Here is a 56,893-nt window from a genome sequence, read left to right as displayed (position 1 = left end):
TCATCGCGGATCCGGCCACTGGGTTCGACGCGCGCGGCGAGGCGCAGCTGAAACTGCAGAAGCTGCCACGGGACGCGAGCCCGATCCGGGTTCGCAACCGGGACGCGGCAGACGGCCGGCCCCGCGGATACCTCCGCAAGGCCGGGATCTCCCGGGTCCGGTTCCGCACGATGGCTCATCGCGGGGAGCTGCCGGGAATCACCAAATCTTCTTGGTGATCTTGCAGAACGGCCCTTGCCGGGATGAGGTGTTCCCGGCAAGGGCCGTTTTCTATCTGTCCACGGACCGCCAGAAGCTGATCCGATGCTCGGTGGCGAAGTCGGTCCTGGTGACTCCGGCCGGATTCAGTGACTGCACGCTCGGGTCGAGCGGCGTCGCGCGGGGCCAGGTTGTCGAGCCCGGGAGGTTCGGGTTGCCGGTCCGGGCGAAGGCACTCCACCTCGCGATCACCTCGTCCGCCAACCTCGTCTGCGCCGGATCCAGGGGCGCCAGGATCTCCAGGTGGAACAGGTAGGCGAGGTCGCTCAGGTGGTGGGCACCGCTGCAAGGGCATGAGCTGGCATGAAGGGCACCTTCCTGCGATGGGCTGATGACCCTCAATCCTGGAAAGGGAAGCCGGGTCGGGCACGCGTGCCAGGACCCCCACTAGGTAGGTGTACTAGGTAGGTCTAGCACTACCCGTGCAGGCGGCGGGTCAGGGCGTCGGCGGCTTGTTTGGTGCGACGGGCGAGAGTCGCGCGGGCGGGGGGAGGGACCGCGTCGGCGCGGAAGGTGACGCTGATGGCTGCGACCGGGTGACCGGTGTGATCGACGGCGGCGCTTGCGACCGAGGCGAAGCCCGGGGTGATGTGCGAGTCCTCGATGGCATAACCCTGGCGTCGCTCGTCGGCGAGGATCCGGCGTAGCTGGCTGAGCGTTTGCGGGCCCTCGTCAGTACGGCGTACGAAACTGTCCGGGGTCGGGAACAACGCGCGCACCTGCGCGGGCGGTAGTGCGGCCAGCAGGGCGCGGCCTGATGCGGTCAACGTGGCTGGAAGGCGTACACCGACGTCCGTGACCAGAGTGACCGGTCGGGGCGGCTGTTCCTTCAGCAGGTAGACGAGTTCACGGCCGTGCAGTACGCCGAGGTGCGCGGTCTGGCCGACCTCCGCCACAAGCTGGGCGAGCAGCGGACGGGCCAGCCGCTCGAGCGGATCGTGGCGCAGATAAGCCGAACCGATCTCGAACGCTGCGACGCCGAGCCCGTACCGCTTCTCCTCCGGCAGGTGCACGACGAAGCCCTCGCCGATCATTGCCTTGAGCAAGTGATAGGTGGACGAGCGCGGCAGGCCGACCGCGGAGGCGATGCGCTCCATCGGTACCGGACCGGGCTGGGTGGCCAGGAACGTCAGCACCCGCAGAGTGCGGGTCGAGGCGGGAACGTTGCCGCTCACAACAGTGAGGGTAGCGGCCCTGTCTCAGATTTCGGACGATTGACCCCTTGCAGGGGCATGTCTCCTGATCTCCTGTGCGCTGCGCGGCATGACGCGGGTCACCTCAGAGCGCCTTCACGGCAGTCCAGGCGGCTGCCGTGGGCCGGTAGCCGAGCCAGCGGTTCACCGCGAGCATCGGCTGGTTGTCGGCGTCGTTCCCCGTGAACGCCTGGGTGAACCCGGCATCCCGGCTCCTCGCCAGCGCGACGGACTTGACCACCTTTGCCAGCCCGCGCCCCCGGTACGCCGGAACGGTGCCGGTGAGGTTCGACCAGATCACCCTGCGCTCCGGATCGGCCGTGGTGGTCACGAACGACACCACCTGGTCGCCGTCCAGAACAGCGATGCTCAGGTCCCGCCGCAGGTCCGGGTGGTTCCAGTCCGTCGCGAACCAATCGTCGTACGCCGGTGCGTGCGACAGGCCGCTGGGATCTCCATCGGCGACAGCCACCGTGGCCTCCCAGAGCTTGCGCGGATCGGCCGACTCGTAGTCGATCAACTGAAGGTCGTCCGGAACGGCGGCCGGCTCAGGTACTCGCGCAAGGTCGGCGCAGGCATGGCTCATCGGCCGGTCGATGGTGAATCCCCGCTTGGCGGCGAACCTCTTGGAGGCTTCGTCATCGGAGACCACGATCAGCAGACTCCGTGCGCCCACTTCTTCGGCCTTGGCGGAGATCGCCTCCGCGAGGGCGCTGCCGATCCCGCGGTTCCGGTCTGCGGGAGGCACCTGCACGGTGATCCGGGCGCGGGGTGCCTCGGCCCCCGGCGCCGGGAGATAGACGTTGCCGTAGCCGACGACGGAATCCCCCTCGACCGCGATCAGAACCACCCGGGAGCGGCCCGCCCTGAGTTCCGCCTCGACCCCCTTGGCCGTCTTCACCAACTGCGGCATCGCGGCCGCCCAGACCGCGGCGGTTCCCACCGCATCGGCCGGCCCCGCCGCCCGGATCTCGAACCCCATACCTGAACCCTAGGTCCGCCCAGGGTCGCCGATCACCGGCGGTCACGCCCGCCCCACCGCGGTGAATCTCCTAGGCGCCCCCCGCCCTCCGCCGAGTGTGCGCACTCTGCCACCGACTGGACGGACCGTGCCGCCGGTAAGCCCTTGCCGACGGCACGATGCGCACACTCGGAAGGAACCTTCGCGCCTTGCGGAGGCGACGTGTCTCGGGTTTGAGACAGGAAGTGGGTGGCGATGGTGTCGGTGTTGGGATCGGCGGGGTGCAATGGGCGGGTGGAGACAGCACAGGTAGTCGTTGGGGTCGGGCCGTTGAGTCCGCAGGACGTCGTCGCGGTGGCGCGGTGCCGGGCGTCGGTGCGGATCGACGACCAGGCCCTCGAGGAGATCGCGAAGTCCCGGGTGGCGATCGAGGCGCTCGCGCAGGCGGATACCCCGCACTACGGGGTGTCGACCGGGTTCGGGGCGTTGGCCACGCGGCATATCGCGCCGGAGTTGCGGGCGCAGTTGCAGCGCAGCCTGGTGCGGTCGCACGCGGCCGGGTCCGGGCCGGAGGTCGAGACCGAGGTCGTTCGGGCGTTGGCGCTCCTCCGACTGTCCACGCTGGCTACCGGCCGCACGGGAGTGAAGGTCGAGACAGCCCGGGCGTACGCCGGGTTGCTGAACGCGCAGCTGACTCCGGTCGTGCATGAGTACGGGAGTCTCGGCTGTTCCGGCGACCTGGCTCCGCTGTCCCACGTCGCGCTGGCTGTGATGGGGGAGGGCAAGGTCCGTGACGCCGACGGCAACCTCCTCGACGCCGGCGAGGCGCTCGCGGCCCACGGCTTGGCGCCGGTCGTGCTGGCCGAGAAGGAGGGTCTCGCACTGATCAACGGCACCGACGGCATGCTCGGCATGCTGGTGCTCGCCCTCGCCGACCTGGATCGCCTGCTCAAGACCGCGGACATCGCCGCGGCCATGAGCGTGGAGGGGCAGCTCGGGACAGATCGCGTATTTGCCGAGGACCTGCAGGCGCTCCGCCCGCACCCGGGCCAGGGATCAGCCGCGGCCAACCTGCGCGCAGTACTGGCTGACAGCGGGATCGTCGCGAGTCACCGGGGGCCCGACTGCAACCGAGTTCAGGATGCCTATTCACTGAGGTGTTCGCCGCAGGTGCACGGTGCCGCGCGGGACACCTGCACTCATGCCGCGACCGTCGCGGGCTACGAGTTGGCTGCTGCGATCGACAACCCGGTCGTCCTTGCGGACGGACGCGTCGAGTCGAACGGCAACTTCCACGGTGCGCCCGTCGGTTATGTGCTGGACTTCCTCGCCATCGCCGTGGCGGATGTGGCCAGCATCAGCGAGCGTCGGACGGATCGGTTCCTGGATGTCGCGCGCAACCATGGGCTGAACGCCTTCCTTGCGGACGATCCCGGCGTCGACTCCGGGCACATGATCGCGCAGTACACGCAGGCCGCGATCGTGTCCGAGCTGAAGCGGCTCGCTGTACCGGCCAGCGTCGACTCCATCCCGAGCAGCGCGATGCAGGAGGACCACGTCTCGATGGGTTGGTCCGCGGCGCGCAAGCTCCGCCGCTCGATTGACGGCCTGCAAACGGTTCTGGCCGTCGAGATCCTGACTGCCGCGCGGGCGTTGGACCTGCGCGCGCCGCTCGAGCCCTCGCCCGCCACGGCCGCGGTACGGGCGGTCCTGCGGGAACACGTCGAAGGGCCGGGCACCGACCGGCACCTCGCGCCCGAGATCGAGCACTCCGTCCGGCTTGTTGCTGACGGCACCTACTTGTCCGCTGTCGAGGCCGTCACCGGCCCGCTGTTCTGAGCTCGCTGTCCAGAAAGGCTGGATCACACATGTCCGGACCACGTCCCGTTCGCGCCCCTCGGGGCACCACCCTCACCGCCCGTGGCTGGCAGCAGGAGGCCGCGCTGCGGATGCTGCAGAACAACCTCGACCCCGAGGTGGCCGAGCACCCTGACGAGCTCGTCGTGTACGGCGGGTCGGGCAAGGCGGCTCGCGACTGGAACTCGTTCGACGCGATGGTGAGGACCCTGACCACGTTGAAGGACGACGAGACGATGCTGGTGCAGTCCGGCAAGCCGGTCGGGGTGATGCAGACGCACGAGTGGGCGCCGCGGGTGCTGATCGCGAACTCGAACCTGGTCGGCGACTGGGCCACCTGGGAGGAGTTCCGCAAGCTCGAGGCGATGGGATTGACGATGTACGGCCAGATGACGGCCGGGTCGTGGATCTACATCGGCACGCAGGGGATCCTGCAGGGCACCTACGAAACGTTCGCGGCTGTCGCGGCGAAGAAGTTCAACGGCACGCTGGCCGGAACGATCACGCTGACCGCCGGACTCGGCGGCATGGGTGGGGCGCAGCCGCTGGCGGTGACCATGAACGACGGCGTGGCGATCTGCATCGACGTGGACGAGTCGCGGATCCAGCGGCGGATCGAGCACAGGTACCTCGATATGCGGGCGTCCTCGGTGGACGACGCGCTGCGCCTGGCCGAGGAGGCGAAGGCGGCCCGCAAGCCCCTGTCCATCGGTGTCCTGGGCAACGCCGCCGAGATCGTGCCGGACCTGTTGGAGCGGGGCGCGCCGATCGACATCGTCACCGACCAGACCTCCGCGCACGACCCGTTGATGTACCTGCCGGTGGGCGTGGACTTCGACGACTGGACCACCGCACGGGAGAAGGACCCCGCCGGATTCACCGAGCGGGCGCAGGAGTCGATGGCGCGGCACGTCGAGGCGATGGTGGGATTCCAGGACGCCGGAGCAGAGGTGTTCGACTACGGGAACTCCATCCGCGACGAGGCCCGCAAGGCGGGTTACACCCGGGCGTTCGAGTTCCCCGGCTTCGTCCCGGCGTACATCCGGCCGTTGTTCTGTGAGGGAAAGGGCCCGTTCCGGTGGGTCGCGCTGTCCGGCAACCCGGCGGACATTCACAAGACGGACCAGGCCGTCCTCGATCTCTTTCCGGACAACGAGCACCTGACCCGGTGGATCAAGCTGGCCGGTGAGCGGGTCGCGTTCCAGGGGCTGCCGGCAAGGATCTGCTGGCTCGGCCAGGGCGAACGCGACAAGGCCGGCGTGCGATTCAACGACATGGTCGCGTCGGGTGAACTCGACGCGCCGATCGTGATCGGACGCGACCACCTGGACACCGGCAGCGTCGCCTCGCCGTACCGGGAGACCGAGGGGATGCTGGACGGCTCGGACGCGATCGCGGACTGGCCGCTGCTGAACGCGATGGTCAACGTGTCCAGTGGTGCTTCGTGGGTGTCGATCCACCACGGCGGTGGCGTCGGGATGGGCCGGTCGATCCACGCCGGCCAGGTGTCCGTTGCCGATGGCACCGAGTTGGCCCGGCGGAAGCTGGAGCGAGTGCTGACCAACGATCCGGCGATGGGCGTGATCCGGCACGTGGACGCCGGCTACGAACGAGCAGAAGAAGTAGCGGCCGAACGAGGTGTCAGGATCCCGATGCAGGAGTCCTGACTGCGGAGTGCGACCGTGGCAATCCCTAGCGCTAAGGTGCACTTTCCCGATGAATGAGATTCGAGCTGACCATGTGGAACTCGGCTCTGGTTCACCTAGGATCGTTCGGGCGATCTCCGACGAGCGCGAAGGGGCGCCATGATCGAGTTCGAAGACGTCACCAAGCGGTATCCGGACGGCACCGTCGCCGTCGACAAGCTCTCGCTGCGGATCCCGAGCAACGAGATCACTGTGTTCGTCGGGCCCTCGGGCTGCGGCAAGACGACCTCGCTGCGGATGATCAACCGAACCATCGAGCGCACCAGCGGCCGGATCTCGATCGATGGCGAGGACATCAACGCCGGTGATCCGGTCACCCTGCGGCGCGGTATCGGTTACGTGATCCAGCATGCCGGGCTGTTCCCGCACAAGACCGTGGTCGACAATGTCGCCACCGTGCCGAAGCTGCTGGGCTGGGACAAGAAGAAGACCCGCGCGACGGCGATGGAGCTGCTCGAGCGGGTCGGTCTCGACGTCAAGCTCGCCGAGCGATACCCGGCTCAGCTGTCTGGTGGCCAGCAGCAACGAGTCGGCGTGGCTCGCGCGTTGGCAGCGGATCCCAAGATCATGCTGATGGACGAGCCGTTCAGCGCGGTCGATCCGATCGTGCGGCACCAACTGCAGGAGGAACTGCTCCGGCTGCAGCGCGACATCGGAAAGACGATCGTCTTCGTCACCCACGACATCGACGAGGCGATCAAGCTCGGTGACAATGTCGCCGTACTCCGCGTCGGTGGCACGCTCGCCCAGTTCGCACCGCCGGCCGAGCTGCTCGCCCACCCCGACGACGACTTCGTCGAAAGCTTCGTCGGTCAGGACCGCGGCTACCGCGCCCTGACGTTCCTCAAGCCGGACGACCTGTCGCTGGCCCCGCTGCCGCCCGAGTTGTCGGTCGGCGACGACGGCCGCCCGCTGGGGTGGAAGAGCAACGGCGAGCTGCTGCCGCTGGGAGCCGTCTTCCAACGGGGCGACTCGTTGCGCGCGACGATGGACTCGGTGCTGACCTCGCCGGTCGGCCAGGGGGTCTGCGTGGACGAGGCAGGCAAGGCGATCGGCGTGATCGACTACATCACGCTGGCCGAGGTGCTTCGGCCGTGACCTGGATCGGTGACAACACCGGCCTGATCTGGACCCAGCTGGGGCAGCACCTCTACCTGTCGCTGATCCCGATGGTGCTGGGGCTGCTGATCTCCGTGCCGCTCGGCTACGTCGCGACCAGGTTCGGCTGGCTGGCGAACCCGCTGGTCGCACTCGGCGGCGTGCTGTACTCGCTGCCGTCCATCGCGCTGTTCATCGTGCTGCCGGCGATCATCGGCACCCAGGTGCTGTCCCAGGCCAACATCATCATCGCGCTGACCATCTACGCGGTCTCACTGCTGATCCGGAACGTGATCGACGGTTTGCGCTCCGTGCCCGAGGAAGTGCTCCAGGCCGCTGTGTCGGTGGGCTATGGCACCCTGCGAAGGGTGGTGACCATCGACCTGCCGATCGCCATCCCGGTGATCTTCACCGGGCTGCGCGTCGTCACGGTCGCGAACATCTCGATGGTGAGCGTCGGCGCGATCATCGGGATCGGCGGCCTTGGCCAGCTGTTCACGCTGGGCTTCCAGCAGGACTTCCTGACCCCGATCGTGGTCGGGGTGGTGCTGTCCCTCGCGCTGGCGCTGCTCGCCGACATCCTGCTGGTCGGACTCCAACGGCTGCTGACCCCCTGGGCGCGGGCCCAGACCCCTGTGAAGGAGGCCCTCCGATGATCCAGGGACTTCTCGACTTCATCACCGACCCGGCCAACTGGTCGGGCGCGGAGGGAATCACCAACCGGATCGTGCAGCACCTCGGCTACACGTTCCTCTCGCTGCTCATCGCCGCCGTGATCGCGTTCCCGATCGGCCTGCTGATCGGTCACACCCGGCGTGGTGCGTTTCTGGCGATCAACACCGTGAACGCGTGGCGCGCTCTGCCGACGCTCGGTCTGCTCACCCTGATCGTGTTGCTGATCGGGATCGGCGTGGTGCCGGTGATCATCGCCCTGGTGGTGCTCGGCATCCCGCCGATCCTCGCCTCGACGTATGCCGGAGTCTCCGGCGTCGACCCGGCCACCGTCGATGCCGCCCGGGGGATGGGCATGACCGGCCGCGAGATCCTCACCAAGGTGGAGATCCCGATCGCGTTGCCGTTGATCATCTCCGGACTCCGCAGCGCCACCCTGCAGATCGTCTCCACCGCCACCGTCGCGGCGTACGTCGCACTCGGCGGGCTGGGGCGGTACGTGATCGATGGGCTCAGCCTGCGGGACTTCCCGCAGATGCTGACCGGCGCCGTGCTGGTCGCAGTGCTGGCGATCCTGCTCGATCTCATCTTCGCCGCGATCGGGCGGTATGCCGTGTCTGCCGGGCTCACCGGCCGGCTGCGAGGCAAGAGTGACACCAAGACTTCAACTGCTCCGGCACCGGCCGGAGTGTAGTAACGGACCCTGGAGGATCCCGTGTTCAGAAGAACCTTCATCGGCAGCGCCATCGCCGCGACAGCCGCTTTCGCGCTTGCAGCCTGCGGGGGTGGAGGCGACGACCCGCTCGGCGGCGGCAGCAGTGACGCCGGCGGCGGTTCCGCACCCGCCAAGGTCGACTCGCTGACCGTTGGCTCGGCGAACTTTGCCGAGAGCCAACTGCTCGCGGAGATCTACGCCCAGGCGCTCGAGGCCAAGGGCATCAAGGTGAACCGCAAACTCAACATCGGCGCCCGCGAGCTCTACATGGCGGCGATCCAGGACAAGTCTGTCGACCTGCTGCCCGAGTACACCGGGGCCACCCTGGTCTACTTCAAGAAGGACGCCACCGAGAACGAGGCGGAGGCCGTCTACAAGGCGCTCCCGGGCGTACTGCCGAAGGGACTCGAGGTGCTCGACAAGTCCCCGGCCGCGGACGAGGACGCCATCGTGGTGACGCCGGAGACCGCGGCCAAGTACTCGCTGAAGTCGATCGGCGACCTGAAGGCGGTCAGCAAGAACCTGGTCGCCGGCGGCGGCCCCGAGTTCAAGACGCGGACCGCCGGCCTGGCCGGCATGAAGGACAAGTACGGCGTCGAGTTCAAGGAGTTCAAGACGCTGGACGCGGGTGGTCCGCTGAGCCTGAAGGCGCTGAAGGACAACACCATCCAGGTGACCCAGTTCTTCACCACCCAGTCGGTGATCAAGGACAACAAGCTGGTCGTGCTGGAGGATCCCGAGCACATCCACCTGCCGAACAACGTCGTTCCCTTGATCCGGACCGACCACAAGAGCCCTGACGTCGCGACCACGCTGAACGCGGTGCAAGCCAAGCTGACCACCGACGGCCTGACCGATCTGGTCAAGCGGATCGAGGTCGGCAAGGAGAGCGCGGACGTAGTCGCGAAGGACTGGCTGTCGAAGAACCCGCTGTCCTGACCTTGACCGAGTCGTTCGAACAGATGTGGGCGGCGCTGGCCGCCATCGGTAAGGACCCCTCGAGCGGGGGGTACCACCGGGGCGGCTGGACGCCGACCGAGCGCGCGGCGACGGACTGGTTCACCGACCAGTGCGCCGCCCGCGGGCTCGCTCTCGAGTCCGACGGCCTCGGCAACCTGGTCGCCTGGTGGTCACCTTCCTCGGTGCCCGCTCCGGCCTCGGGAACTGCGTCGGGCCCGGCTGGGGGCGCGGGCGTACCGAACGTGCCCGGGGTCGTGACGGGGAGCCATCTGGATTCAGTGATCGATGGTGGCGCGTTCGACGGTCCACTCGGGGTGGTGTCCGCGCTGGCGGCCGTGGATCGACTGCGGGCCGAGGGCTTCGAGCCCTCGGTGCCGATCGGCGTCGGCGCTTTCGTGGAGGAGGAGGGCTCGCGGTTCGGGATGCCTTGTCTCGGATCGCGGGTCGCTACCGGCGTCCTGTCCGCCGAGAAGGCCCTGGCTCTGCAGGATCGGGCTGGAGTGCCGTTGAGCACGGCATTGTCCGAGCTGGGCATCGATCCGGCCGCCGTCGGCCCGTCGCCGTTGTTGGACCGGATGGCGACCTTTGTGGAACTGCATGTGGAGCAAGGTCGTGCCTTGACCGCTCCAGTCGGTGTGGCGAGCTCGATCTGGCCGCACGGGCGGTTCCGGTTCACCTTCTCCGGTGAGGCGAACCACGCCGGCACCACGTTGATGGAGGACCGGCACGACCCGATGCTGACGTATGCGATGACGGCCCTCGCGGCGAACAAGCAAGCCCGCCTCGCCGGCGCGCGAGCCACCTTCGGCCGCCTGTCGGTCGAGCCGAACGGGACGAACGCCGTGCCGTCGCAGGTGACTGCCTGGCTGGACGCCCGGGCGGCTTCCGACGACGTACTGCGGTCGTTGCTCGCAGCAATCACTCGGCAGGCGGCGGAGCGAGCGGAACGGGACAGGACCACCGTCGACGTGGTGGCGGAATCCGTCTCGCCGGTCGTGGATTTCCAGCCGGGCCTGCGGGACCGGCTGGTCGGCGTACTGGAGGGGGCTCCGGTGTTGCCGACCGGCGCCGGGCATGACGCCGGGGTGTTATCGGATGCGGGGATCCCGACGGCGATGTTGTTCGTGCGGAATCCCACCGGTGTCTCGCACTCGCCCGCGGAGTACGCGGAGCAGGACGACTGCCTGGCCGGGGTCGACGCGCTGGCCGCAGTACTGAAGGATCTCGCGCGGTGACCACGTATTGGTGTGAGCAGGCGCTGTTGCCGTCCGGGCTGGCATCGAGTGTTCTCGTCACGGTCGCGGACGGGCGGTTCACCTCCGTCGAGGTCGGGACGCCCGCCGGCGATGCGGTGCGGCTGAACGGGTTGGTCCTGCCAGGGTTGGCGAACTGCCACAGCCATGCGTTCCACCGCGCGCTCCGCGGGCGGACGCAGACCGAGCGCGGAACGTTCTGGACCTGGCGAGAGCAGATGTACGCCGTGGCTTCGGTGCTCACCCCGGACAGCTACTACCAACTCGCGCGGGCGGTGTACGGCGAGATGGTGCTCAGCGGGATCACAGCGGTCGGGGAGTTCCACTACCTCCACCACGGCCCAGGCGGCAGCCGGTACGACGACCCGAACGCGATGGGGAAGGCGTTGATCGCGGCCGCGCGAGACGCCGGGCTGCGGATCGCGTTGCTCGACACGTCTTATGTCGCTGGTGGTATCGACCAGCCTTTGAACGGGGTGCAGCAGCGGTTCAGCGACGGTGATGCCTCCGGCTGGGCCGCCCGCGTGCTGGACCTGAGCGGTGGGGATGACGTGGTGATCGGGGCAGCGGCGCACTCGGTGCGAGGCGTACCGCGGGACCAGCTCGCCACGGTGGCCTCCGCGTTGCCGCACGCGCCGCTGCACATCCACCTGTCGGAGCAGGTCGCGGAGAATACGGCCAGCCTCGAGGCGTACGGGCGGACTCCCACGCAGGTGCTCGACGAGGCGGGATTCCTCGGCCCGCGGACCAGCGCAGTGCACGCGACCCACCTGACACCGGTGGATGTCGGTCTGCTCGGGAACTCAGCGACCTACTCGTGTTTCTGCCCGACGACCGAGCGGGACCTGGCGGACGGGATCGGGCCGTCGGTGCTGCTCCGGGACGCCGGTTCCGCGCTGACTCTGGGGTCCGACAGTCACGCGGTGATCGACCTGTTCGAGGAGATGCGGGCTGTCGAGCTGGACGAGCGGCTCTTCTCGCAGGAACGCGGCCACTGGTCTGCGCCGGAGTTGGTCGCCGCAGCCACCGTCAACGGTCATCACTCGCTCGGCTTCGAAGACGCCGGGGTGATCTCGGTCGGCTCGCGGGCAGATCTGGTCGCCGTACGGGTGGACAGCGTTCGCACCGCAGGCACGGGCGCTTCGCTCGAGACTGCCGTCTTCGCCGCCACCGCAGCTGATGTGGTGGATGTGGTTGCCGGAGGCGTGCAGTTGGTGGCTGGAGGCAATCACTTGAAGCTCGACGTGGCAGCGGAGTTGGCTGCCTCGATCTCCGTGGTGGCCGCCGGATGACCTCGCTGCTGCTGACCGGGATCGGGTCGTTGGTGACGAACGATCCGGCGCATGGTGGTCTACTGGGGGAGTTGCGGGACGCGGCGATCGTGATCGAGGGGTCGCGGTTCGCCTGGGTCGGGTCGCGGCGGGAGGCGCCGGCCGCGGACGGTTCGCTCGATCTCGGCGATCGGGCAGTGATTCCCGGGTTCGTGGATTCGCACTCGCACCTGGTGTTCGCGGGCGATCGGGCGGAGGAGTTCGCCGCGCGGATGACCGGGGAGCCTTACAGCGCAGGCGGAATCCGGACCACCGTCGCGGCGACACGCGAGGCCTCCGACGACCAGCTGACGGCGAACGTGGCCCGACTCGTGACGGAGATGCGTCGCCAGGGGACCACTACGGTCGAGATCAAGTCGGGCTACGGGCTGACGGCCGTGGACGAGTCGCGTGCCTTGGCGATCGCGGCGAACTTCACCGACGAGACCACCTATCTCGGGGCTCACGTCGTACCGCCCGAGTTTGCGGACGACCCGGCTGGCTACGTGGCGTTGGTGACCGGGGCGATGCTGGATGTGGCAGCGCCGCATGCGAAGTGGATCGACGTGTTCGTCGAGCGGGGTGCGTTCGACGCGGACCAGGCCCGGGCGATCCTGCAGGCCGGTGCTGCGAAGGGCCTCGGGCTGCGAGTCCACGCGAACCAGCTCGGCGAAGGTCCCGGCGTACAGCTTGCTTGCGAGCTTGGAGCCGCGGCGGCCGACCACTGCACCCACCTGTCGGATGCCGATGTGGATGCACTGGCCTCGACCGGGGTGGTTGCCGGGCTGCTGCCGGCAGTGGAGTTCTCCACGCGCTCCCCCTATCCGGACGCGCGCCGCCTGATCGGCGCCGGCGTCACGGTGGCGCTGGCGAGCGACTGCAACCCCGGATCCTGCTACTCCTCGTCGATGCCGCTCTGCATCGCCCTCGCAGTACGGGAGATGCACATGACCCCCGCAGAGGCCCTCTGGTCCGCCACTGCCGGCGGCGCCGCCTCCCTTCGACGCGACGACCTCGGCCGAATCACCCCCGGCTCCCAAGCCGATCTAGCTGTCCTGGACGCCCCTTCCTACCTCCACCTCCCCTACCGCCCCGGCGTCCCCCTGGTGGCGCGAACCTTCGTAGCCGGCCGGCCGGTGTAGGGCCGGACCTCCAACACTCACTAACCCGCATCCCAGCTCAGGACTCACGCTCACGCGAGCGGTCAGGCGGCCCGAAGCAGCCGCTTGGTGAGTGTTGGAAGTCCGGTCGCCTCCCTCACCGACGCCGCCACCCAGTCCGGGTCATACATGATGTCCTCCCAGCTGAAGCGCAACACTGTCCAGCCGCGGATGCTGAGGTTGACGTGTCGTCGGCAGTCCTTGACCAGCGCCTGGCGGGTGCCGTGGTGTTCGAAGCCCTCTGCCTCCAGTCCGATGCGCAGACCCCAATGTCCGAGATCCAGCCGTGCTGAGAACTCGGCGTCCCGGACGGCGACCTGTGGAACGAAGCCGTCGATTCCGGCCTCCAGCAGGATGGCTCGCAGAGCGGATTCCAGCACTGATTCGGCTCGTCCGTCTGCCAGGCCGACCACCTGCTGAATCCGGCGCCGGTGTGGTCCTCGGAGCTTCCTGGCCGCAGTGAACAGATCATCCTGATCGACGATTCCCTGGTGCAACGCTGAGTCGGTCACTGCGAGTGCTTCTGGGAGCGGAAGGACCCGGATGCAGTCGAGGAGGGTCTGGATCGGCGTGGTCACGTCGCCGTCGACGGATGCCTCGGTCCAGTGCAGGATGCACGGCTGACCCGTTCGTCGGCGGACCTTCCCGGGCGGCAAGGTGACATGGGGCAGCGGAGGTGGCGTGATCACCTTCATCCCCCAGTGCAGCGCCGCGCTGGTATGGGAAACCACCCCGCCCTGGCTGCGGGCCACCGTCAGGGCAGACGGTGACTCGGGCAGCGCGTAGACACCCTTCGCCACCCGGTGGATCGTCCCCGTAGCGAGCGCCTTCCGGATGGTTCGCGCCGAGACCAGGGCGCGGAGTTCGCCGAAGGATGCGCTCCCGCCGCGCCGCCCGAGCACCTCGAGTACATCCGCCATGTCTGTCCCCATCGTCACGGACTCGAGCCGATCGCCGCGGGGCTTGTCCACAGGGGCGGACCGCCAACACTCACCAACCCGGCGATGAGCAGCTCCGGCCGCGTGAGCTGAGCGGCAGGTCTGCCGGCCGGGCGTGGTTGGTGAGTGTTGGCGGTCCGCCCCTCGATACCTTGGCCGTATGGCTCGTATATCCGTCGCCCGGTCCATCCAGGGGCAGCTCCCGTATTTTCCGAGTGCCGTCAGGGTGCGGGATGGGCGGGTGCTGGTGGTGTGGCGGGAAGGGCTGGGGCATGTGCGGAGTGTCGGACGGATCGTGCTGGCCGAGAGTCTTGACGGGGTGAGCTGGTCGGAGCCGCGGGTGGTGGTGGACGGGCTGTACGACGACCGGGATCCGATGCTGGTGGAGCTCGAGAACGGGGAACTCCTGCTGAGCTGGTTCCAGATCGACTGGTCGGTTCGGCCGTACGTCTGTCCGGGTGTGCTCGTGTCGCGGTCGGCCGACGGTGGTACGACGTGGGGTGAGCCGGTGCTGGTCGGGTCGCGGATGGTGCAGGAGACCGAGGAGGTCTGGCACTCTTTCAGGTCGGGGCACATCGTCGCGCACGGGCAGATCCTGGAGCTGCCTGGAGGTGATCTGCTCGCGCCCGTGTACGGGGTGTTCCCGGGCGATACGTGTCACTCGGCGAGCGTGGTCAGGTCCACGGACGGCGGGCGTACCTGGCCCGCCGAGAACGAGGTCATGCTGGGGCAGGCCGGAGACCGGGAGTACGTCGAGCCGGTCCTGACGTTGCTGCCGGACGGACAGGTGGTGGCGTTGCTGCGGACCGATGACGAAGCGGAGCTCACCAGGTCCGACGACAACGGCATGACCTGGTCGCCGCCCGAGCTGTCAGGCCTGCATGCGTTCTCGGCGGACACGCTGACCTTGTCCGACGGCGCCGTACTGGTTGCCTATGGCGACATTTCCAAGCGGTTCAACGCGGGCCGGCCGACGGTGGCGACGATCGTGAAGGATCCCGGCGGGCGGTGGGACCAGGATCCGCTGCGCGTCGTCATCGATACCGGCCAGGACACGTTCGACCAGTCGAACCCGGCCGTCGTCGAACTGCCCGGCGATCGGCTGCTGATCATCAGCTACGACATCTTCACCCGGGAGATCGTCGGCGAGCTGCTTCCCCGCGCCGCCCTCGCCTGAAGAAATTGCGGTGCGCCCGGGCGGGGAGCCCGTCACGCTTGGTGGTATGTCCAGCGTGGCGGTGCGGCGGGTCGACGGGGAGTTCCGCCGGCGGCTGACGGCTGCCTTCAGCTGGCAGACCGATCGCGGCGTGTCGAGCAGCTACGCGGACGTCACCGGCTGGTGGCGCGACCCGGACCTGATCCGTGAACTGGGCCCCGCGTTGGTCGGCCTGTACGCCGAGGCGCCGACGGTGGTTCTCGGTCCGGTATCCCGCGGCGCCCTCGTCGGAGCCCTGACGGCTGCTTCGCTGGGGGTCGGGTTCGTGGAGGTCCGCAAGGACGACGGGCAGGCGATCGACAGCGATCGCTGGGTGAAGCGAACCACCGGGCCGGACTACCAGGATCGGCACCTCGTGTTCGGCTTCCGCCGCGAGCTGATCAAAGCGGGTGATCGCGTCCTGATGGTCGACGACTGGGCCGACACGGGCGCGACCGCCCGAGTGGTCCGCGAGCTGGTGGACGCCTGCGGCGCGCACTGGATCGGCGCCGCCTGCATCGTCGACGCGCTCACCGACACCCGGCTGCGCCACGAGCTCCCCCTGCGCGCCCTCCTCGACGTACGGGCTCTCTGATCTGCTCTGCGTCCGAAGAAGCGAGGGGCTGGCCCAACGGTTCTTCGGACGCAAGGAGATTGTGAACGGGGAGTCAGTCAGCGAGTTCCTTGGACAGCATGGCGCTGGTGGTGCCGTCGGGGCGGTGGATCTTGCCGACCTCGACGAAGTCGCGGGCGGCGTGGAAGGCGAGGGAGGCTATGTCGGGGGGATCGGACTGGACCCGGCAGACGAGTCGGTCGAAGGGCTTGGCCGAGCGTTCCACCGCTCGGTACACCAGCGAGGCGATCCCCTGACGGCGGTACTTCTCGGCGACCACGATCCGGTCGAGGTGGAGGAACCGGTCGGCATAGGTTTCGGCGAACCACTGGAAGTCGAGGCTGTCGTGGGCGGAGCCGGGGGCGAAGGTGAGGACGAAGGCGGCGACCTCGCCCTCGGTCTCCACCACAGCGGCGTGGGCGGCGATCAGGCGGAGCCAGTCCAGCCGATCGGGGCCCAGCGGGTCCGTCTGCTCGACCGCGGCTGCGTTCAGCGCGAGCACGGCCGGCTCGTCGGCAGAAGTCATGGGGCGGAGTTTCACGAGGCCACCATCCCACGCGCGGTGCCTTCCGCGGCAGGGGTCTGACCAGGGCGTGACCTGAGGATTCCCGGAAAAGTGGACCCCGGAGTTGGGAATGACCCCGGGGTGCGGCAATGTTGAGCCAGGTGAACTCAAGTCTGCACTTCCAGGCGGTTCCGGGCGGTTGCGGGCGGTTCCAGGCGGTTGCTGGAGTCAGGCCCGATTTGAATCCGGGCCCCGGGGGCGGCAGCATTGAGTCTGCATCACTCAACTTCGTGGAGGTAACGCACATGGCCCGCGCGGTCGGTATCGATCTCGGTACGACGAACTCCGTCATCGCCGTACTGGAAGGTGGCGAACCCACCGTCATCCCCAACGCCGAGGGAGCGCGTACGACGCCCTCGGTCGTGGCCTTCGCCAAGAACGGCGAGGTCCTGGTCGGCGAGGTGGCCAAGCGCCAGGCCACCACGAACGTCGACCGGACGATCCGCTCCGTCAAGCGTCACATGGGCGAGAGCTGGAACGTCTCCATCGACGGCAAGAAGTTCACCGCGCAGCAGATCAGCGCATTCGTGCTGCAGAAGCTGAAGCGGGACGCCGAGGCGTACCTCGGGGAGCAGGTCACGGACGCGGTCATCACCGTGCCGGCCTACTTCTCCGACGCGCAGCGCCAGGCGACCAAGGAGGCCGGCGAGATCGCCGGTCTGAACGTTCACCGGATCGTCAACGAGCCCACCGCGGCTGCGCTGGCGTACGGGCTGGACAAGGGCACCGAGCAGACCATCCTGGTCTTCGACCTCGGTGGCGGCACCTTCGACGTCTCGCTGCTGGAGATCGGCGACGGCGTCTTCGAGGTGAAGGCCACCAGCGGTGACAACCACCTCGGTGGCGACGACTGGGACCAGCGGATCGTCCAGTGGCTGGTGACTCAGTTCAAGAACAAGAACGGCACGGACCTGTCCGGCGACAAGATGGCCATGCAGCGTCTGCAGGAGGCGGCCGAGAAGGCGAAGATCGAGTTGTCCAGCGCGGCTGAGACCTCGATCCACCTGCCGTACCTGAGCCTGACCGACTCCGGCCCGCTGCACCTGGAGGAGAAGCTCTCCCGGGCCGAGTTCCAGAAGCTCACCAACGACCTGCTGGAGCGCGCCCGCGCCCCGTTCAAGGCAGTCATCAAGGACGCCGGCATCGACGTGTCGAAGATCGACCACGTCATCCTCGTCGGTGGTTCGACCCGGATGCCCGCGGTGGCCGAGCTGGTCAAGGAGCTGACCGGTGGCAAGGACCCGAACAAGGGTGTGAACCCTGATGAAGTAGTGGCTGTCGGCGCTTCGCTTCAGGCCGGTGTGCTGAAGGGTGAGGTCAAGGACGTCCTGCTGCTCGATGTGACCCCGCTGAGCCTGGGCATCGAGACCAAGGGCGGCGTGTTCACCAAGATCATCGAGCGCAACACCACGATCCCGACCAAGGGTTCGGAGATCTTCACCACGGCCGAGGACAACCAGCCGTCCGTGATGATCCAGGTCTACCAGGGCGAGCGCGAGATGGCCCGGGACAACAAGTCGCTGGGCAACTTCGAGCTGACCGGCCTGCCGCCGGCGCCGCGGAACGTGCCGCAGATCGAGGTCACCTTCGACATCGACGCGAACGGCATTGTGCACGTGAACGCCAAGGACCTTGCCACCGGCAAGGAGCAGCGGATGACGGTCACGGGTGGCTCCGCGCTGCCGAAGACCGACATCGACAAGATGGTCCGCGACGCCGAGCAGTACGCCGAGGAGGACCGGGTGCGCCGCGAGGCGGTCGAGTCCCGCAACCAGGCCGAGGGCCTCGTCTACCAGACCGAGAAGTTCCTGCAGGAGAACGAGGACAAGATCCCCGACGACGTCAAGACCGAGGTCAACGACGGCGTGGCCGAGCTGAAGAAGGCGCTCGAGGGTGAGGACGCCGACGCGATCAAGACCGCGTCGGAGAAGCTCGCCCAGTCCAGCCAGAAGATGGGCGCAGCGATGTACGCGAACGCCCAGGCCGCGGGTGGCAGCAGCTCCGGCGAGGGCAGCACCGACGGTGCGTCCGAGTCGAGCAGCGACGACGACGTGGTCGACGCCGAGATCGTGGACGAGGACCGTCCGCAGGACAGCCAGAGTGGGACCGATAAGGCTGAGGACACCAAGTGACCGATCGTCCCACCGACCCAGGTAGCGAGTTCGGCGACGGCGAGCCCGTCGTCCGGGACAAGCGCCGGATCGACCCGGAGACCGGCAACCTGCGAGAGCCTTCGCACGCTCCCGCGGGTGGCGCCGCGCCAGGCACGCCCGGTACGCCGGGCGCCCAGCCGCCGCGCGAGCCGTCCGACCTGATCGGGCCGTCGGCCCAGGAGGCCCTGTTGACCGAAGCGCTGGCGGAGCGTACTGCGGACCTGCAGCGGTTGCAGGCGGAGTACGTGAACTACAAGCGCCGGGTGGACCGGGATCGCGAGGCCAACCGCGAGGTCGTCATCGGCTCGGTGCTGACCGAGCTGCTGCAGACACTGGACGACATCGGGCGGGCCCGCGAAGCGGGTGAGCTCGAGGGCGCGTTCAAGGCGGTTGCCGAGACGGTCGAGCGGGTCACCGAGAAGCTGGGCCTGGTCAAGTACGGCGAGGTCGGCGATGCCTTCGACCCGCGGATCCACGAGGCGCTGCTGCACAACTATTCCGACGAGGTGGACGGGCCGACCGCGACGCTGGTGATGCAACCGGGCTACCGCCTGGGCGATCGGATCCTGCGGCCGGCCCGGGTGGCCGTCTCGGAGCCGACCGAGCAGTTGCCGGCGGACAACACTCCCGGCGAGGCTGCCGGCGCTGAGACCGGCGACAGTGAAAAGCCCGCTGAGTAAGCGAACCCCTGCGAGGAGGTGAGGCGTCGATGAGTACGAAAGACTGGTTGGAGAAGGACTTCTACAAGGTTCTCGGCGTCTCCAAGACGGCTGAGGCCGCCGAGATCAAGAAGGCCTACCGCAAGCTGGCGCGCAAGTACCACCCGGACTCCAACGCCGGGGACGCGTCCGCGGAGGCCAAGTTCAAGGAGGTCTCCGAGGCGTACGACGTCGTCGGGGACGCCAAGAAGCGCAAGGAGTACGACGAGGCGCGTCGGCTGTTCGGCAGCGGCGGTTTCCGGATGCCGACCGGCAGCGCCGGCGGCGGGCAGGGGTTCGGCTTCGACGTCGGCGACATCTTCAACCGATCGGGCTCGACCGGTGGCGGTGGTCTCGGCGACATCCTGGGCGGCATGTTCGGCGGTGGCGGCCGGTCCACGACCACCACCTCGACGGCCCGTCCACGCCGCGGTGCCGACATCGAGACCGAGGCGACGATCGAGTTCGCCGAGGCCGTCAACGGTGTCACCGTCGGGCTCCGGATGACCAGCGACGAGCCTTGCAAGACCTGCCGCGGCACAGGCGCGAAGTACGGGACTGTGCCGAAGGTCTGTCTCAAGTGCGAGGGCACCGGGATGCAGACCTCAGTCCAGGGTGGTGTCTTCGCGATGACGGAGCCCTGCACCGAGTGCAAGGGTCGCGGTCTGGTCGTGGACCAGCCTTGTGAGACCTGCCACGGCTCCGGTCGCGGCCAGTCGAGCAAGACCATGCAGGTCCGCATCCCCGCGGGTGTGCAGGACAACCAGCGGATCCGGCTGAAGGGCAAGGGCGCCGCGGGTGAGCGGGGTGGGCCTGCGGGCGACCTCTACGTCAGCGTGCACGTGAAGTCGCACCGGATCTTCGGGCGGCAGGGCGAGCACCTGACGCTGAGCGTCCCGGTCAGCTTCACCGAGGCCGCGCTGGGCGCCGAGATCAAGGTTCCAACGCTCGACGGCCTGCCCGTCACGGTCCGGATCCCGGCCGGTACTGCGAACGGCAGCAAGCTGCGCGTTCGGGGCAAGGGATCGGTCCGGCGGGACGGCACCAAGGGTGACCTGCTCCTCACCATCGAGGTGCAGGTGCCGCACCAGCTGACCGACGAGCAACGCACCAAGCTGCAGGAGTTCTCGACGTCAGCGGGCCAGCCTGATCTGCGGGCCGGGTTGTTCGGGAGTTCGTGATGGGCATCCCGTTCACCAGCGTGCCGACCTGGGACGACCGCACCCCGATCTACGTGATCTCGGTGGCGGCGCAACTGGCCGGCATGCACCCGCAGACCCTGCGGCAGTACGACCGGCTCGGCCTGGTCACGCCCAGCCGGGCATCCGGGCGGGGCCGGCGGTACTCGGCGTACGACGTCGCGAAGCTGAGGTATGTGCAGCACCTGTCGCAGGAGGACGGCGTCAACCTGGCCGGCATCCGGCACGTCCTCGAGCTCCAGTCGGAGGTCGAGGACCTGCGCCGGCGGGTGAACCAGCTGCTCGCCGAGGTGCAGCGCGGTGTCGGAGTGTCGCGGCAGAGCACCAGCAGCCGGGTCTTCTCGGCCGGTCCTGCCGGTGACGTGATCGCGATGGGCCGGCAGCAGACCACCACTCGGTGGATCCGCACCCAGCCCCTCGAACTCGGCCAGCGCTGACCCGCTGCCCCCTAGAACCTCCGGAAGCTCCCAACCCCCAGGGAGTTTCCGGCTCCCCCGGAAGCCCAGTCCCCCAAGGGCTTCCGGGTCCCGGGCCGCTCCCTGTCCCCCCAAGGAGCCCCCGGGCGCCGAAGGCATGACCGCCTTCGGCCCACCGAAGGCGTCACCCCCAGGACGTCTTCGGCCCCGGAGGCGTCCACCCGAGACGTCTTCGGCCCCGGAGGCGTCCCCCCAGACGCCTTCGGACAGCCGGAGGCATCGTCCCCCCGGTGTCTTCGGCCAAGAGCCCCCGGACCCTGGTGGTCCGGGGGCTTCCTGCTGTCCGGAAGCTCCTCCTGCTGTCACCCAACCGCCCGTGCTGCCCCGGTGCCGCGGCCTACGCTTGCTGTGTGACGCTCAAACTGCAGAGTGAACGCCTGGTGATCCGGGACTGGGAAGAAGAAGATGCCGAGGCCGCGCTGGAGATCTATGGCTCGGCCGAGGTCGCCCAATGGTTGTCGCCTGCGATCGAGCGGGTCGGTGATGCCGCGACAATGCGGGTCATCCTCCGCGCGTGGATCGAGGCGCAGCCCAACTTCGTAGTACCGGCGGGGCGCTGGGCCGTTGTCCGCAAGGAGGACAACGAGGTGGTGGGCGGCCTGCTCATCCGGCTACTGCCGCCCTACGAAGAAGACCTCGAGATCGGCTGGCAACTGAAACCCGATGCCTGGGGGTACGGCTATGCCACCGAGGCCAGCCGCACGTTGACGAAGTGGGCCTTCAGGGAGGGCGCGATCGACGAACTGTTCGCCGTCACCCGACCGCACAACAAGCGCGCGATCGCCACCGCGACCCGACTCGGGATGGAGTGGGTCGGCGAGACCGACAAGTACTACGACCTCAAGCTGCAGGTCTACCGGCTCCGCGCCTCTGAGTTCAGAGCCTGATAGTTCACCCCTGACAGCGGTCACGCCCTGTGATCGGAGGCAGTGAGCGCCTCCGGCATGTCTCCGCAGCGCCGGCCCGGCGCCGGATGAGGGTCGTATGAGGAGAGATCGCCGTGGTTCGCCAACCAGCGAAGGGCCTGTGGGTCGATCCGCTGGTCGAGGGCCATCAGCGCAGCGGGTACTGCGCCAGCCGTCCCGGCTCGGTTGGATCCGGCGGTTGCGGCGGGAAGTCGCTGACCAAAACTGTCTCGTCTGTCTGGCCCTCCACCCCTGCGGCGAGCTGTCGTCGCCGACAGTGATCGACGGTGGATCGGCCCTCTGGTTCCGTCCGCGGGGAGGCACGCGACCGCAGCGGACAGGTACAGAAATATGCGGGTTGGGGCCGATGCTTCCAGAGCTTGTCGGAGTCAGGTGGGACCCTGAGTTCTCCCCAGGTTTTGAAGAGTTGAGTGGAATGCGCTCAACTTTGGATAGGTTGTTGGTAGTGACTGTTGTTGGCTGAGCTTGAAAGGCTGGAACCAGATGGACGTTCAGCGGTTGACGACGCTGGCCCGGGAAACCCTGTCGGTCGCGATCCGTCAGACCTCGGCGGCGGGCAACCCGACCGTGGAACCGATTCACCTGTTGTCGGCATTGCTGGCGCAGCCCGAGGGGACCACTGTCGGTCTGCTCGAGGCCGCCGGCGCTGATGTGGACGCCGCGCGGCGCCGGACCGCCGAGCAGCTCGCCCGGCTGCCTAAGGCGAGCGGTGGCAGCGTGCAGGCGCCGAGCCTGTCGCCCAAGACCTCGGACGTGCTGAGCCAGGCGGAGCAGCGTGCCCTCGGGCTCGGGGATGAGTTCGTCTCCACCGAGCACCTGCTGATCTCGCTGGCCACGGTCGAGGGAAGTGCGAAGACCGCGCTGGGCGTCACCGCGGACGCACTACTGCAGGCGTTCGACAAGATGCGTGGCAACCGACGGATCACTTCGCCGGAGGCCGAGGGGACCACGAAGACGCTGGAGAAGTATGGCGTCGACCTGACCGAGCGGGCCCGGGAAGGCAAGCTCGACCCGGTGATCGGCCGGGACTCGGAGATCCGCCGTGTCGTCCAGGTGCTCTCACGCCGGACGAAGAACAACCCGGTGCTGATCGGTGAGCCCGGCGTCGGCAAGACCGCCGTCGTCGAGGGGCTGGCCCAGCGGATCGTGGCCGGCGACGTGCCGGAATCCTTGCGCGGGCGACGGCTGATCAGTCTCGACCTCGGCGCGATGGTCGCCGGCGCGAAGTACCGCGGTGAGTTCGAGGAGCGGCTGAAGGCCGTGCTGACCGAGATCAAGGAGTCCGACGGCCAGATCATCACCTTCATCGACGAGTTGCACACGGTCGTTGGCGCGGGCGCGTCCGGCGAGGGCGCGATGGACGCCGGCAACATGCTGAAGCCGATGCTGGCCAGAGGTGAGCTGCGGATGATCGGCGCCACCACGCTGGACGAGTACAGGACCCGGATCGAGAAGGACCCGGCGCTGGAGCGGCGGTTCCAGCAGGTGTTCGTCGGAGAGCCGAGCGTCGAGGACTCGATCGCGATCCTGCGCGGTCTGAAGGAGCGCTACGAAGCGCACCACAAGGTGGCGATCTCCGACAGCGCGCTGGTGGCGGCCGCGACGCTGTCGAACCGCTACATCACCGGTCGCCAGTTGCCGGACAAGGCGATCGACCTGGTCGACGAGGCTGCGTCCCGGTTGCGGATGGAGATCGACTCCTCCCCGGTTGAGATCGACTCGCTGCGCCGCACGGTCGACCGGCTGAAGATGGAGGAGCTCGCCCTGTCCCGCGAGGACGATGCGTCCAGCCGGGAGCGGCTCGAGCGGCTGCGCGCCGACCTCGCCGACCGCGAGGAGGAGTTGCGCGCGCTCGAAGCCCGGTGGGAGAAGGAGAAGTCCGGCCTGAACCGGGTGGGTGAGATCAAGGAGCGGATCGACGAGCTCCGCGGCCAGGCCGAGCGCGCTCAGCGCGACGGTGACCTGGAGACGGCGGCGCGGATCCTCTACGGCGAACTCCCCGAGCTGACCAAGGAGCTCGAGGCGGCCGCCGCCGAGCCCGAGGTGACGGACGGCCCGGACGCGATGGTCAACGAGGAGGTCGGTCCGACCGAGATCGCGGAGGTGATCGCGATGTGGACCGGGATCCCGACCGGCCGGCTGCTCGAGGGCGAGACCGGCAAACTGCTCCGGATGGAAGACGAGCTCGGCCGCAGGCTCATCGGTCAGCGCGAGGCGGTCAAGGCCGTCAGCGACGCGGTCCGCCGGGCCCGGGCAGGGATCTCCGACCCAGACCGCCCGACGGGGAGCTTTCTGTTCCTCGGCCCGACGGGTGTCGGCAAGACCGAGCTGGCGAAGGCGCTCGCGGACTTCCTCTTCGACGACGAGCGGGCGATGGTCCGGATCGACATGTCGGAGTACGGCGAGAAGCACAGCGTCTCGCGGCTGGTCGGAGCCCCGCCCGGCTACGTCGGCTACGAGGAAGGCGGCCAGCTGACCGAGGCCGTTCGGCGCCGCCCGTACTCGGTGATCCTGCTGGACGAGGTGGAGAAGGCCCACCCGGAGGTGTTCGACATCCTCCTGCAGGTGCTGGACGACGGGCGACTGACCGACGGCCAGGGGCGCACGGTCGACTTCCGCAACGTGATCCTGGTGCTCACCAGCAACCTGGGCTCGGCGTACCTCGCGGACATGTCGATCGACGACAGCGCGAAGCGCGACCAGGTGATGAATGTGGTGCGGCAGGCGTTCAAGCCGGAGTTCATCAACCGGCTGGACGAGATCGTGCTGTTCGACGCGCTCGGCTCCGAGGAGCTGACGAAGATCGTCGGCCTGCAGATCGTGGCGTTGCAGCGGCGGCTGAGCGACCGGCGGATCACGCTGGACGTCGGCGAGGATGCGATGGAGTGGTTGGCGATGACCGGCTACGACCCGGTGTACGGCGCCCGCCCGCTGCGTCGGCTGGTTCAGTCCGCGATCGGCGACGAGCTGGCCCGCGGCCTGCTCTCGGGCGACATCCGCGACGGCGACACCGTGCACGTCCGCCTCAACGAGGCCAAGGACGCTCTCGAGGTCGCGGCCGCACGCGTCCCCGCCTGACGGTTGCCGCCCCGGCCCGCTGGCTGCCGGCCGGCCGGGGCGCATGCGCTCGCTGTCGGCGATGCGGAGAAACTCGGGTCCTTGGCCCGAGGTTCTCCGACTATCGGCTGGCGGAGGTCTACCGCCGCCCGGACTTTGTGCTGATCTGGGAGGATCAGGGCAGCGGCGCAGTCGGCGCCGGTGGAAGGACCTCCAGGCCATGACCGATCAGCACGGCGATCAGCCGCCGCGTGACCAGGACCGACCGGGGCCCTATCCGGGCGTGTTCGGTGGGCCAGCCGGCGCTCAGCCTGGTCCTCCTCCGCCTAACTCCGGCCCTGGCCCGTACGGCGACCGTCCCGGCCCGTACGGCGGATCCTTCGGCCGCCAGAACCCGTACTCCGACCTGCAGACCGCGCCGCCGAAGCAGGTGGTGATCGCGTCGGTGATCTCCTTCGCCCTCGGCGGCCTCTGCTTGCTCCTCGGCGTGTTCTCCCTGACCTCGGCGGGCGAGCAGATCGCCGAGACCTTGACCGGTTCGAAGGGCGCGCGGAGCCTGGTGGTCGGAGTCGTCCTCGCCTGCGGCGTCGCCTACATCCTGCCGGCCGTCTACCTCCGCAAGCGCCGCCCCTGGGCCCGCATCATGCTGATCGTGGTCGCGGCGTTCGGCATCGCCGGCGGCACAGCCGCGCTGCCAGGCAGCATCTTCGGCCTCGCGCTGCACGTCACCTTGCTGGTCCTGATGCTGCAGCAACCCACCAAGCTCTGGTTCTCTCGCCGCTGAGAGGGCTTCCGCCGCCGGATCGCCCTGGGCGACCGGATCAGTCGTTTCGCCTGGACCGAGACCGTCTGCCCCTTTCGCTGTCGGCTGTTCCATGCATCATGAGATGCGAAGGAGGCGCCGTGATCGAGGAGGGTTCCACTACGGCGGAGGTGCGCGTGGCCTTGCTGCTTGCCGCCGGCCGAGGACTTCGGATGCGATCCACCCATCCGAAGGCATTGCGGCGGGTCGGCGGCATCAGCCTGCTGGAACGTTGCACCAAAGTGTTGCGCCAGGCCGGGGTCGAGCGAATCGTCGTCGTGGTCGGTTACCGCTCGGAAGACATCGTCGCCGCGATCCAGGCCCGGAACCTGCCCGTGGAAGTGGTGACCAACGCCGATTGGCAGCACGGCACAGCCTCCTCGGTGCTCGCGGGCCTCCGCACGGTCGGCGACGAACGCTGTCTGGTGGTCATGGGCGACCACGTGTTCGAGGCAGACGACGTCCGACGCCTGGTCCGGACGACCTGCGGCAATGTCGCGGCCGTCGATCGCGATGTCGACCGCCAGCTCGCGGGCCTGAGCGGCACCCGACCGAACCGGATCCGCTTGCGAGACGACGGGTGTGTTGCGTCCTTGGGGCCCGACCTCGACGAGTACGACGCGGTGGACGCGGGTCTCACCGTCGTCGAGGTGAGCGACGTGCTGTCGATGGACGGGCGTACGCCGAAATCCTGGCTGGAGCTCCGGCAGCAACTGTTGGTGCACGGTCATCCCCTGCAGTCCCATGACGTGCACGGGCTGTGGGCCGACGTGGACACGCCAGAAACGGTGCGGGCCCTGGAGCGGTTCATGTGGCGCCGCTACGGGCCCAAGCCGACCGACGGCGTGATCGCCCGGATCGTCAATCGCCGCATCTCCGGACCACTCACCCGGCTGTTGTTGCATACCGGACTCACCCCCGACGCCGCGACAGCGCTGGCCTTCTCCGTCACGCTGCTCGCGGCCGGCTTGGTGGCGACCGGCAACAGGTGGCTGATGGTCGCCGGCGGCATCGGCGTCGTCCTCGGCTCGGCGCTCGACGGTGTCGACGGAGAGCTCGCCCGGGTCAGCGGTACGGCGTCCCGCCGCGGTGCCACCCTGGATACGCTTCTCGACCGGTACGCCGACCTGGCGGTCGTCCTGGCCCTGGTCCTTGCCGCCGGGGCGACGCGAACCGCTTGGGGCTGGGGATTCGCCGCGGCCATCGGGTGCCTGCTGGTGTCCTATGTCCACGCGGTCGGCCGGGACACCGACGTACGACTCTTGTTCCGCCGTGAGTTCCGGCTGCTCATCTTCGCGGTGTCCGCCGTGATCGGACTGCCGCTGTGGGGGCTGATCACCGTTGCCCTCGCAGCCAACCTGGACGTACTTCGAGGGGTCGTCCTGCTGCTCCGAGCCATGCGCGAGTAGCCGGTCCGATCAGTTGCGGCGTACTGCCGGTGGTGCGGTGGTCGACCGCAGTACCAGCGACGTGTCCAGCACACGGCGCTCGTCACCCTCGTTTCCGTCCAGGAACGAGACCAGCAGGTCCACGGCCTTTCGTCCGGCGTGACCGCCGTGTGCGGACACGGTGGTCAGCGGTGGGGACATGGTCGCAGCCAGGACGTCGTCGCAGCCGATCACGCTGAACTGGTCCGGAACACCGACGCCTCGAGCGGCCAGGCCGGCGAGAATCCCCTGCGCGAGCAGATCGTCGAACGCGATCACCGCGGAAGCCCCCGAGCCGAGGATGTCATCCACCCGCTGCACGCCCGCGTCGTACGTCGATCGGCGGGCGGCCACGGCGCTCACCTTCAGCCCGAGCCGGCGTCCGGCGGCTCGGACAGCGCGGCGCCGCTCGGCGTTGGACCACGAGGACGTCGGTCCGCTGACATAGACCAGGTGCCGGTGTCCCAGCCCGGCCAGATGCTCGACCGCGGCCGCGATGCCGGTCGCAGTGTCGATGAGCACCCGTGGCAGGCCCGGTACATCCCGATTGATCAGGACCAGCGGTCGCCGCTCGGCGTGGGCGCGAATCTGCTCCTCGGTCATTCGGGACGAGGCGAGCACGATGCCGTCGGTCTGTGGCCCGAATTTCCCGACCAGCACGTCCTCGCGGGTGGGGTCCTCGTCGGAGTCACCCAGCAGCAGGCTGAAACCGGCCTGGTCAGCAGCCGCCTGGGCGCCGCGGATCAGTGGCGGGAAGAAGGGGTTCGCGATGTCCGGTACGACGATCGCCACGGTGCCCGCGCGTCCGGTGCTGAGGGCCCGGGCCGTGTGGTTCGGCACGTAGCCGAGCCGGGTGGCCACGTCCATCACGTGCGCCACGGTCTCGGCCGTGATCATCTCGGGCCGGGAGAACGCACGCGACACGGTCGACTTCGAAACGCCGGCCGCGGCCGCTACCTGGCTGATGGTCGGCGTCGCCCCGGAACCCCGCTGCTGAGTCACGCAGTCACTGTACGGGCTGTCTCAATTTCGTTGATTGCTTGACGTGCAACCGGTTGCACGGCATGGTTGCAGAAATGTCGGGCCGGGTGGCTCGGTCCATGCGCAGCAAGGGAGACTTCGGTGGCACCGTTGGACTGGTTGGTCGTCTGCGGCTACTTCTTCGTGATGGTGGCGATCGGTCTGTGGGCCAAGTCCCGCGTCCACGACGCGGCGGACTTCTTCACGGCCGGAGGCAGGATGCCGTGGTGGCTGTCGGGAATCTCCCACCACATGTCCGGCTACAGCTCGGCGGTCTTCGTCGGGTACGCCGCGATCGCTTATACCCAAGGGTTCGTGCTCTACGTCTGGTGGGCGCTGGGCATCACCTTCGCGATGGTGGTCGGTGCCTTCGTCTTCGCGCCACGCTGGCCCCGGCTGCGGCAGCGACTCGGCGTGATCTCCCCGCTGGAGTACCTGAAGATCCGGTACAACCTGCCGACCCAGCAGTTGCTGGCCTGGAGTGGCACCGCGTTGAAGGTGTTCGACGTGGGCGCCAAGTGGACGGCCACCGCTCTGCTGCTGAACGTCTTCGCCGGCGTGCCCGTGGGGTGGGGAGTTCTGATCACCGGCGGCGTCACGCTGATCTACTCGACCATCGGTGGCCTGTGGGCCGACGCCCTGACCGACCTCGGCCAGTTCGTCATCCAGCTCCTGGCCGGCATCGTGCTGTTCGTCGCGGTCCTCGGCAAGCTCGGCGGCGTCTCGGCGATCTGGACCATGTGGGGCGACCTCCCGGACGGCAACGCCAAGCCCTTCAACGGCCAGTACACGGTGCTGTTCGTGATGGTCTACCTCCTGATCAATACGCTGTCCTACAACGGTGGCACCTGGAACCTGGCCCAGCGGTTCATCGCGTCGCCCAGCGGCAGCTCGGCTCGCCGCGCCGCGCTGTTCTCCGGCGGGCTGTACCTCGTGTGGCCGCTGGTGATGTTCTTCCCGATGTGGGCGGCGCCCATCCTGCTGCCGAACCTCGCGAAGCCGGAGCAGTCGTACGCCCTGCTCACTCAGAACTTGTTGCCGATGGGACTCGTCGGGCTCGTCCTGGCCGGCCTGTTCTCGCACACGATGGCGATGACCGGCTCCGACGCCAATGCGATCTCGGCGGTCGTCACGCGCGACATCCTGCCGGCCGTCTGGCGCGGGGCGCACCGCCTGACCAGCAAGGCCGAGCTGGTCTTCGGCCGGATCAGCACCTTCGCCTTCATCGCCCTCAGCATGGCCATCGCGCTCACGGCGGACAGCTTCGGTGGCGTCCTCGGGCTGCTGATCCTGTGGTTCGGCGGGCTCGTCGGACCGATCGCGATCCCGATGCTGCTCGGCCTGCTGCCGGCCTTCAAGCGCTGCGGACCGACGGCCGCGATCACCTCCTGGGCGGTCGGCCTGCTGGTCTTCTTCGTCACCCGGTACGTCGTCGACGGCCGGATCGCCGCGCTCGCGAAGGACAAGGCGACCGCGATCCAGGTCGGCGGACCGGTGGTCTGCTCGCTGATCGTCTTCGTCCTGATCGGCCTGATCCACCCGTGGCACAACGACGAGTCCGACGCGCTGGTCGATGCGCTCGGCCAAGACCCTGACGAGGTCGACGAGCGGAGCCTGCAGGTTGGGCATGTCTGATCCGCAGACGTCCGAGCTCGTTGCCACCCGCAAGCACCTGGTCGACGACGTCCTCGGCTGGTGGATGGAGCACGGCCCGGACCCGCAGTACGGCGGGGTGCGGACCTGCTGGGACAACGCAGGCAAGACCCTCGTCTCGACCTACAAGTACACCTGGTCGCAGGGCCGCTGGGTCTGGCTGATGGCGCGCGTCGCCGAGGCGGCCCGCGCTGGGGTGCTTGACCTGGACCCGGAGCCGTACCTGCAGCAGGCCCGGTCGACGGCGGCGTTCATCCGCGACCACGCGCTGCTGCCCGACGGCACCACGGCGTACGTCACCGATCGCTCCGGCACCCCGAAGGAGCCGGTGGCCGGGCAGGGGATCAGCGTGAGCGTGTTCGCGGATCTGTTCGCTGCGCTCGGCTTCGCCGGCCTGGCACAGCTCGACCCCGAGTGGGCCGGGCCGGCCGAATCGATCCTGCTCGCCGCAGCGCAGCGCATCGACGCCGGGACGTATCGCTCGGAGCCCTACCCGGTCCCGGCCGGGCACGCCTCGTTCGCGCTGCCGATGATCCTGCTGGGCGTCGGCGAGCAGGTGCATCGCGCCACTGGTTCCGCTCGATCGCTCGAGGTGGTGCGAGACTCGGTGGCCGCGATCGAGAAGACCTTCCTGCGGGGAGTCGAGGTCGTGGAGATGCCATCGGATGCTCCCGGCCGCGCCGACACCCTGCTGAGTCGGCATCGCGCACCCGGGCACACGCTCGAGGCACTGTGGTTCCTGCATCACGCGGCCGATCTGGCGCCCGGCACGGTGGCCGCCGACCCCGATCGGTTGGCAGACATCGCGATTCACGCCTGCGGGCTCGACTGGGACGATGAGTACGGCGGCTTGCTCCGCTTCGTCGACAGTGACGGCGGCGTGCCGGCAGGCCGGCGTACCGACGATGGTTACGAGGCTCTGGTGGTCGACACGTGGGATACCAAGCTCTGGTGGCCGCACGCTGAGGCGCTCTACACGACCGCGCTGCTGAGCCGCGCCACCGCACGAGCCGACGTCGCCGACTGGCACGAGAAGTTGTACCGCTACACGATGGACACCTTCCCGGCCGGGCCCGGGGAGGAGTGGATCCAGATCAGGCGGCGTGACGGCAGCCCGCTGGATGCCACCGTCGCGCTGCCGGTGAAGGACCCGTTCCACATCGCCAGGTCGTTCCTGCTGCTGGTGGAACTGCTGCACGAAGACGCGAACGAAGCTACGGAGGTTCAATGAGTACGACGGGGACGGGAAAGCTTACGGTGGAGGTGTTTCCCGACCGGGAGGAACTCGGCCGGAAGGCAGGCGACGATATCGCCGCGGAGCTCCGCAGCAGACTGGCCCGGCAGGATGGCGTACGGGTGATCTTCGCCGCCGCGCCCAGCCAGCAGGAGACGCTGGAGCGGCTGCGAGTTGCCGAGGGCATCGATTGGAGCAGGGTGACCGCGTTCCACATGGACGAGTACCTCGGGCTGCCGCCGGACGCGCCGCAACGCTTCGGGCAGTGGCTGAAGGACGCCCTCTTCGACCACGTTCCTTTGGCGAAGGTCCTGCTGCTCGAACCCGACGCCTCCGACAACGGCCGGCAGTACGCCGAGGAGCTCGCCGCGGCGCCGATCGATCTGGTGGTGCTGGGAGTCGGGGTGAACGGGCACCTGGCCTTCAACGATCCGCCGGATGCCGATCTGGAGGATCCACGCTCGGTGCGGCTGGTCGAGCTCGCGGCCGCGAGCCGTCAGCAGCAGGTCGACGACGGCTGCTTCGACCGACTCGAGGACGTGCCCACCCAGGCGGTCACCCTGACCGTGCCGCGTCTCCTGGACGCCGGCCGCCTGTTCTGCGTAGTACCGGGGGCGGCGAAGGCCGACGCCGTACGGGCCGCGCTGAGCGATCCGATCGGCCCTGCCTGTCCTGCAACCGCGTTGCGCCGGCACGGCGACTGCACCCTCTACCTCGACAAGGAGTCGGCAGCTCATGTCAGCTGACAGCACGGCAACCAGCGCGGAGGACCTGTCCCGCGGCTACCTGGACGACGTCCACGAACTGCTGCTCAGGATCCAGGCCGAGGAGTCGAAGACCATCGCCGCGGCGGCCGAGCTGATCGCCGACCAGATCGCCGCGGACCGGCTGGTGCACGTGTTCGGTCCCGGCGGGCACTCCAACCTGGCGGCTCAGGAGGTCTTCTTCCGGGCCGGCGGGCTGATGCACATCGCCGCGATCCTGGACGAGGGAACCCTGCTCTCCAACGGCGCGCTGCGGTCCATGGCGATCGAGCGGACGCCGGGGTACGGACGGATCGTGGTTCGTGACCGTGACCTGGGCGAGGGGGATCTGTTGATCCTGGTGAACGCCTACGGGATCAACGCGGCCCTGATCGACGCCGCGCTCGAGGCGCGGGAACGCGACGTCCGGCTGATCGGGATCAGCTCCCGGGCACACGCCGAGCGCACCTCGCCCGACCACCCGGCCCGGCACCCGAGCAAGCAGAACCTGCACGATCTGGTCGACGTGGCGATCGACTCGAAGGTGCCGATCGGCGACGCCATCGTCGACGTACCTGGCGTGTCGGAACGGATCGCGGCGGTGTCGACCTTCGCGAACGCCTTCGTCCTCAACGCCCTGACTCTGCACACCGTCAACGAACTCGTTGCCCGTGGCATCGAGCCGCCGGTCTGGCGGAGCGGGAACGCGCCGGGTGGGGACGAGGCGAACGGTCGCTTCCTGGGCCGCTTCCGGCACCGGGTCCCCACGCTGTGACCAGCTCCTACGGTGGTCTCGATCCAGCCACCGGCCGGCCGCTGACCGTGCGGGTCGAGGGCGGCCGCATCGTCGACGTCTCAGCGGCGACAGGGGAGGTCGACGGGTGGCTGGCGCCCGGGTTCGTCGACCTTCAGGTGAACGGGTTCGCGGGGCTCGACGTCAATGGGCCGGATGTCACCACCGAGACCGTGGTCGAGCTCGGCCGGGCGTTGGCAGCCGCGGGCACCACCACCTTCGCGCCCACGGTGATCACCGCGTCCGAGCACGACATGGTGAACTCGCTGAGGGCGATTGCGGCTGCCCGCGAGGCCGACCCTGTCACCCGGGACGCCATTCCCTTCGTGCACGTGGAGGGTCCACACCTGTCGCCTGAGGACGGGCCGCGCGGGGTGCACCCGGTCGAGCACATCCGTCCGCCGGACGTCGAGGAGTTCCTGCGTTGGGAGAGCGCATCCGGGGGACTGGTCGGCATCGTCACGCTGTCCCCGCATTATCCCGGCACGCCCGAGTATGTGACCGCCCTGAGCCGTGCCGGCGTGAGCGTTGCCCTTGGTCATACGGCAGCGAGCCCCGAGCAGATCACCGCCGCCGTGGACGCGGGCGCCGTGTTGTCGACGCACCTCGGCAACGGGGCACACGCTGTGCTGCCGCGGCACCCGAACCACCTGTGGACCCAGCTGTCCGACGACCGGCTGACTGCCGGCTTCATCGCCGACGGCCATCACCTGCCGGCTGACGCGCTCACCGCGATGGTTCGGGCGAAGGGGATCGAGCGCAGCGTGCTGGTCTCGGATTCGGTCGCCTTGGCCGGCTTCGAACCGGGCGACTACCAAACACCCGTCGGCGGAACCGTCCACCTGTCCGGCGACGGCCGCCTGTCCTACGCCGGTACGCCGTACCTTGCAGGCGCGGCTCGTTCGCTGGCAGACGGCGTCGCTTCGGCAGTGGCGCTGGCCCGGATCCGGCTGGGTGATGCGGTGCGGATGGCCACGGCGAACCCGGGCCGGTTCGCCGGTGACCGCGGCGTACTCCGGCCCGGTGCGCAGGCGGATCTCGTGCACTTCGACTGGGCCCCTGGCGACACCACCCTGCGGCTGCGCACCGTCGTACGGTCGGGGCGTGAGGTCGGGCGATGAGCCCGGTGCAGGGCGGCTTCAGCCGCGCGGTCAGTTCGATCACGGCGGGTGCCGCGGTCGTGGATGTCACGCCGGCGGTCGGTGCTGCGATGTCCGGGTTCGTGGCCCGGTCGAGCCCGTCGACAGGGGTGCATGACCCGATCACGGTCCGGGCGGTCTGCGTAGAAGACACAGCGCTGGTGACGGTCGACGTAGTCGGCTTGCATGAGGATTTCTGCGCCGCGGTCGCTCGGGGGACGTCGTTGCCCGCCGAGAACGTTCGCGTGCACGCGACCCACACGCACGGCGGTCCGGCCAGCGTGCCGGGGCGGCTTGGCGATGAAGCGGATCCCGTCTGGTTGGAGAGCTTGGAGGCGTCTTGCATCAACGCCGTCGAGGAGGCGCTCCAGAACCGGCGGCCGGCTCGACTGCTGTCGGGCTACGGGATCGAGGTCGGTGTGGCGCAGAACCGCCGCCGGCCGGACGGTCCCGTCGACCGTTCACTTCCGGTGGCGCAACTGGTTGATTCCGATGGCCATCCGATCGCCGTGCTGGCGTCGTACGCGTGTCATCCGGTGGTTCTCAGCGCCGACAACACCTTGCTCACCGCCGACTATCCCGGCGTAGTACGGCGAGTGGTCGAGCAGCGGTCCCCGGGTGCGGTCGCGATGTTCCTGACCGGCTGTGCGGGCGACGCGAATACGGGGCACGCCGCGAGTGCCTCCGTGTCGCTGCGAGCTAACGACAGCCGCACCTTTGCAGCCGCCGAAGCCGCCGGTACTGCGATCGCCGCAGCCGTCGCCGCAGCTCCACTCAAGCCCTGTGACGGCCCGATCGCCGCAGCCGTCGGCCAAACTGAGCTGACGATCGACGCCGACCCGCAGGTCGCCGAAGCGAGCCGGTGGGGCGAGATCGCGGCGGACCCCAACAGCGATCCCGCCGCCGCGGCCCTGATGCGCTGCTGGGCCAACTGGGCGGCGCGAACGGCTGCCTCAGCCCCGACAACCTGGACCGCCCGAGTCGGCGTCCTCATCTGGGGCGGCATCCGCATCATCACCCTCCCCGGCGAGCCCTTCGCCCGCACCTCACTGGATATCCGGGCAGCCCTGGACCGCAGTACTGGTTCAGGCATGCCACATCACGGCAACGGCGCCACCTTCGTGGTGGGCTACACCGACGGCTGTCCGGGCTACCTCCCGCCCGCCTGCGAGCATCCCCACGGCGGCTATGAAGTCCTCGAAGCTCACCGCTACTACAACCTCCCCGGCCCCTTCGCCCCCGACTCCGCCACCCGCCTGACCCAAACCGCCCTGACCCTCGCCGCACAGGTAGCGACGCCCAAACCAGGGCAGTCGAAGGCAACAAACGCCAGCTGACACCCCACTGCCCGCGAGCTGTTGCAAATGCTTGCGTACATCTGACGGCCACCGCTGGCGCGACTCGGTCGGGGTCGCCAGAGCGGGGTTGCCTGCGGCGCCATTCGAGGCTCCAGAACCGCCAGCGGTTACACCGAGTAGGACGCATGTCACACAACCCATACAAATCGGTGGGCGAACTGTATGGGTTGTATGTGTTGCGTGGTCGAGCAGACGTTTAGAGTAACCACGGTATCAACGGACTCGGGGGTGAGTTCGGGGAGTCGTGGGGCAAATGTCTCGACGGGGTTTGAGCAGTTCTGCCCAAGCGTTGCAGGATCTTGAAGGCGCAAGCATCGAGATGCATTTCGTCCCATACAACTGAGGATTCCATGGCAATAGGGTTTCAATTTCATGCTACACGGCCGGAGATTTATCAAATGGCGGCGTCTTGGGCCGATAAAGATGGGCTAGTGGTTGCCGTCGAGAAATTTTCGCCGAGGTATGAGGTGTATCAGGTATCGCTGGACAACCTGATGGATGCGACGTCGGAGGATGGCGAAATTCGCAGGTTGTCGCTCCACCGAGACGCGCCGGATGTGTCGATGAAGTCGGAACGTGAATTCCTATCTGCCAATCCAGATCTCCTGACGATCTTGATCGGCGAGGAGCGAGAAGGGATGTTGTTCGAGTCGATGCTTGGGTCGACCTCGGATGACGCTCAGATGGGGAAGGTGTGGCGGCGCATCAGGGATCGTGCCCGAAAGTCGATGTACAAAGGCGCGTGGGTTAAGAGCAGGCTCAGCGGAGGTGGGAATTTTGATGCGAGTCACGCCTACACCCCGGGCCCCCTGGCCCTGCAAGGCCAAGGTGCGGAGATGGTTGGGATAAATGATGGAACGATCTACCTGCTGAACTCAACTGAGGGGTGACGCGATCGGTTCAGAGACGTTCGACTGGACGAGACCTGGCTCATGATTTCTGACCAAGAATTTCATTCCCATTTTCAGGGAATGCTCGAACGGCACGGGATGTCAGATCCGGCGGTTTTCCGCCAAGTTGAGACCTTCGATGAAGTTCCCGTGTGCTCGCGCCTCAGTGAGCTCGATTTCATGAGTTCGCTGCCGATTGTCGACCAGAATCGATTGATGATCGTTGCTGCCACCCGTCACTTGATCAAGATTTGCGAGTATCTCGACTCGTTCCCGGACAGCGAACCCGGTTTAATTGTGGTGGTGTCGATCACGAGCTGGTGGATAGACGAGGATCGGGCATCCAGATGCAATGACGGGACGATCGAGCATATTGTACCCGCATTCTGGGTTGGTAACTTGGCTCACCCAGACATGAAGGCCTTCAGATTCCATTTACCTCGGTCCAACCCGGCCGAATTTGTCCTTCAAACTGTTGGACCGAATGGCTTCGAAGTGGTTGAGAGTAGAATTGAAGAATGGATGCAAGGCTGCCCCAAGCGCGTCTACGTGGCCAGGGCCGGAGATATTCCTGCAACGGCACGGGCATGACTGACCCGACAGTGTTCAATCAGCGCCGGGTTGCCGTCCTGATGAATGAGGTTGACCGGTACGTGGCCGATGCTCTAGTCAGTGCACCCCGGACGACAACGGCGCTTGGCCCAGGTTCGATCCCGCGACCGGCGAAGGATTCGCCGAGGGCAGCAGCGCGCAGTACACCTGGATGATCCCGCACAATCGTGCGATCAGAGTTTGGTTGGGCGGGAGAGGGCTTCTTCCAGGATCTGGGGATTGTTTGCAGAAGGCCCAGCGGACCAGGGGCGGCCGGCGCCTCGTTCGCGAGTGGAAGCCGGATACTGGCGCTACGCGTATTTGGCACGAAACTCTGGATCTTGAAGGAAACGTTAGAATCGTACGACCCGACGTTGGTGCAACTGGGGGGACAAGGTCCATTACCTGTTCGATGCCGACGGCAACTACAAAGGGAGTTGGTAGACGTGCCCGACCTCCAAGAGCAGGTCAGGAGCAGGGTGGTGGGCCTGATAAAGGCGTCGGTAACCCGAGAGGAAGCTGCGGACTGGGCCATGGCGCGGATCAAAGATGTATCGGCAGACTACTCCTCCAATTCGACCCTTTGGAGCGCGCTCGACAGATTGGCGGGTGCTGACCTTCAGCAAGGCCCGGGGGTCTATCTGCATGGCGAGGAAGATTTCCGCTCTTGGCTGGCGGACCTTGACGGCTAGCCCACTGGTAACGAGGGCCCTGCGCCCCTAAAAGTATTTACAGTGTTGAACCGAATAAATGAAAAAGGCTCACCGTTCGCCGGGTATAAAGGTGGTAGGGAATTCTTGAATGACGGCAGCCAGGAAGCGTCAGTTCTACCACGCGGGAATGGCGTAACGTATCGCGAGTGGGGACGTTAACCCGAAGGTCAAGGGCGTCGATCGCGGTTCAGAGCGCCTCGTTACCGGCAGTGACGGATCCGCCTGGTACACGACCGATCACTATCAATCATTCTTCCCGGTTCGAGGAGCTGGCGGATGAGTAATAATCCTCTCCTGAGCGCAACTCCACCTTGGGTCCTCATCGCGGACTTCGGGTCATCGGCGTTCGAGGCGGCGCTGAGCCAACTTCGCGCTGTCGGCGGTGAGGTGATTTCGCTTGATGGTGCCCGCGGGCTTACCAGTAGTGCCCTCTTCGACCAGTTCGCCCAGGTCGCGAAGTTTCCGGAGTACTTCGGAAGGAACTGGCCGGCGCTCGACGAGTGCCTGGCCGATCTCGAGTGGTTGCCGGCCACATGCTACGTGATGACCCTCAAGAATCCTGATCGCCTACTGGAAGACGAGCCGCGTAGTCGCGCTATATTCGCGCGGGTGATAAAGCGAGCGGCCGCGGAGTGGGCGGAGGCGGTGGTGACCGGAGAAGACTGGGATAGACCAGGCATTCCATTCCACCTCGTGGCGGACGTCGGCCCAGGCTTCGGGCAATGGTGGCGGGCTCCGCTCTCTCAGCGAGAATGGCAGGTTGGCCTGGCTCGGTCGGCAGACAGATACGGCCGGCGCCGGTACTGGTACACAACTGCGGTGGCGGCCCAATCAACACGAATGCAGAGGGCATCGACCACGCACTATAGCGTCACTTCAGTACTGGAGGACAGTCGGCGGGTAAGAGTCTGTTCGACCATTCGGAGATGCCCCATCAGCTCGCAGCCCAAGCCGAAGGCACCCCCTTCGCTTTTTCAACAAAACAATGGCCGCGTGCAGCACGTTGTTCCGCATGCTGGTGCCAGATCGGGGTCGATCGAACAACGGCAAACGCAACTCGGACTTACACTGTGGTAACTGAAGCGAATGGTGACATGGCAACAATGTTCCCAGGTCTTCCCGGGAGGCTTGGCGCCCTAATCAGGTGCTCTTGTTGAGAGGCGATGGCAATGAAGGCTAGGGCGATAGACGCCAGGTTTAACGTTTTGGAGGAGGTAGCGCTTCCAGATGAACTTGTGAGTTGGCTTCTTGATGAAGCTGGTTCATCGGGGCTGGTACGCCATATCGACGAGTATGGGGACACGTACTTCAACTCTCTTCAAGTGCGTGATTTTCTGGCAGAAATCGAAGCTATGCACCCTTTGGTCCCTGATCCCGTTATCGCAAATTCGCTATCCGAGCTTTCTCGGCTGGCGCGTCTTGCAATTGAGCGACCACATAGGTTTCTCGTGTTTGAAGGAGACTAGCCTGCGTCTGCGCATACCCGACGGGAAAGTAGGGTGCACGCTCGGATACCAGAGCGTTTCTGGCGGCAGCGGTCCCCATAGGTGCGCGGAACGTACGCCCACGTTGCCGTCGCGGTAGCCGTCAGTCATCACCCTAATGCCCCATCCGAGTGAAGAAAAGGACAGGTAAAGTCCTTGGAAGCGTCGCCTGCTCGGCTCGGAGAGCCACACGTACTATGTGCTCGCCGGTAAGAGTCCGGTACTGGTCCACAACTGTGGCGGCCAAGTTACTGGTCACCCGACACACTGCGCATGCGCTGACGGCGGTATCCCGAAGGTGCGCAATGGGGCGCTTGCAGGCGATGCATCCGAGGTCGGGTGCGCCATTCGATGAGAACGGTTTCCCTGACTTCTCGGACTGGCGTCACCCGGATGGGCTGGACATTCGGATCGAACTATCTGGGAGCCGATCAACTGACTTTGCTAGAGCCAATAGGGCGGCGGGCTTGGACCGTGCGCCGGAAGGATATATGCGGCATCATCACCAAGATCTAGGGTTAATGCAGCTGATCGAGTGTGATGCTCACAGGCTTACAGGGCACACCGGCGGCTTCTCTGGAGGGCGATAGCGGTGGTAGTGCAGTTCGAGGACAGCGAGTATTTCACTGGGCCGCCGACTGACGATAAACTGGTTGCCCATGCTGAGGCGGCCTTGGGTGTGAAGCTGCCACGGGATTACGTCGAGCTGCTGCAACAGTGAAACGGCGGCACGCCGCGGAACCGGTGCTGTCCCACCGAGTTTCGAACGTCCTGGGCTCCAGATCACATCGAGATTAGCGCGATCCTCGGTGTGGGAGGCGACCAAGGAATCGATGCTGCAAATGGGCGGGGAAGCGCTGACATGATCGCGGAATGGGGCTATCCGGCGATAGGTGTCGTAATTTGCGTTATGCCCTCCGGGGGTCACGACGCCGTCATATTCGGTTATTTGGAATCTGGGCCACTAGGCGAACCTGCAGTGGCATATATAGATGAAGATCGGGTGCCCGCGCTGGACTGCCGACTCGTTTACTCAATTCATCGGAATGTTGGTCCCGCGTGATCATTTTCATGAATTCTGTTGGCGAATAATTCTGTCGGCCTGATTTGACGTGCAATTCACCCAACTTCCTATCGCATTGACCCCTGGCGTGCGCTTGCCGTGTGAGCGAACGTCGCTGCGATAGTCACCTTTGCGTCACGCATACGTGTGTCGAGGGTCCTGGGTGTCAGCGAGGTCGACCGGCTTGGCTGACAGGCGGTCGTCAGTCGGCGGCGAGGCCGAGTGTGCTGCCAGAGGTCTCGGCCAGAGCCGTGGCGACCGTTCGGGCGTTGGCTCTGGCTTCGTCGTCGGGGATGCGGGGGAGAAGGTCGTCCCAGGCGGCGATCATCGCGCCGCGGAGTTGCATCATGCCGAGGGGGCGCGCGAGGAACCAGATGTGGAAGTGCTCGCTGCCGTCACCCCACCGGTTGAAATGGGTACGGCCGACGCCTTCGATCCGGCGGATTGCCCCGGCGACGCGCTGGATCATCGGGCCGAGGGTGGCAGTCAGCTCGGGCGGCAGATTGTCGAGCCGGTAGTGCTCGCGGGGCACCAGGAGCGCCACCATCTGCAATCCGTTCTGGAGCCCGCCCTTGAGGATCCACTGGTCGTCACCCCAGATCGCACTCCATTCGGGATCCTCACAGGTCATGCACGGCTTGCCGCCAGGCTCCCCGACCCGCGGCGGCTCAGGCAACACCGGCTCGTTCAGTGGCACCACCTGAAACTCACCATCGAACGGAAAGAACTGCTGCCCCACCATGGGTTCGGGCGACATCCGCTCCCCGTACGGAAGCCTGCGGTGGTACTCGGACGGACGCTCGACATCAGTCATACCCGGAACTCTGCCCAACTCGCCTGCCGGACACCACCACATTTGCACCGACCTGCAGCCTCCGTGTGGCCGGTGCTGCGGCGGTCAGAGTTTGGTGAGGCGGGAGAGGGCTTCTTCCAGGATCTGCGGCTGTTTGCAGAAGGCCCAGCGGACGAGGGGACGGCCGGCGTCCACGTTGTCGTAGAAGACCTGATGGGGGATTGCCACGACGCCGGTCTTCTCGGGGAGCATGCGGCAGAACTCGACGCCGTCGGTGTAGCCGAGGGGGCGGACATCGGTGGTGACGAAGTAGGTGCCTTGCGGTCGGTGTACGCCGAAGCCGAGCGCTGCGAGGCCGTCGCAGAGCAGGTCTCGTTTGGCCTGCATGGTGGTCCGCAGGTCGTCGAAGTACTCGTCGCCCAGGGCAAGCGCTCCGGCGACGGCGGGTTGGAACGGGGCCCCGGACACATAGGTGAGGAACTGCTTCGCGGTGTTGACGGCGGTGACCACCTCCGGCGTACCGGTGACCCAGCCGATCTTCCAGCCGGTGACAGAGAAGGTCTTGCCTGCGCTGCCGATGGAGACCGTGCGCTCGGCCATTCCCTCGTACGACGTGAGCGGCCGGTGCTGGAGTCCGTCGAAGATCAGGTGCTCATAGACCTCGTCCTCGATCACGACGAGGTCATGCTCGACCGCGACGGCGGCGATGCCACGGAGCTCGTCATCGGTCAGGACGGTCCCGGTCGGGTTGTGCGGCGAGTTGATCAGCAGCACCTTCGTCCGCGGGGTGACCGCTGCTCGGAGCTCGTCGAGGTCGAGTCGGAAGTCGGGGGCGCGGAGGGTGACCGGGACGCGGCGACCACCCGCCATCGCGATACACGCGGCGTACGAGTCGTAGTACGGCTCGAGGGCGATCACTTCGTCGCCGGGCTCGACGTACGCGAGCAGCGCGGAGGCGATCGCCTCGGTGGCGCCAGTGGTGACGAGAACCTGTGTGTCCGGGTCGTACGAGAGCCCGTAGAAGCGCTTCTGGTGGTCGACGATTGCCTGGCGGAGCGGAGGAATGCCGCGGCCCGGCGGGTACTGGTTCGCGCCGCTGCGGATCGCGGTGACGGCGGCCTCGAGCACGGAGTCCGGGCCGTCGGTGTCAGGGAAGCCCTGGCCGAGGTTCACCGAGTTGGTCTGGACCGCGAGGGCCGACATCTCGGCGAAGATCGTGGTCCCGAGTCCTTGCAGCCGCTGAGCGTGATCGCGCATGCATCCGACCCTAACTGCTCACGCCACGGACGCCAGGAACTGTCCGTGGCCCGGGACGACCAGGAACGGATCCCGCACCAGCACAGGCCCGTACTGCGCGCCGCCGAGCCGCCGCGGGAACCCGGGGGCATCCGGGATCCCGCGGCCCGTAGCACTCAGTTCCAGGCGCTCGGCGCCGGCGGGGGAACCACCGGCGGGCGGTCCTCACACCAGGTTGCGTTGGTCCAGCCGCCGTCGTTGCCGCTGAGGAGGCGGACGTCGAACTCGGGCGTACCGGTGAAGTGGAAGGTGCCGCAGTTGTTCACGAACGGCGCTCCCACGTTGCGGGCGTCCACGTTCTCGAAGGTGGCCCAGCCGCCGACCCGGGCGTTCACCACGTTGGTGCCCGTACCGTCCACCTTGACGTTGCGCACGGCGACGTTCGTCAGCGAGTAGGTGTCCTTCACCGGCCAGTCGACCACGAACATGAACGCGTTGTACGTCGAGTCGAGGAACGAGCTGTCGGTGATGTCGATCTTGCCGGCCATGTTCGACTGCAGCGCGTACAGCCAGATCGCACCCAGGCCGATGTCCCAGTTGAGATCGCGGGGACCGCCCCGGACGGTGGTGTTCCGCGCGAACGACAGGGTTCCCTCGAACGGCGTCGAGCCGAACCTGGAACCGGCGTGCAACGTGCTGCCCTCGCGGATCGGGTCGGCGACCAGGTTGTCCGTCACGGCGTTGTCGCGGCCGCCGTAGATCGCGATGTTGTTCGCGAGCACGGGGGTCTGCACGGTGTTGTGGTCGTAGACGTTGTTGTGGTTGGCCAGACCGTCGGGGTTGGCCTCGGACCACATCGCGAGTCCGTCGTCACCGGTGTTGCGGACGAAGTTGTTCGTCGCGCGAACGTTCGAGACGCCGAGGTGCAGGTTCATCCCGTCCGCCACGGCATCGGTGATCACGTTGTTGCGGATCAGCAGGCCGTCCATGGGGCCGTCCAGCCAGATGCCGACCTTGGTGTGGTGCAGGTAGAGGTTCTGGATCGTCGATCCGCCGCCGATCGCGCCGCCTATGCCGTTCACCTGGTCGGTGTCGATCCGCTCGCGGACGTCGCTCTCGATCGCGAAATCGGACAGGTGCACCTTGGTGCTGCCGCCGTCGGCCGCGTACTTCCCGTAGAAGCCCGGCGCGCTGTGCACTGACTTGTCCGGTGCGGGCTGAGCCAGTGGGAGCACCGAGCCCTTGATGATCGTCCACCAGTTGCCGGCGCCCCGGACGGTGACCTTGTCGACGACGATGTGCCGGTTGACCTGATAGGTGCCCGGCGGGATGAAGACGGTCCAGCCGAGCTTCTTGGCCGCGGCGATGGTTCGCTCGAGCGCGGGCGCCGCGTCGTACCGGCCGGTCGGGTCCGCGCCGAAAGCCCTGACGGACAAGGACCTCGCAGGCTGTTCGAGGGGCGCGCCGACGAGCTCGAAGTCGGCCACGTCCAGCACGTACCAGGAGGCCGGGGAGTTCGCCGGGAGCTGGAAGCGGACCTTGTCGCCGGCCTCGTACGTCTTGCCGAGCATCAACCGCTGCTCGTCGTAGAAGTGGTTCGGGCGGAACGGCTTCGTCACCGGGTCGGGCTCTGGCTTCCACCAACCGGGGTTCGGATCGACGTTCGGGTCGTTGGAGAACGGATACATGCCGTAGAGCCAGGCATACTCCGAGGTCAGCGTCATCGTCTGCTTGCGCTTGCCGTTGACCGTCACGTCGAGCGGCGCACGCAACCCACCACCGCCGGGCGCGTCCGGAATGCTGTAGCGCAAGGTCAACGCGTTCGCTGGCCGCGACAACGTGAACTCGACATACTGCCCAGCTTCAGACAGCCGTACCGCGGTCCGTCCCGAAGCCTCGGCGGGCAACGTGTAGGCCTCGCGGCCGGGTCCGATCTTCTGACCGGTGGTGACAGCGTTCTCGGCCTCCTGCTCGACGAAGGCGACGGTGGCTCCGCGCCCCTGGACGAGCGCGGGATCGAGCCCGGCGCGGGTGATCACCGGCGCGGACTCGGCGGTCGCAGCGGTGCTGGGATGAGCGGCCGGACTGACGGACGGGTGAGCGGCGGCGGACAGAGCCGGCGCTGACAGGAAGGCTCCGATGACGACACTCGTCACCGCGAGCTGACGACGACGGAACAGGAGATTGTGGGACACGGGCGACATCCCCTCAGGATCAGTGGCCGGGCCTCGTCGTCGAGGCGCGGCAGGCGTCACCGCTTGGGCCCGGACGATACGCATCCCGACGATCCGCTGCAAGATCTCGACAAGCGAAAGAAAATTCCTAATCTAGCCGGAGTGGCGGGCCGGGTCAGTCGTTGCCCAGCGCGACCTGGGGTTCGGGGCGGAGGGCTCGGAGCCAGAGTTCGGTCTGGGCGATGTGGGCGGAGGCCGCGGTCGCCGCGGCGGCGGGGTCGCGGCCGGCGATGGCGGCGAGGATCGCCCGGTGGCCGCGGTCGCTCGTCTGCTTGATGGCGTCGAAATCCGCGCCGGGCTCGAAGATCCGGTAGTGCCCGCCACGGCCACGGATCACGCCGGTGAGTGCGGTGACGGTCGGGTTGCCGCCGGCCGTGCAGATCGCGCCGTGGAACTCGGCGTCGAGCGCCTGGATCTCGGCCGCGTCGGTGGTCGCCTCCAGCCGATCGAGGATGTCGCCCAGTCGCGCTTCCAACTCCGGATCCTGCCGGGCGGCTGCCGAGGCGGTCGCGTGGGACTCGAGCACCCGGCGTACTTCGAGAAGCTGCAGAACGCCTTCCAGAGGGATCAGCTCGACGGACAGCGAGAACCGGCTGATGATCTCGGCCGGGTCCAGCGCGGACACGTAGGTGCCCGAGCCGTGCCGTGACTCGATCACGCCGAGCGCGGCCAGTGACCGCGCCGCCTCGCGCAGGGAACTGCGGGACACGCCCAGGTGGTCGCAGAGCTCCGGCTCCGGCGGGAACTTGGCGCCGGGCCCCAGCTCACCGGACGCGATCATCTGCCGCAGGCCGGCGAGGGCCTTGTCCGTAGCTGCCATCGAATACCTCCCTAGTGCAGACTCCGAGGGTAAGTCCTCAGACCACTTGCGGCCAGTTCCCTCATTGGTCCTTGTCGTTTCCGCGCAATCGTCGATAGTCTGCCGGGACCGGTTGAACAACTCATCTGATGTCAGAGCAAACTCGGCAACTGAACCACACCCCTGGTCCACCCCCTGATCTTGCGCCGGCCCACACCCGGGCCCCCGAACTCCTCGGCGCCGATGTCCCCGGCCCGTACCTCTGCCCCGTCCCCTTGTCCACCGTTCCCTGGCCGATCCCCTGAGGAGAAGTGCCATGCGCCACCGACCCCTGAAGATGTTCGCACCTCTGGTCGCCGCGACCGCCTCCGCCGCGCTGCTGCTGACGGCCTGCGGTCCCGGTCCGGCCGAGAAGGCGAGCGGCGAGGTCAAGCTCCAGATGGTCGAGAGCCTGACCAACCCGACCCGGACCGCGCTGCTGAAGAAGCTGATCGCCGACTTCGAGGCGAAGAACTCCGGCATCAAGGTTCAGCTCATCTCCCCGCCGACCAACCAGGCGGACCAGAAGATCCAGCAGATGCTCCAGTCCGGCAAGGGCGTGGACGTGCTGGAGGTCCGCGACACCACCGTCGGCCCGTTCTCCACCAACAAGTGGATCTACGACATGGCCCCCGACCTCAAGGGTTGGGAAGGTCTGGACGCGCTCACCCCGAACGCGCTGAAGGTCACCCAGCAGGGCGGCAAGTCGTACATGGTCCCGTACGGCTTCTACGGTCTCTCGCTGTTCTATCGCAAGGACATGGTCCAGCAGGCCGGGTTCAGCGGACCGCCGAAGAGCTGGGCCGACATGGTCGAGCAGGCGAAGAAGATCAACGACCCGTCGAAGAACCGGTACGGCTACTCGTTCCGCGGCGGCCTCGGCGCCGGCGGCAACGCGGTCGCGATCATCTCGGGCTACGTGATCGACGAGCTCAACCACGACAACGCTTTCAAGCTCACCAACGGCAAGACCATCTTCTCGTCGCCGAAGGCCGTCGACGCGCTCAACGTGTACGTCGATCTCTTCAAGAGCGCATCGCCTCCCTCCTCGGTCAGCTGGGGATATCCCGAGATGGTGCAGGGCTTCACCTCCGGCACGACCGGGTTCCTGCTGCAGGACCCGGAGGTGATCGCCACGGTGAAGGAGTCCAAGACGATCAAGGAAGACCAGTGGGGTACTGCGCCTCTTCCCGTCGGCCCGACCGGCAAGGCGGCGCAGCCTCTCGCCAACGCGGGCTGGGGTGTCGCGGCAGGCAGTGAGCACAAGGCGGAAGCCGTGAAGCTGGTCAAGTTCCTCACCTCCGGCGATGCGGCGATGACGTTCTCCAAGGAGAACAGCCTGGTCCCGATCCTCAAGAGCGCCGCGGACGACCCGTACTTCAAGGACGGCCCCTGGGCGTCGTACGTCGCGATGAACGCCTCGCCGGACACCTACATCGTGGTGACCCAGCCGCGCGGGGTGCCGTGGTCGACCGAGTGGGGCAACAAGTCCGACGCCGACGTGCAGAAGCTGATCACCGGGAAGGCGCAGCCCGCCGAGATCCTGAAGAGCTGGGACGAGTACTGGACGAAGAAGTGGGCCGGGAACTGATCCGATGGTTGTCACCCAGGCACATCGCCCGGACCTGAAACCCGCGGCGAGGCGGCCGGTGACGCGCAGGCGCCAGTTCACCGGTCGCACCGCGCTCATCCTGCTCGCCTTCATGACGCCCGCGATCGTGTTCGTCGGGTTGTTCACCTACTACCCGTTGCTGAACGGCATCCAGATGGCGTTCCGCAACTACAACCTGAACGACCTGTCGGACACCTCGTGGGTCGGGCTGCAGAACTTCCGCACGCTGCTGCACGACGAGATGTTCCGCGGCACAGTCCGCAACTCGGTCGTATGGGTCGTCGGTTCGCTGGTGCCGCAGTTCCTGATCGGCTTCACGATGGCGTTGTGGTTGCGCCGCAAGTTCCGATTCCGCGGCACCTACCAGGCGCTGGTGTTCTTCCCGTGGGCGGTCTCGGGCTTCCTGATCGGGATCCTGTTCCGCTGGATGTTCAACGGCGAGTTCGGCGTCGTGAACGACCTGCTGATGAAGACGCACCTGATCGACACCCCGGTGCCGTGGCTGGCGGACGCGAAGTACGCGATGGTCGCGGTGATCATCGCGAACGTCTGGTACGGCGTCACCTTCTTCGCGATCATGATCCTGGCCGCGCTGCAGTCCGTGCCGGACGAGCTCTACGAGGCGTCGGCGATCGACGGTGCCGGCAAGGTGCGGACCTTGTTCAGCATCACCATCCCGTCGATCCGGACGACGCTGGCGCTGACGGTCCTGCTGCGGGTGATCTGGATCTTCAACTCACCCGAGCTGATCTTCGGGATGACCGGTGGTGGTCCGGCGAACGAGACGCACATCGTCACGTCGTACATGATCCAGGTGACCCAGGAGGGCGACTACGGCCGTGCGTCGGCGATGGGCGTGATGGTGGTGTTCGTGCTGATGGTGTTCGCGATCTTCTACCTGCTCGCGATCAGGCAACGCACACCCCGTACTACGCGTCGGAAGGCGGCCGCATGATCCGCAACGAGACGCTGGCCGGGCGCATCGCGAGGTTCGGCGGGCTGGGCATCTGCCTGCTGTTCACGGTTTTCCCGCTGTACTGGATCCTGGTCACGTCGTTCAAGGACCCGGGCTCGATCTTCGCCTACCCGCTGAAGTACTGGCCGAGCGACTTCTCCTTGGAGAACTACCGCGGCCTCTTCGGCCAGTCGAACTTCGCTGTCTTCCTCGTGAACAGCCTGATCGTGTCGACAGTCGCCGCAGCACTCGCCACGGTGATCTCCCTGCTGTCGGCGTACGTGCTGGCGCGGTTCGAGTTCGTCTCCAAGGGCGCCGTGATGGGCGCCTTCCTGGTCACCCAGATGATCCCGGGCTTCATCGCGCTCGGATCGCTCTACATCCTGATGACGAAGCTCTACCTGGTCGACAACCGCTTCGGCCTGATCCTCGTGTACGTCGCGGTCTCGATCCCGCTGTGCACGGTGATGCTGCGCGGGTTCTTCGAGAACGTGCCGGCTTCACTCGAGGAAGCCGCGATGGTGGACGGTTGCTCGCGCTTGTCCGCGTTGTTCCGGGTGCTCGTGCCGGTGATGACGCCGGGCCTCGCGGCGTCCTACATCTTCAACTTCGTCAACTGCTGGAACGAGCTGTTCCTGTCGGTCACGTTGATGAACAGCGACAGCAACAAGACGATCCCGGCCGCGCTGAACGGGTTCATCAGCAGCTACAACATCGACTGGGGCTCGATGTCGGCCGCCGCCGTGCTCAGCATCGTGCCCACGATGGTCCTGTTCGCCTTCGCCAGCCGCTACATCGTCGAAGGCCTCACCGCCGGTGCCGTCAAGGAGTGAAGGCCAGCCCTTCAAGGCAGTGCAGGAAGGCAGCCAGATCCCACGTCCGTAGCTGTCCCGGCCCGATGACCTGGTACTGCGGGTCGCCGGGCCGGGGTGGTTCGACGTCACCCGGCGCGGCTGACGTGACCCAGATCGTTGCCATCCCCAACTGTCTGGGTACGACGAGGTTGTGCGCGAGATCGTCGAACATCGCCGCCCGCGAAGCGTCGATGGAAAACCGCTCGACGAACCTCTGGTAGCTCTCCGGGTACGGCTTCGGCATCAGCCCGCCCGCGATGATGTCGAACGACCCGTCGAAGAGCTCGGCCAGTCCGAGCCGCGGCAGCGCCTGCTCGACGTGGTAGGCGGACCCGTTGGTGAAGACGAACTTGCGCCCCGGCAACGCCGCGATCGCCCGGGCCAGCGACGGGTCGGGACGCAGTACCGAGTAGTCGATGCGGTGCTCGAAGGCGAGGTAGTCGGCCGGATCGATGCCCTGCGTCGTCATCAGCCCGCGCAGGGTTGTGCCGTGTCGGGCGATGAGGCTGGACTGGAGCCGGCGGGCGCCGTCGTCGTCGGTGTCGAAGAAGTCGCGAAGGTACTCGCGGATCCGGGTGTTCAGCTGGTCGGCCAGGCCGGTCGACGGCGGGTAGAGGGTGTTGTCCAGATCCAGAACCCAGGTGTCGATGTCTGTGAGCATCAGTTCAGGGTAGTGACAGACTGGGGTTGTCACCGACGGGACCGGTATCGACTGGAGGCTGGGAAGCTGTGGCGACTGCGCTCATCACTGGACCTACGGCCGGGATCGGCCGGGCGTTCGCTGACAAGCTGGCGATCGACGGGTATGACCTGGTCCTGGTCGCGCGGGACGAGGGTCGGCTGAAGGAGACCGCCGCCGAGATCGGCCGGCTGCACGGGGTGTCGTGCGAGATCCTCGCCGCTGATCTGACCGATCCGGAGCAACTGGCACTGGTCGAGCAGCGATTCAAGTCCGGCCCGATCGAAGTACTGGTGAACAACGCCGGCTTCGGTCAGAAGAAGCCGTTCTGGGCGAACACGGTCGAGCAGGAGGAGGAGCAGCTCGACCTCCTGGTGCGGGCGGTCCTGCGGCTCACCCATGCGGCCGTGCTGCCGATGATCGAGCGTGGTTCCGGCGCGGTGATCAACGTGTCATCGGTGGCGGGGTTCTTCCAGCGCGGCAGCTACAGCGCGCACAAGTCGTGGGTGACGAACTTCTCCGCCGGCCTCGCGATCGAGCTGCACTCCAAGGGTGTCGCGGTGATGGCGTTGTGCCCCGGCTTCGTGCACACCGAGTTCCACGAGCGGATGGGGATGGACAAGACGATCATCCCGTCGTTCCTTTGGCTGGATGCGACCCGGCTGGTCGACGAGGCCTGGTCCGACCTGATGCGTGGCAAGGCGATCTCGATCCCGAGCCGGCGCTACAAGATCATCGTCGCCGCCGTCCGCTACATCCCCCGCACCCTCATCGCCCGCCTCTCCACCGTAGGCCTCGACGGCCGCCGCCGCGCCTGACCCGCTGTACTGCGTCCGGCGGCGCAGTCCGTACTGCGTCCGGCGACACAGCCCGTACTGCGGGGCGCCGCGCCTGACCCGCCGTACCAGCGGGACCAGGCGGTCGGGGTGGGCGTCGACCCGGCGCTCAGTTCGCCGGGCGGAGGGCGTCGTACAGGGTCTTCACCAGGGCAGTCGCGAAGGCGTCGACCTCTTCTGCCGCCGGGGTGAGCTGGTTGAAGTTGACCTCGAACCCGCGCTGGAAGCACGCACCGAACAGCAGCGCGGCAGCTGCCTCGAGATCCACCCCCCGGCGGATCCGGCCCAGCCGTTGCTCGGCCCGCAGATAGACGACCAGGCCCTCCTGCGCCTTGTGCGGTCCCGCGTTCAATTCCGCCATCCGGCGCCGGTGCGCGGTCAGCAGGCTCTGCGACGAGAACAGCGACACCAGGATCGGGAAACCCTCGACGTAGAAGTCGATCGCGGTGCGCGCCAACCGGGTCAGATTCGCCCGGACCGTACTGCCGCCGGCGCTGGCGATCAGCCCTTGCAAGGTGACGGCGAGGTCGGGAAGTCGCTCGTGCAGGACCCCGAGCAGGATCGCCGCCTTGTCATCGAAGTGCTTGTAGAGCGCGGCTTCGGAGTACCCGGCGACCTGGGCGATCGACTTGGTCGTCGCCTTCGCGAAACCCTGGGTTCGCATCACCTCAGCGGCCGCGTCGAGGATCTCGTCCCTGGTACCCATCCCGCTCCTCCCGCGCCGATCAGCAACAGTCAGGGAACGGAGCCTACCTTGACAGGTTGGTGAGTGTTCACTAACCATGGTTAGTGAGTGTTTACTAACCAACGAGGGAGCGCGCGATGAAGTTGACCGTCTTCGGGGCCTCAGGCGGCATCGGGACCGAGGTGGTCCGGCAGGGACTCGCCGCCGGTCACCACATCACGGCAGTCGTTCGGCAGACCTCCAACCTGGCGGTCGACCCGCACCCGTCACTCGAAGTGGTGGTCGCCGACGTCATGGATCCCGAAGCCATAGCCCCCGCGATCGTCGGACGCGATGCCGTCGTCTCGGCCCTCGGTCCCCGCGGTACCGGCCCGACCACCGTCATGACCAGGGGAACCCAGAGCATCATGCAGGCGATGGAGTCAGGGGTGCGGCGGTTGGTGGTCGTGAGCGTGGCCGGGATCCATTCGGCGGGCGACGATCCCTTCACGCGGTTCGTGGTCAAGCCTGTCCTCGGGCGGATCCTGCGGCACTCGTTCGCCGATGCGCGCGAGATGGAGACGCAGGTGAAGAAGGCGGACCTCGATGCGACGATCGTGTGCCCGCCGCGGCTCACGAACGCGTCGGCCAAGGCCAAGATCCGGAGCAAGAAGGAACGCACGGTGCCCGGTGGGTTCAGCATCACCCGGGCAGACGCCGCGACGTACTTGCTCACCGCGGCCGCCGACGACACCGTGATCGGCTCGACCGTCCTGATCGCCAACTGAGAACCGAACGCGGTTTCCGCGTGGATATCCCGTTCCAACCGATCAGGTCTCGCTAGCGTCCATCAGACGAAGACACCTGCAGAGAAGGTTGACGGAGATGTGCACACGGGGATGGAAGCAGGCACGCCTGGCCGCGACCGCCGGGGCGGCGACGATGGGGCTGTTGCTGGTCGCCTGCGGCAATGACGCGAAGCCGACCGGGGGCGACGCCACAACTACGCCCGTGTCCACCGAAACGCCCAGCGCTACGCCAACCGCCACGCCTTCGAGCACACCCAGTACTTCGAGCACACCCAGTACCGGGCCGACGCAGACCCTGGGCCGGGCCACGCCGACGCCGACCCGGACCGCTCCCGCGGCCACCCCGACGCCAATCAAGCGGCTGGTCACGTCGATACTGCTCACCGGGACGGAGGTCGCCAAGGCTGACCCGAACCGGCACTGGGAGGCCACCAGCGGAAGCGCCAGTACGCCGATCTGCGGACGTTTCTCGACCCGCGGTGACAGCGTCGCGGGCAGCCTGAGCCGGAACTTCTCGAACGGCCTCGACGCATCCGGCGGGCAGTGGCTCACCCGGTACAAGGACCCGGCCGCGGCCAAAGCGGCGTACGAGTCGATCGTGACGACGATCAAGTCCTGCAAGGCAGCGAGGCCCGCGCCGACGCACGCGCGCAAGCTGACCGAGAACCGCACCATCGTGCTCGGCGACGCGACCTCGATCCTGCGCTGGTACGACTACCCGCTGCCGTCCGACCCGGGCAGCGAGGACGGCGGCTTCCCGTACGCCGTGACGCTGGATGGCACGGTGGTCAGCGTCATCGCCTTCCGTGAGACGGGCAGGGGCGTCAAGCCCGCCAACTTCGAGCGAATCGCCCGCTCGGCCGCGGCCCACCTGGGCTGACCACCGACCATCCAGTTGTCGGCCAAGGCCAAGCTCCCCGACGTCCTCGCCGCCAACACCACCTACGAGGGTTTCCTTGCGTCCGAGTCGCCGTGGGGTGGGCCCCGCGCCCGTTCGGACGCAAGTCGACACGACCCCACGAGGGTTTCCTTGCGTCCGAGTCGCCGTGGGGCAGGCCCCGCGCCCGTTCGGACGCAGGCGGACACGACCCCACGAGGGTTTCCTTGCGTCCGAGTCGCCGTGGGGTGGGCCCCGCGTCCGTTCGGACGCAGGCGGACACGACCCCACGAGGGTTTCCTTGCGTCCGAGTCGCCGTGGGGTGGGCCCCGCGCCCCTTCGGACGCAATCAGAGTTTTTCGGCGGCTTCTACGAGGGCGGTGATGGTGGCGGCGACCAGGGGGTGGTCGGCTCGGCTGGTGCGGGTGGCGGCGAAGACGCGGCGGGTGGGAGCGGGGTCGCCGAGGGGGCGGATCACCGCAGTACCGGGGTTGCTGTCGCGGAGGGCGAGGCGGGGCATCAGGGCGACTCCCGCGCCGGCGGCGACGAGGGCGGCGACTGAGCGGAAGTCGTCCGAGCAGTGCACGATCCGCGGCTGGAACCCGGCCTGCTCACACGCCAGCAGCACCACATCGCGGACCGGGTTCCCGACCGACGGCGTCACCCAGTCGTCGCCCGACAACGCGGCCAGGTCCACCGATTCGGCCGCCGCGGCTGGATGCTCGGCGGGCAGTAGCGCCACGAAAGGCTCGGCGTACAAGGGGATTCGGGTCAACCGTTCGTCGTCGGACCTCGGCGATCCGCGATGCTCGACAGCGATCGCGAGCTCCACCTCGCCGTCGAGCAACTGCGTGATCCCCTGGTGCCCTTCGGCATCCCGTACTACGAGGCGCAGGCCCGGCGTACTCAATCGGAGGCTGGTCAAGGAAGGTGCCACCAGCAACGTGATGGCGGTCGCGAAGGCGGCGACGCGGATCTCGCCGGTCGCGCCGTCGGCGTGCAGCCGCATGGCTTCCTCGGCGCGTTCGACCTCGGCCAGGATGGAATCCGCGTGGCTCAGCAGCAACCGGCCCGCCGAGGTGATCGCAACCCGGCGGCCGCGGCGTTCCAGTAACTCCTGGCCGACCTCGGACTCCAGCGCTGCCAGTTGCTGGGAGACGGCCGACGGGGTCAGGTGGAGCACCTCGGCGGCCGCCGTCACGGTGCCGTGGTCAGCAAGCGCCCGCAACACCCGCAACCTTCGCACTTCGATCACAGGGCTCAGCTTCGCACGCCGGTCGCATCACCTTCTGAGTCAGCCTTGGCCTGGCGGACCACCATCGCCGGCGAGGCTCCGGATAGGGAACGACCGGGGCGTAGGCCATCCCTGACCTGGACTCCTCGGCAACCTTGTGGATCACGGTGATGGGGAAGAGGTACATCGTTGGTTCCTTTCGTCTCCTCGACCGTAAGAACCAACGGCTTGATACGTCCAATGAAACTTGTGGGCATAGTTGATTCGCCTGACGCATGATGTTGTCATGGAGCTGCGCCAACTGGAGTCGTTCGTGGTGGTCGCCGAGGAGTTGAACGTGGGCCGCGCGGCGGCCAGGCTGCATCTCACCCAGCCCACGCTGAGCCGGCAGATCGCGGCACTCGAACGCGATCTCGGCGTCGAACTGTTCGCCCGGGTGAAGCGGCGGTTCGTGCTGACGACCGCGGGGGAGAGCTTCCTGGCCGACGCCAAGGAGTTGCTTCGCCGGGCGGAGGAGGCCGTCCGCGACGCCCAGCGGACGCAGCGGGGCGAGCTGGGAACTCTGCGGCTCAGGTTCGTACAGTCCGCGACGTTCCAGGTGCTTCCCCGACTGCTCGGCGCATTCCGGAAGGCCTACCCGGAGATCGTGCTGGACCTGGAGACGCTGACGACGATCCGGCAGACCGAGGCGTTGCTCGACGGCCGGATCGATGTCGGCCTGCTGCGGTTGCCGGCGCCGGAGCCGGGACTGTCGACGCGGGTGATGTCAGAGGATCCACTCGTGGTCGCGCTCCCGGCCGGCCATCGGCTGGCGGACCGGCAGCGGATCGCCCTTGCGGACCTGGCCGACGAATCCTTCGTGATCTACACCAGATCCACCGGACCGTCCGTCCACGATGCGATCGTCGGTTACTGCAAGGCGGCCGGGTTCGCGCCGAGGATCGTGCAAGAGGGCGCCGACGTGCAGACGATCGTGTCGCTGGTCGCCGCGGGCCTCGGGGTGTCGTTGCTGATCGCGCTGACCCCACCGATCGATCCGCGGGCCGTGGTCTACCGCCAGTTGTCCGACGACCTGCCGCCATGGCAGCTCCTACTTGCGTGGTCGCCGGACAACGCTTCACCCGTGCTGGAGAGATTCCTCCAGCTGGCCTGATCAGCCTGGCCCGAGCTGGTGAGATCAGCCGAAGTGGTCCGGATCCCCGCCGGTGCGGACGCCGGTCTCGAGGTCGGCGATCGCGGCCATGTCCTCGTTGTCGAGCTCGAAGTCGAAGACGTCGATGTTCTCCACGATCCGGCTCGGCGTCTTGGACTTCGGGATCACCACGTTGCCGAGCTGCAGGTGCCAGCGGATCACGACCTGCGCCGGGGTCTTGCCATGCTTGCCCGCGAGCGACTTCAGCGTCTGGTGGGTCAGCAGCTCACCCTGCGCCAGCGGGCTCCAGGCCTCGGTGACGATGTCGTTCTCCGCGTTGAACGCGCGCAGCTCGTCCTGCGGGAGGGCCGGGTGCAGCTCGATCTGGTTCACCGTCGGGCGCAGGTCGGTCTCCTCGAACAACCTCTGCAGCGCGGGGAGGTGGAAGTTCGACACACCGATCGCCCGCACCCGCTTGTCGGCGTACAACTGCTCGAACGCCTTCCAGGTGTCGACGTACTTGTCCTGCTTCAGCGACTGCCAGTGGATCAGGTACAGGTCCAGGTAGTCCAGGCCGAGCTTGGCCATGCTGGTGTCGAACGCCTTCAGGGTCGAGTCGTACCCCTGGTCGTTGTTCCAGACCTTGGTGGTGATGAAGAGCTCGTCGCGCGGCAGTTCCGCGGCGGCGATCGCGCGGCCGACGCCGGCCTCGTTGCCGTAGACGGCGGCGGTGTCGACATGCCGGTAGCCCGCCGCGAAGGCCGAGGCGACGACCTCGGTGACGAGATGATCCTCGATCTGCCAGACCCCCAGGCCCAGCTGCGGGATCTCGACGCCGTTGTCCAGGGTGATGGTGGGGACTGTGCTCATCTGTCTATTCCACTGGTCTGCGGGGCTCTAGCCCAGTCATCTGACGTGTGACAACAACCTCATTCACCCGCCGTAACCACCTCGTACGTTTTCGCATCCGGCTCCAGGAACCGCAGCAACGCGGTCCCCTCACGCTCGAGTTCGGCGGTCGTCTTCTTCAAGGTCCGCCCGAACGGGGTGAGGGTGAGGGTTGCCACACCGCGCTTCTTCTCGGTCGTCCACAGGCCGGCGACGAGCCCGTCGACCGTGTACGTCGACTTCACCCGGAGGTTCTTCGTGAACACGGCCGGCCGGTGTTCGTCGGCGATGATCCGCTCGCGTTTCGCGTGGGCGAGCAGCAGGTTGTCGAACTCGGGCAGGAACCGCACCGGCGCGGGAGTGTCCGGATCAGGCCGCGGCCCGTCCGGTACGTCGTACAGCGCCTTGCCGGTCTCGTCGGTGAACTGCTCGAGCTCGAGTTGATCGAAGAGCGGCTTCGCCTTGGGCAATCCGGACCAGGTCTGGAAGTCCGTCGGCGTGGCAGGCCCGAAGGCCGCGAGATACCGCAGTACCAACTCCTGCGGTACTGCGCTTCGGTGGACCTTCGTCCCGAGCCATCCCTCGGCCGGAGTGAACCGGGCGTTCGCGGTCCAGGCCCACCGGGTGTCGGACGGGAACATCACCAGCGGCACCATCATCCGCGTGGTGAACCCGAGCGCCCGGTCGTTCACCTCGGGGAACTCCTTGATCAGCGCATCCCGCACCTCGGTGAAGGTCAGCGGCTCCTCCGCGAGCAACTTCCGCGCGGCCGCGACCACCTTTTCCGGCTCCAGCCCCGCGGCTCGATCCCCGAGCATCTTGAGCCCGGCCTCCAGCACAGGGCTCAGAGTGCTCCGGAACCGCAGGTAGTCCGCAGCCGTGAGCAGGTGCAGGGTGCCCCGGAACATGGTTGCCCGGACCACCTCGCGATCCTCGATCGCCTGAGTCAGCTGGTCGTCGTCAAAGGACTCCAGCCGCGACCACAGCCCGACGTACGGATGCTTCGGCTCCTGACCCTGCATCCCGGCCAGGCGCCCGACAGCCTCCACCGGCGACGCGCCGACCCGCTCCAACAACATCTGCCGCGCCAACGTCGCCCGATTGATGGCCCGCGGACTGAAGGTGGTCATGCGCACATCCTGCCGTCACTGACCGACAAAGTCCTTGCGTCCGAGGAAGCGCGGGGCAGGCCCCCCACCTCTTCGGACGCAAGGAGTCAGCTGAGGGCGGCGCGGGCCTGGATGAAGGCGGCGACGGCGTGCTCGACGTCCTCGGTGGAGTGGGCGGCGGAGAGTTGGGTGCGGATGCGGGCCTTGCCGTGCGGGACGACCGGGTACGAGAAGCCGATGACATAGACGCCGAGCTCGAGGAGCTTGTCC

General features: G+C 67.3%; 54 protein-coding genes (2 of these 54 running past the window's edge). 38 read left to right on the top strand and 16 right to left on the bottom strand.

The window, feature by feature from the left end; genetic code table 11:
* On the top strand, window positions 1-218 hold the 3' portion of the coding sequence (gene rpsN / locus ABD210_RS13995) for a 30S ribosomal protein S14 (RefSeq protein ID WP_344111677.1). 88 nt of this gene lie to the left of the window's left edge; 218 of the gene's 306 nt are visible here — the last part of the coding sequence; its start codon lies off the left edge, out of view; the stop codon is at window positions 216-218.
* A gap of 52 nt (window positions 219-270) precedes the next feature.
* Here rpsN and ABD210_RS13990 read toward each other — a convergent pair whose 3' ends face one another.
* The 3 genes from ABD210_RS13990 to ABD210_RS13980 all read right to left on the bottom strand — a co-directional run bounded on the left by ABD210_RS13990 (window position 271) and on the right by ABD210_RS13980 (window position 2,433).
* A complete protein-coding gene (locus ABD210_RS13990) occupies window positions 271-600 on the bottom strand; it encodes a carboxylesterase family protein (protein WP_344111674.1) in 330 nt (109 codons plus the stop codon).
* Between the two features lie 74 nt (window positions 601-674).
* Window positions 675-1,433 (bottom strand): IclR family transcriptional regulator, encoded by a 759-nt coding sequence (locus ABD210_RS13985; RefSeq protein WP_344111673.1) that lies wholly within the window; start codon window positions 1,431-1,433, stop codon window positions 675-677.
* 103 nt (window positions 1,434-1,536) lie between these two features.
* Window positions 1,537-2,433 carry a GNAT family N-acetyltransferase gene (locus tag ABD210_RS13980; protein ID WP_344111672.1) on the bottom strand — a complete coding sequence of 299 codons (897 nt, stop codon included), beginning with the start codon at window positions 2,431-2,433 and terminating at the stop codon, window positions 1,537-1,539.
* A gap of 273 nt (window positions 2,434-2,706) precedes the next feature.
* Between ABD210_RS13980 and hutH the strand changes: the two genes are divergently transcribed.
* From hutH to hutI, 9 genes are all read left to right on the top strand, one after another.
* Entirely contained in the window at window positions 2,707-4,251 is a 1,545-nt protein-coding gene (gene hutH / locus ABD210_RS13975) for a histidine ammonia-lyase (protein ID WP_344111671.1), read from the top strand.
* A gap of 29 nt (window positions 4,252-4,280) precedes the next feature.
* The gene (hutU, locus tag ABD210_RS13970) at window positions 4,281-5,936 is read left to right on the top strand and encodes a urocanate hydratase (protein WP_344111670.1); all 1,656 of its coding nucleotides are present in this window, start codon (window positions 4,281-4,283) and stop codon (window positions 5,934-5,936) included.
* A gap of 138 nt (window positions 5,937-6,074) precedes the next feature.
* On the top strand, window positions 6,075-7,073 hold the full coding sequence (locus tag ABD210_RS13965) for an ABC transporter ATP-binding protein (RefSeq protein WP_344111669.1): 999 nt from the start codon (window positions 6,075-6,077) through the stop codon (window positions 7,071-7,073).
* On the top strand, window positions 7,070-7,729 hold the full coding sequence (locus ABD210_RS13960) for an ABC transporter permease (protein ID WP_344111667.1): 660 nt from the start codon (window positions 7,070-7,072) through the stop codon (window positions 7,727-7,729). Before ABD210_RS13965 ends, ABD210_RS13960 begins: the two co-directional genes overlap by 4 nt.
* Complete coding sequence (locus ABD210_RS13955) at window positions 7,726-8,439, top strand: ABC transporter permease (RefSeq protein WP_344111666.1); 714 nt, start codon at window positions 7,726-7,728, stop codon at window positions 8,437-8,439. Before ABD210_RS13960 ends, ABD210_RS13955 begins: the two co-directional genes overlap by 4 nt.
* Before the next feature lie 21 nt (window positions 8,440-8,460).
* Window positions 8,461-9,399, top strand: a complete 939-nt coding sequence (locus ABD210_RS13950) for an ABC transporter substrate-binding protein (RefSeq protein ID WP_344111664.1) — start codon at window positions 8,461-8,463, stop codon at window positions 9,397-9,399.
* Window positions 9,400-9,401: 2 nt separating this feature from the next.
* Window positions 9,402-10,655: an allantoate amidohydrolase gene (locus ABD210_RS13945; protein WP_344111663.1), complete on the top strand. Its 1,254-nt coding sequence runs from the start codon at window positions 9,402-9,404 to the stop codon at window positions 10,653-10,655.
* Window positions 10,652-11,965, top strand: a complete 1,314-nt coding sequence (locus ABD210_RS13940) for a formimidoylglutamate deiminase (protein WP_344111662.1) — start codon at window positions 10,652-10,654, stop codon at window positions 11,963-11,965. Before ABD210_RS13945 ends, ABD210_RS13940 begins: the two co-directional genes overlap by 4 nt.
* Window positions 11,962-13,125 carry an imidazolonepropionase gene (gene hutI / locus ABD210_RS13935; RefSeq protein WP_344111661.1) on the top strand — a complete coding sequence of 388 codons (1,164 nt, stop codon included), beginning with the start codon at window positions 11,962-11,964 and terminating at the stop codon, window positions 13,123-13,125. Before ABD210_RS13940 ends, hutI begins: the two co-directional genes overlap by 4 nt.
* A 62-nt stretch (window positions 13,126-13,187) precedes the next feature.
* On the opposite strand, the gene ABD210_RS13930 is transcribed toward hutI, so the two are convergent.
* Window positions 13,188-14,063, bottom strand: coding sequence for a DUF559 domain-containing protein (locus ABD210_RS13930; protein WP_344111660.1), 876 nt, complete (start codon window positions 14,061-14,063; stop codon window positions 13,188-13,190).
* A 178-nt stretch (window positions 14,064-14,241) separates the two neighbouring features.
* On the opposite strand from ABD210_RS13930, the gene ABD210_RS13925 reads away from it, so the two are divergent.
* Both ABD210_RS13925 and ABD210_RS13920 read left to right on the top strand, forming a co-directional pair.
* On the top strand, window positions 14,242-15,258 hold the full coding sequence (locus ABD210_RS13925; RefSeq protein ID WP_344111659.1) for a sialidase family protein: 1,017 nt from the start codon (window positions 14,242-14,244) through the stop codon (window positions 15,256-15,258).
* 46 nt (window positions 15,259-15,304) lie between these two features.
* Window positions 15,305-15,871: a phosphoribosyltransferase family protein gene (locus tag ABD210_RS13920; RefSeq protein WP_344111658.1), complete on the top strand. Its 567-nt coding sequence runs from the start codon at window positions 15,305-15,307 to the stop codon at window positions 15,869-15,871.
* Window positions 15,872-15,944: 73 nt separating this feature from the next.
* Here ABD210_RS13920 and ABD210_RS13915 read toward each other — a convergent pair whose 3' ends face one another.
* The gene (locus ABD210_RS13915; protein ID WP_344111657.1) at window positions 15,945-16,415 is read right to left on the bottom strand and encodes a GNAT family N-acetyltransferase; all 471 of its coding nucleotides are present in this window, start codon (window positions 16,413-16,415) and stop codon (window positions 15,945-15,947) included.
* Window positions 16,416-16,699: 284 nt separating this feature from the next.
* On the opposite strand from ABD210_RS13915, the gene dnaK reads away from it, so the two are divergent.
* The 8 genes from dnaK to ABD210_RS13875 all read left to right on the top strand — a co-directional run bounded on the left by dnaK (window position 16,700) and on the right by ABD210_RS13875 (window position 27,174).
* Window positions 16,700-18,586, top strand: a complete 1,887-nt coding sequence (gene dnaK, locus ABD210_RS13910; RefSeq protein ID WP_344112057.1) for a molecular chaperone DnaK — start codon at window positions 16,700-16,702, stop codon at window positions 18,584-18,586.
* A complete protein-coding gene (gene grpE, locus ABD210_RS13905; RefSeq protein ID WP_344111655.1) occupies window positions 18,583-19,287 on the top strand; it encodes a nucleotide exchange factor GrpE in 705 nt (234 codons plus the stop codon). Before dnaK ends, grpE begins: the two co-directional genes overlap by 4 nt.
* Before the next feature lie 29 nt (window positions 19,288-19,316).
* Window positions 19,317-20,486: a molecular chaperone DnaJ gene (gene dnaJ / locus ABD210_RS13900; RefSeq protein ID WP_344111654.1), complete on the top strand. Its 1,170-nt coding sequence runs from the start codon at window positions 19,317-19,319 to the stop codon at window positions 20,484-20,486.
* Window positions 20,486-20,941 carry a heat shock protein transcriptional repressor HspR gene (locus ABD210_RS13895; RefSeq protein ID WP_344111653.1) on the top strand — a complete coding sequence of 152 codons (456 nt, stop codon included), beginning with the start codon at window positions 20,486-20,488 and terminating at the stop codon, window positions 20,939-20,941. The genes dnaJ and ABD210_RS13895 overlap by 1 nt, the downstream gene beginning before the upstream one ends.
* Window positions 20,942-21,330: 389 nt before the next feature.
* On the top strand, window positions 21,331-21,867 hold the full coding sequence (locus ABD210_RS13890; RefSeq protein WP_344111652.1) for a GNAT family N-acetyltransferase: 537 nt from the start codon (window positions 21,331-21,333) through the stop codon (window positions 21,865-21,867).
* A gap of 522 nt (window positions 21,868-22,389) precedes the next feature.
* Complete coding sequence (gene clpB, locus ABD210_RS13885) at window positions 22,390-24,984, top strand: ATP-dependent chaperone ClpB (RefSeq protein ID WP_344111651.1); 2,595 nt, start codon at window positions 22,390-22,392, stop codon at window positions 24,982-24,984.
* A 199-nt stretch (window positions 24,985-25,183) separates the two neighbouring features.
* Entirely contained in the window at window positions 25,184-25,747 is a 564-nt protein-coding gene (locus ABD210_RS13880) for a hypothetical protein (RefSeq protein ID WP_344111650.1), read from the top strand.
* Between the two features lie 119 nt (window positions 25,748-25,866).
* Window positions 25,867-27,174: an NTP transferase domain-containing protein gene (locus ABD210_RS13875; protein WP_344111649.1), complete on the top strand. Its 1,308-nt coding sequence runs from the start codon at window positions 25,867-25,869 to the stop codon at window positions 27,172-27,174.
* A 9-nt stretch (window positions 27,175-27,183) separates the two neighbouring features.
* Here the strand turns inward: ABD210_RS13875 and ABD210_RS13870 are convergent, their stop codons facing one another.
* The gene (locus ABD210_RS13870; RefSeq protein WP_344111648.1) at window positions 27,184-28,194 is read right to left on the bottom strand and encodes a LacI family DNA-binding transcriptional regulator; all 1,011 of its coding nucleotides are present in this window, start codon (window positions 28,192-28,194) and stop codon (window positions 27,184-27,186) included.
* Between the two features lie 120 nt (window positions 28,195-28,314).
* Here ABD210_RS13870 and ABD210_RS13865 point away from each other — a divergent pair, with 120 nt between their 5' ends.
* The 11 genes from ABD210_RS13865 (at window position 28,315) to ABD210_RS32455 (ending at window position 39,400) form a co-directional block, all read left to right on the top strand.
* Window positions 28,315-29,847 (top strand): sodium:solute symporter family protein, encoded by a 1,533-nt coding sequence (locus tag ABD210_RS13865; protein WP_344111647.1) that lies wholly within the window; start codon window positions 28,315-28,317, stop codon window positions 29,845-29,847.
* Entirely contained in the window at window positions 29,840-31,096 is a 1,257-nt protein-coding gene (locus ABD210_RS13860) for an AGE family epimerase/isomerase (protein ID WP_344111646.1), read from the top strand. Before ABD210_RS13865 ends, ABD210_RS13860 begins: the two co-directional genes overlap by 8 nt.
* Window positions 31,093-31,845, top strand: coding sequence for a 6-phosphogluconolactonase (locus tag ABD210_RS13855; RefSeq protein WP_344111645.1), 753 nt, complete (start codon window positions 31,093-31,095; stop codon window positions 31,843-31,845). The genes ABD210_RS13860 and ABD210_RS13855 overlap by 4 nt, the downstream gene beginning before the upstream one ends.
* Window positions 31,835-32,617 (top strand): sugar isomerase domain-containing protein, encoded by a 783-nt coding sequence (locus tag ABD210_RS13850; RefSeq protein WP_344111644.1) that lies wholly within the window; start codon window positions 31,835-31,837, stop codon window positions 32,615-32,617. Before ABD210_RS13855 ends, ABD210_RS13850 begins: the two co-directional genes overlap by 11 nt.
* Entirely contained in the window at window positions 32,614-33,756 is a 1,143-nt protein-coding gene (locus ABD210_RS13845; RefSeq protein ID WP_344111643.1) for an N-acetylglucosamine-6-phosphate deacetylase, read from the top strand. Before ABD210_RS13850 ends, ABD210_RS13845 begins: the two co-directional genes overlap by 4 nt.
* The gene (locus tag ABD210_RS13840; protein WP_344111641.1) at window positions 33,753-35,111 is read left to right on the top strand and encodes a neutral/alkaline non-lysosomal ceramidase N-terminal domain-containing protein; all 1,359 of its coding nucleotides are present in this window, start codon (window positions 33,753-33,755) and stop codon (window positions 35,109-35,111) included. Before ABD210_RS13845 ends, ABD210_RS13840 begins: the two co-directional genes overlap by 4 nt.
* Before the next feature lie 419 nt (window positions 35,112-35,530).
* On the top strand, window positions 35,531-36,022 hold the full coding sequence (locus tag ABD210_RS13835) for a hypothetical protein (RefSeq protein WP_344111640.1): 492 nt from the start codon (window positions 35,531-35,533) through the stop codon (window positions 36,020-36,022).
* 42 nt (window positions 36,023-36,064) lie between these two features.
* A complete protein-coding gene (locus ABD210_RS13830) occupies window positions 36,065-36,613 on the top strand; it encodes an Imm15 family immunity protein (RefSeq protein WP_344111639.1) in 549 nt (182 codons plus the stop codon).
* An 852-nt stretch (window positions 36,614-37,465) separates the two neighbouring features.
* Window positions 37,466-37,606: a ribonuclease domain-containing protein gene (locus ABD210_RS32465; RefSeq protein WP_425552676.1), complete on the top strand. Its 141-nt coding sequence runs from the start codon at window positions 37,466-37,468 to the stop codon at window positions 37,604-37,606.
* Window positions 37,603-38,403: a barstar family protein gene (locus tag ABD210_RS32460; RefSeq protein ID WP_425552661.1), complete on the top strand. Its 801-nt coding sequence runs from the start codon at window positions 37,603-37,605 to the stop codon at window positions 38,401-38,403. The genes ABD210_RS32465 and ABD210_RS32460 overlap by 4 nt, the downstream gene beginning before the upstream one ends.
* Window positions 38,404-39,007: 604 nt before the next feature.
* Window positions 39,008-39,400: an HNH endonuclease gene (locus ABD210_RS32455; RefSeq protein ID WP_425552675.1), complete on the top strand. Its 393-nt coding sequence runs from the start codon at window positions 39,008-39,010 to the stop codon at window positions 39,398-39,400.
* A 675-nt stretch (window positions 39,401-40,075) separates the two neighbouring features.
* Here the strand turns inward: ABD210_RS32455 and ABD210_RS13825 are convergent.
* The 4 genes from ABD210_RS13825 to ABD210_RS13810 all read right to left on the bottom strand — a co-directional run bounded on the left by ABD210_RS13825 (window position 40,076) and on the right by ABD210_RS13810 (window position 44,956).
* Window positions 40,076-40,687, bottom strand: a complete 612-nt coding sequence (locus tag ABD210_RS13825; RefSeq protein ID WP_344111638.1) for an HIT family protein — start codon at window positions 40,685-40,687, stop codon at window positions 40,076-40,078.
* An 84-nt stretch (window positions 40,688-40,771) separates the two neighbouring features.
* A complete protein-coding gene (locus ABD210_RS13820; protein ID WP_344111636.1) occupies window positions 40,772-41,923 on the bottom strand; it encodes a pyridoxal phosphate-dependent aminotransferase in 1,152 nt (383 codons plus the stop codon).
* A gap of 155 nt (window positions 41,924-42,078) precedes the next feature.
* Complete coding sequence (locus tag ABD210_RS13815) at window positions 42,079-44,106, bottom strand: glycosyl hydrolase family 28-related protein (RefSeq protein WP_344111635.1); 2,028 nt, start codon at window positions 44,104-44,106, stop codon at window positions 42,079-42,081.
* Between the two features lie 145 nt (window positions 44,107-44,251).
* Window positions 44,252-44,956, bottom strand: coding sequence for a FadR/GntR family transcriptional regulator (locus ABD210_RS13810; RefSeq protein WP_344111634.1), 705 nt, complete (start codon window positions 44,954-44,956; stop codon window positions 44,252-44,254).
* A 295-nt stretch (window positions 44,957-45,251) separates the two neighbouring features.
* On the opposite strand from ABD210_RS13810, the gene ABD210_RS13805 reads away from it, so the two are divergent.
* Genes ABD210_RS13805 through ABD210_RS13795 form a run of 3 tightly spaced genes read left to right on the top strand, consistent with a single transcriptional unit; the run spans window position 45,252 to window position 48,374 of the window.
* Window positions 45,252-46,565: an ABC transporter substrate-binding protein gene (locus tag ABD210_RS13805; protein WP_344111633.1), complete on the top strand. Its 1,314-nt coding sequence runs from the start codon at window positions 45,252-45,254 to the stop codon at window positions 46,563-46,565.
* A 58-nt stretch (window positions 46,566-46,623) separates the two neighbouring features.
* Window positions 46,624-47,541: a carbohydrate ABC transporter permease gene (locus ABD210_RS13800; protein ID WP_344111632.1), complete on the top strand. Its 918-nt coding sequence runs from the start codon at window positions 46,624-46,626 to the stop codon at window positions 47,539-47,541.
* Entirely contained in the window at window positions 47,538-48,374 is an 837-nt protein-coding gene (locus tag ABD210_RS13795; protein ID WP_344111630.1) for a carbohydrate ABC transporter permease, read from the top strand. The genes ABD210_RS13800 and ABD210_RS13795 overlap by 4 nt, the downstream gene beginning before the upstream one ends.
* On the opposite strand, the gene ABD210_RS13790 is transcribed toward ABD210_RS13795, so the two are convergent.
* Window positions 48,364-49,056, bottom strand: coding sequence for a pyrimidine 5'-nucleotidase (locus tag ABD210_RS13790; RefSeq protein ID WP_344111629.1), 693 nt, complete (start codon window positions 49,054-49,056; stop codon window positions 48,364-48,366). The two genes, ABD210_RS13795 and ABD210_RS13790, sit on opposite strands and share 11 nt — an antisense overlap.
* Window positions 49,057-49,124: 68 nt before the next feature.
* Here ABD210_RS13790 and ABD210_RS13785 point away from each other — a divergent pair, with 68 nt between their 5' ends.
* Entirely contained in the window at window positions 49,125-49,892 is a 768-nt protein-coding gene (locus tag ABD210_RS13785; RefSeq protein WP_344111627.1) for an SDR family NAD(P)-dependent oxidoreductase, read from the top strand.
* 127 nt (window positions 49,893-50,019) lie between these two features.
* Here ABD210_RS13785 and ABD210_RS13780 read toward each other — a convergent pair whose 3' ends face one another.
* Window positions 50,020-50,616, bottom strand: a complete 597-nt coding sequence (locus ABD210_RS13780) for a TetR/AcrR family transcriptional regulator (RefSeq protein ID WP_344111626.1) — start codon at window positions 50,614-50,616, stop codon at window positions 50,020-50,022.
* A 116-nt stretch (window positions 50,617-50,732) separates the two neighbouring features.
* On the opposite strand from ABD210_RS13780, the gene ABD210_RS13775 reads away from it, so the two are divergent.
* Window positions 50,733-51,362: an NAD(P)-dependent oxidoreductase gene (locus ABD210_RS13775; protein WP_344111625.1), complete on the top strand. Its 630-nt coding sequence runs from the start codon at window positions 50,733-50,735 to the stop codon at window positions 51,360-51,362.
* A gap of 97 nt (window positions 51,363-51,459) precedes the next feature.
* The gene (locus ABD210_RS13770) at window positions 51,460-52,263 is read left to right on the top strand and encodes a hypothetical protein (protein WP_344111624.1); all 804 of its coding nucleotides are present in this window, start codon (window positions 51,460-51,462) and stop codon (window positions 52,261-52,263) included.
* A 346-nt stretch (window positions 52,264-52,609) separates the two neighbouring features.
* On the opposite strand, the gene ABD210_RS13765 is transcribed toward ABD210_RS13770, so the two are convergent.
* Complete coding sequence (locus ABD210_RS13765) at window positions 52,610-53,515, bottom strand: LysR family transcriptional regulator (protein WP_344111622.1); 906 nt, start codon at window positions 53,513-53,515, stop codon at window positions 52,610-52,612.
* Between the two features lie 265 nt (window positions 53,516-53,780).
* Here ABD210_RS13765 and ABD210_RS13760 point away from each other — a divergent pair, with 265 nt between their 5' ends.
* Complete coding sequence (locus tag ABD210_RS13760; RefSeq protein WP_344111621.1) at window positions 53,781-54,647, top strand: LysR family transcriptional regulator; 867 nt, start codon at window positions 53,781-53,783, stop codon at window positions 54,645-54,647.
* A gap of 24 nt (window positions 54,648-54,671) precedes the next feature.
* Here ABD210_RS13760 and ABD210_RS13755 read toward each other — a convergent pair whose 3' ends face one another.
* The 3 genes from ABD210_RS13755 to ABD210_RS13745 form a co-directional block, all read right to left on the bottom strand.
* Window positions 54,672-55,496, bottom strand: a complete 825-nt coding sequence (locus ABD210_RS13755) for an aldo/keto reductase (RefSeq protein WP_344111619.1) — start codon at window positions 55,494-55,496, stop codon at window positions 54,672-54,674.
* A gap of 59 nt (window positions 55,497-55,555) precedes the next feature.
* Window positions 55,556-56,644 (bottom strand): winged helix DNA-binding domain-containing protein, encoded by a 1,089-nt coding sequence (locus ABD210_RS13750; protein ID WP_344111618.1) that lies wholly within the window; start codon window positions 56,642-56,644, stop codon window positions 55,556-55,558.
* 86 nt (window positions 56,645-56,730) lie between these two features.
* Window positions 56,731-56,893, bottom strand: partial view of a glycine C-acetyltransferase gene (locus ABD210_RS13745; protein WP_344112055.1) — the 3' end only. It continues 1,007 nt past the right edge of the window; only the last 163 of its 1,170 coding nucleotides appear in the window; its start codon lies off the right edge, out of view; its stop codon occupies window positions 56,731-56,733.

This window comes from Kribbella alba (assembly GCF_039529635.1).
Lineage (GTDB): Bacteria > Actinomycetota > Actinomycetes > Propionibacteriales > Kribbellaceae > Kribbella > Kribbella alba.
This window is presented reverse-complemented; position numbering and strand designations above follow the sequence as displayed.

Bases quoted from the DNA above. Each gene is read 5' to 3' on its own strand.
- ABD210_RS13980 (WP_344111672.1), bottom strand. From the start codon at position 2,433: ATGGGGTTCGAGATCCGGGCGGCGGGGCCGGCCGATGCGGTGGGAACC.
- hutU (WP_344111670.1), top strand. From the start codon at position 4,281: ATGTCCGGACCACGTCCCGTTCGCGCCCCTCGGGGCACCACCCTCACC.
- ABD210_RS13965 (WP_344111669.1), top strand. From the start codon at position 6,075: ATGATCGAGTTCGAAGACGTCACCAAGCGGTATCCGGACGGCACCGTC.
- ABD210_RS13955 (WP_344111666.1), top strand. From the start codon at position 7,726: ATGATCCAGGGACTTCTCGACTTCATCACCGACCCGGCCAACTGGTCG.
- hutI (WP_344111661.1), top strand. From the start codon at position 11,962: ATGACCTCGCTGCTGCTGACCGGGATCGGGTCGTTGGTGACGAACGAT.
- ABD210_RS13930 (WP_344111660.1), bottom strand. From the start codon at position 14,063: ATGGCGGATGTACTCGAGGTGCTCGGGCGGCGCGGCGGGAGCGCATCC.
- ABD210_RS13925 (WP_344111659.1), top strand. From the start codon at position 14,242: ATGGCTCGTATATCCGTCGCCCGGTCCATCCAGGGGCAGCTCCCGTAT.
- ABD210_RS13920 (WP_344111658.1), top strand. From the start codon at position 15,305: ATGTCCAGCGTGGCGGTGCGGCGGGTCGACGGGGAGTTCCGCCGGCGG.
- ABD210_RS13915 (WP_344111657.1), bottom strand. From the start codon at position 16,415: ATGACTTCTGCCGACGAGCCGGCCGTGCTCGCGCTGAACGCAGCCGCG.
- dnaK (WP_344112057.1), top strand. From the start codon at position 16,700: ATGGCCCGCGCGGTCGGTATCGATCTCGGTACGACGAACTCCGTCATC.
- dnaJ (WP_344111654.1), top strand. From the start codon at position 19,317: ATGAGTACGAAAGACTGGTTGGAGAAGGACTTCTACAAGGTTCTCGGC.
- ABD210_RS13895 (WP_344111653.1), top strand. From the start codon at position 20,486: ATGGGCATCCCGTTCACCAGCGTGCCGACCTGGGACGACCGCACCCCG.
- clpB (WP_344111651.1), top strand. From the start codon at position 22,390: ATGGACGTTCAGCGGTTGACGACGCTGGCCCGGGAAACCCTGTCGGTC.
- ABD210_RS13880 (WP_344111650.1), top strand. From the start codon at position 25,184: ATGACCGATCAGCACGGCGATCAGCCGCCGCGTGACCAGGACCGACCG.
- ABD210_RS13860 (WP_344111646.1), top strand. From the start codon at position 29,840: ATGTCTGATCCGCAGACGTCCGAGCTCGTTGCCACCCGCAAGCACCTG.
- ABD210_RS13855 (WP_344111645.1), top strand. From the start codon at position 31,093: ATGAGTACGACGGGGACGGGAAAGCTTACGGTGGAGGTGTTTCCCGAC.
- ABD210_RS13850 (WP_344111644.1), top strand. From the start codon at position 31,835: ATGTCAGCTGACAGCACGGCAACCAGCGCGGAGGACCTGTCCCGCGGC.
- ABD210_RS13840 (WP_344111641.1), top strand. From the start codon at position 33,753: ATGAGCCCGGTGCAGGGCGGCTTCAGCCGCGCGGTCAGTTCGATCACG.
- ABD210_RS13835 (WP_344111640.1), top strand. From the start codon at position 35,531: ATGGCGGCGTCTTGGGCCGATAAAGATGGGCTAGTGGTTGCCGTCGAG.
- ABD210_RS13830 (WP_344111639.1), top strand. From the start codon at position 36,065: ATGATTTCTGACCAAGAATTTCATTCCCATTTTCAGGGAATGCTCGAA.
- ABD210_RS32460 (WP_425552661.1), top strand. From the start codon at position 37,603: ATGAGTAATAATCCTCTCCTGAGCGCAACTCCACCTTGGGTCCTCATC.
- ABD210_RS32455 (WP_425552675.1), top strand. From the start codon at position 39,008: ATGTGCTCGCCGGTAAGAGTCCGGTACTGGTCCACAACTGTGGCGGCC.
- ABD210_RS13825 (WP_344111638.1), bottom strand. From the start codon at position 40,687: ATGACTGATGTCGAGCGTCCGTCCGAGTACCACCGCAGGCTTCCGTAC.
- ABD210_RS13820 (WP_344111636.1), bottom strand. From the start codon at position 41,923: ATGCGCGATCACGCTCAGCGGCTGCAAGGACTCGGGACCACGATCTTC.
- ABD210_RS13815 (WP_344111635.1), bottom strand. From the start codon at position 44,106: ATGTCGCCCGTGTCCCACAATCTCCTGTTCCGTCGTCGTCAGCTCGCG.
- ABD210_RS13810 (WP_344111634.1), bottom strand. From the start codon at position 44,956: ATGGCAGCTACGGACAAGGCCCTCGCCGGCCTGCGGCAGATGATCGCG.
- ABD210_RS13805 (WP_344111633.1), top strand. From the start codon at position 45,252: ATGCGCCACCGACCCCTGAAGATGTTCGCACCTCTGGTCGCCGCGACC.
- ABD210_RS13795 (WP_344111630.1), top strand. From the start codon at position 47,538: ATGATCCGCAACGAGACGCTGGCCGGGCGCATCGCGAGGTTCGGCGGG.
- ABD210_RS13790 (WP_344111629.1), bottom strand. From the start codon at position 49,056: ATGCTCACAGACATCGACACCTGGGTTCTGGATCTGGACAACACCCTC.
- ABD210_RS13780 (WP_344111626.1), bottom strand. From the start codon at position 50,616: ATGGGTACCAGGGACGAGATCCTCGACGCGGCCGCTGAGGTGATGCGA.
- ABD210_RS13775 (WP_344111625.1), top strand. From the start codon at position 50,733: ATGAAGTTGACCGTCTTCGGGGCCTCAGGCGGCATCGGGACCGAGGTG.
- ABD210_RS13770 (WP_344111624.1), top strand. From the start codon at position 51,460: ATGTGCACACGGGGATGGAAGCAGGCACGCCTGGCCGCGACCGCCGGG.
- ABD210_RS13760 (WP_344111621.1), top strand. From the start codon at position 53,781: ATGGAGCTGCGCCAACTGGAGTCGTTCGTGGTGGTCGCCGAGGAGTTG.
- ABD210_RS13755 (WP_344111619.1), bottom strand. From the start codon at position 55,496: ATGAGCACAGTCCCCACCATCACCCTGGACAACGGCGTCGAGATCCCG.
- ABD210_RS13750 (WP_344111618.1), bottom strand. From the start codon at position 56,644: ATGACCACCTTCAGTCCGCGGGCCATCAATCGGGCGACGTTGGCGCGG.